We start from the raw sequence: 57045 nt of genomic DNA, 5'->3' as shown, positions 1-57045 counted from the left end.
AGAAGAAACACAGAAAAAAGATGCCGGCCGGCATTGCTGCAAGTCACATCGAAGCTGAACAGGCAATAGGCATCTTAAATATCTTGCGTAACGCCCCAGTCGAGCAAATCAAATTGAGTATAGCACATCCGAGTCGGGTTTGCGAGTTGCCCGTACCAACTTGATTGCTAGCCACCTGACCGTTGAAGCGCATATTGCGCCGCAGGATATATCGACCAGGTGACGATGGGCCAGAACGCGATTTTGCGTCTGTCGGCCTTCAATCGGCAAACCGCGCCGGAACTGACCGGGACGCTGTCACGGATCTCGGCGGATCTCACCACCGAGGAGCGCACCGGAGCAGCCTTCTATGTTGCGCGGGTGACGCTGCCGAAAACCGAGGTGGCCAAGCTGCGCGGGCTGGCGCTGGCGCCGGGCATGCCGGCCGAAGTGTTCTTCCCGACGGGCGATCGGACGATGCTTTCCTATCTGGTGAAGCCACTGTCGGACCAGATCCAGAAGGCTTTCCGGGAAGAGTGAAGCCGCAAGCGGCGTGTTTTGCCATTCGCCGGCTTCCCCGGCACCGGGACCGGCTGGTTGCCGATCCCGAAAGCGTTAGCCCCCCTACTCGGCAGCCTCGTAGCCGGCGATGCCCTTGATCTCGAGGAAATCCTCCAGCCCGTATTCGGCGTATTCGCGGCCGTTGCCGGATTGCTTGTAGCCGCCGAACGGCAGGCCAGCGTCCCGGGTGGGGTAGTTGATGTAGGCGTTGTCGGTGCGCATGCGGGCGGCGACTTCGCGGGCCTTGTTCATGTCCTTGGCCTGGATGTAGGAGGCCAGGCCATAGACAGTGTCGTTGGCGGTGCCGATCTGCTCGCAACGCCTCGGCGCTCAATCGGTACGGCCAGGTATATTAGCATTCAACGATATATTAATAAGTATGATCGAACCTTTGCGTATCGGGACCAATTCCCGATCGACGATCCGGCACTATTTGTGTGCCGACGCTCGACCGATGCGGAGCAAAACGCATGAGTGTCGAAACAGCGCTGGCGCAGCTATTGCGCATGATCCACGGTCGCGCCCTCAATCTGGCGGCGTTGCCTGATGATGAGAGAGTTACGCACTACGACAGCATCCGCCGGTCATGTTGCGGAGCCGCCGAGCACGTCGGCCAGAGTCCCGACGATGCAGCCATCACGGCAAACAGCATGGTCGAATTCACCCGCGCCATGGTTGGGATCATCGAGACAAACCGCGGCTATGACAAGCGGCGGTCCGTCTCCGGGCGGTGACCCGGTTGACGAGACCAGCGAAGGCGGCCGAGACCGCGCCCATTCGATTGCATTGGAGCTAGCGAGGGCCTTGTCTCCCTGCCCTACTCCGCCGCCTCGTAGCCCGCGATGCCCTTGATCTCGAGGAAATCCTCAAGCCCATACTCGGCATATTCGCGGCCGTTGCCGGATTGCTTGTAGCCGCCGAACGGCAGGCCGGCGTCCCACTGCGGATAGTTGATGTAGACATTGCCGGTGCGCATGCGGGCGGCGACTTCGCGGGCCTTCTGGATGTCCTTGGCCTGGATGTAGGAGGCCAGGCCATAGACGGTGTCGTTGGCAGTGCCGATCGCCCCTTCCACGGTGTCGTAAGGCATGATCGCCAGCACCGGCCCGAAGATTTCCTCGCGCGCGATGCGCATGTCGGGAGTGACATCGGCGAACACGGTCGGCCTGATATAGTAGCCACGGTTGAGCTCGGCCGGACGGCCTGGGCCACCGGCAACCAGCGTGGCGCCTTCGTCTATACCGGCCTGGATCAGGTCCTGGATCTTGTCGAACTGGATCTGGCTGACCACCGGACCCAGCTTGGAACCAGCCGCATCGGCCGGGCCGACGGTGAACTTTTCCGCCGCCGTTTTGGCATAGCCGGCAGCCTCGTCGTGGCGATCGCGCGGCACGAACATGCGGGTCGGCGCATTGCAGGACTGGCCTGAGTTGCTGAAGCAGCCGGCGACGCCCTTGCTGACGGCCTTTTCCAGGTCGACATCGGGGAACAGGATGTTGGCCGACTTGCCGCCGAGTTCCTGATGCACGCGCTTGACCGTATCGGCCGCCGCCTTGGCGACCAGGATGCCGGCGCGGGTCGAGCCGGTGAACGACATCATGTCGATATCGGGGTGGCTGGACAGCGCCTGGCCGACGCCCGGGCCATCGCCATTGATGAGGTTGAAGACGCCCTTCGGCACGCCGGCCTCGTCGATGATCTCGGCAAAGATGATGGCGTCGAGCGGCGCGATCTCGGACGGCTTCAGCACCATGGTGCAGCCGGCGGCGAGCGCAGGACCGACCTTGCAGGTGATCTGGTTCAGCGGCCAGTTCCACGGCGTGATCAGGCCGACGACGCCGATCGGTTCCTTGACGATCAGGGACGAGCCCTTGACGTGGCGGAATTCGAACGACTTCAGCACTTGCGCCATCTTCTGCAGATGCGCCAGTCCGACGCCGACCTGGCTATCGAGCGCCATCCGGCGCGGTGCGCCCATTTCGCGAGACACGGCCAGCGCCAGATCGGCGCTGCGCTTCTTGTAGACCTCGATGACGCGGTTGAGGATGTCGAGGCGTTCCTCGGCCGAGGTGAAGCCGAATGTATCGAAGGCGCGCTTGGCGGCGGCAACCGCCTTGTCGACATCGGCCTTGGAGCCGAGCGAAATCTGCGCGAAGGCGTCCTCGTTGGAGGGGTCGATGACGTCGAAGCTGTTGGGCACAACCGGATCGACCCAGACGCCATCGATATAGAACTGCAGATTGTGAGACATCGAGTTTCTCCTCGGGGAATTGCTGATCTGATTGGGGGGCGATCATCCGATCGTCGTATCGGCTCAGAGATAACGATGCGGCAAGAGCGATGTCAAACGCAAGGGCGGGCGATTGAGCCAGACGGCTATAGAAGCGTGTGCCCCGCCGTGACCAGAAGCCCCCTTGCCGCGGCCTCATCCTTCGTTTTGACGAGCAGATGGTCGCCATCGAAAGTGGATACCAGGAAAATGCCAAGTTCGTTTTCCGACAATGGCTTTATCACCGACAGCACGATGCCCGTTTCGTCGAAGGCAAAGGGACCTTGAAGTTTCAGGGCGACCCAGTCGCTGTCGTGCTTCACCCCGTCCGGCACCCGCTCCTGCAGGCAGACGATCGAAAGCTCGTCCTCGGTCCTGGTGATGCTGACGAAACCCGGTCCGTCGGCCCAGCCGGGAATGCTGTCTTTTGCTTCGAGGCGCGAAACTGCGTACCGCCCAGAGAGCGGCTTCAACCGGACCCTGACTGCCATCCGATCCTCCTTGTTTTCGGCGATCACGCCAGCTTCTTGCTCATATAGACCGTCGTGCCGTTCATGAACGGCTCTTCGCGGTCGATCGTGTAGCCGTGCCTCCTGTAGAGCGACACATTGGCCTCGAAGGCGCCGTTTGTCAGCAGGCGCAATTCGCGGCGGCCAGCCGCGCGTGCCTTCTCTTCGGCTAGCTCCAGCAACAGCCGGCCGATCCCTCTGCCCTGCGCCTGCGGCGCGACGCAGACATTCTCGATCCAGAGGTGATCGTCCTCCAGCATGGTTTCGAGCATACCGACGATCCGGCCGTCCTCGACAGCGAGATCGAAGGGATGTTCGGCAACCGCCTTGTCGTAGTCGGCGCGCATCGGCATCGGCTCGCGGCCAATCACCGGCACCCATTTGGCATAGGCAGCGCGCACGATGTCTCTAACGGCGGCAGCGTCCGCCGGCTCGGCCGGCCGAAATTCGATGGAAGAATTGGTCATAGCAAGACTCCAGACATGAAAACCCCGCCGGCGGATGTCGCGGCGGGGCTGGAAACGAACGAACCGGATTTAGTGAGCCGGTGTTTGTCGTCGCGCCTTGCCGCTCCCCACTGTGCAGAGGCGACGTCGCTTGGTGATGGCGAGCGAGAAAATGGACATGGCGCCACGCTGGAACAGGAAGCGCAGCCCGTCAAGATTTTGAGATTGGCCCAGCCTGTCGAATTCAGGGATGCTCTTGTCAGGTCAGAAGCGATTGTTCGTAAAAACCGATCATTCTAACCAAAACAATTCGTTGGAAAGATTGGTTCAGGAATGGCATTCCTCTGGCGTAGTCGCCTGGAGAATTGCATTGCCTTCCGCCACCCACATCGCGAACGATATTCCGAAAAGCACGATTTCTGCCGATCTGGCCGCGGGTCGCAAGCGGCTTGATTCGGTGTGGAACGGCATTATCCCCGGCATCGTGCTGGTGGCGATGATCACGGCCGTGGCCTTCTCGGCCCACAATGTCTCCGGCTTCGCGCTGTTCAGCCCGATGATCCTCGCCGTCGTCGCCGGCATGATCTATTCCAATGTGCTCGGCACGCCCGCTCACGCCAAGGCCGGCATCGCCTTCTCGCAGAAGCGCCTGCTGCGCTTTGCCATCGTGCTGCTCGGCTTCCAGCTGACGCTCGGCCAGGTCGTCTCCATCGGGGTCAGTGGCGTCGGCATTGTTGCGGCTACCCTTGGCGCGACCTTCGTCTTCACCATCACGCTCGGCCGGTTGCTCGGCGTCGACCGCAAGCTGGCGCAATTGATTGCCGCCGGCACCTCGATCTGTGGCGCCTCGGCGATCGTTGCCACCAACATCGTCACCGATGCGCGCGACGAGGACGTCACCTACGCCGTCGCCTCGATCACGCTGTTCGGCACCGTGGCCATGCTCGGCTTCCCGCTGCTGGCACCGGTGCTCGGCCTCGACCAGCATGCGTTCGGCCTGTGGGCCGGGGCCTCGATCCATGAGGTGGCGCAGGTCATCGGCGCCGGTTTCCAGAATGGCGCCCAGTCCGGCGAGATCGCCACCGTCGCCAAGCTCACCCGCGTCGCCATGCTGGCGCCGATGGTCATTGCGCTCGGCCTGATGGCGCGCCGCAAGACGAGCAGCGACCGGTCAAGCGACCAATCGGCGGCCCGGCCGCCCATGCCGTGGTTCGTCGGCGCTTTCGTCGCTGTCGTGGCACTGAACAGCCTGGTCACCGTGCCGGCCGAAGTGAAGTCGGCCATGGCGCTCGGCACCACAATGATGCTGACCATGGGGCTCGCCGCCATGGGCCTGCAGGCCAACATTTCGCAGCTGCGCTCGCGCGGCCTGCGGCCGCTGGCGCTGGCCTTCTCGGCCTTCCTGTTCATCGGCTGCTTCAGCCTGATGCTGGTGAAGTTCGCCTAATCCCTATCGGACGGCGCCGGCCAGGATGAGGTCGATACCGGCGAGAAACTGCGCGCGGTCGTCATGCTCGCGAAACCGCGCCGCCATCTTGTGCAGGAACGGAAAGCCGGCGGGGTCGCGTTGTGTCCATCGGGCAATGATCGTCGCCAGGAACGCCGAGCGGTCCGTATCTGGCGGCAGGAGGCGGGCGCTGGCAGCGTTCGCGGCGTTCTGCCCGGCGCAGCCCAGGATGTAATGCACCAGGGCGGACGCGACGTCGAGTTGCGCCTGTTCGGCGACGCCAAGCGCATCGAGCTGGCCGCCGATGCTTTCAAAGATCTCCCCCACGCAGGATTGCCAAGGCTCACGTGACAGCTGCGCGCCGGCCCAGGGGTGCGCGTCGATCGCGTCGAACAAGCCCAGCGCAATGGCCCGGATCGCCTCTCGCGGCTTCGCCTCGCCAACCCGCATGACACGAGCAATGACATGGTCGGTGGCCACCGCGAGCAGCTCATTCTTGTCGGCGACGTGCCAGTAGATTGCCCCGGCCCCGGTTGTCAGGCGCGCCGCGAGTGCGCGGAAAGTCAGCGCGCCCTCGCCGTCCTTGTCGAGGATCTCGATCGCAGCCTCGACGATCCGTTCTTTCGAGAGCGCGTCCGTGCGTCGTTCTGCCCGTTGAGCCGTTTTTGCCATGCGCACCATCTTGACATCATTGGAACGGCGTTCCATTTAACATGAATGGAACGCCGTTCCAATAAGTATCAGAGAAAGACGAGAATGTCACCAGTCACCATCATCGGTGCGGGCCTGGGCGGCCTCACGCTCGCCCGCGTCCTCCACGTCCACGGCATAGCAGCGACGATCTATGAGGCCGAGCCCTCGGCCGAAGCGCGCACGCAAGGCGGACAGCTTGATATCCACGCTGACAGCGGACAGCTTGCGCTCGCGGCGGCAGGCGTCGCGCGTGCTCGACAAGCGCGGCGCGGTGCTGCTCGACGAGCCAGACGACGGTACCGGCGGGCGTCCTGAAGTGCTGCGTGGCGACCTCAGGCGCATTCTCATCGACTCCTTGCCGGCGCAGACCATCCAGTGGGGGAAGAAGCTCACCGCCGTCACCTCGCTTGGCGCCGGCCGGCACGAACTGACATTCGCCGACGGGTCGAGCGTGAGCACCGACCTCCTCGTCGGTGCGGACGGCGCCTGGTCGAAGGTCCGACCGCTGCTGTCGGATGCCACGCCCACCTATACCGGCACGTCGTTTGTCGAGACCTATCTCTACGACGCCGACGAGCGACACCGGCGGCGGCCGAAGCGATGGGCGGCGGCACATTGTTTGCGCTTGCCCCGGGACAAGGCATTTTCGGGCACCGCGAGGCGGGAGCCGTGCTCCACACCTATGTGGCGCTCAACCGCCCCGCCGAATGGTTCGCCGGCATCGACTTCACCGACGCTGCGGCCACGAAGGCACGCGTCGCCGCCGAGTTCGAGGGATGGACGCCGGCGCTCACTGCGCTGATAACAGACGGCGAAACCCTGCCCACCTTGCGCACGATCAACACACTCCCGACCGATCACCAATGGAAGCGCGTACCCGGGGTGACACTGCTCGGCGATGCCGCACACCTTGCGCCACCGGCCGGCGAAGGCGCGAACCTAGCGATGTTCGACGGCGCCGCGCTCGGTAAGGCGATTGCCGCGCACCCCGGCGACATCGAAGCGGCACTCGCCATCTACGAACAGGCGCTGTTCCCGCGCAGCCAAGCGGCCGCGGCCGACGCACACCAGATGCTGGAGCTCTTGCTCGACGAGAACGCACCGTACGGGCTCGTCGGCTTTTTCACCGGGATGAAGGGCTGACCCACGCAGTTCGGATAGATACCGCCGAGATCAGGCGAGTTTGGGAATCAAACCATATCGGCTAGGGTTTGGCGCATCAGCCGCGAGCCCGCTAACGACCATGCCGTTTGTTCCCCTGCCCTTCGTCGTTGCCCTGCTGCTGTTCATCTTGCTTTGGGTGGTCGCCAGGCGCCAGGATGAGGCCGCGCCGAACCTGCCGTTTCTTGGCCTGATCCTGCTCAGCGCGCTGCAGTCGGTGCTGACCGGACTGCGCTGGGGCTACGGCGTGAACGAAGCAGGCTTCATCGCGCCCATAACCGCCTCGATCCTGCCGTCGCTGCTCTATGCCGGCGTTTCCAGACTGGTGCGAACCAGCAAGCGCGGATGGCCGGCGCTTCTGGCGATCCACGCAACGCCTGCCATCGTCGTCATCGTGTTGTTGATCGCCTGGCACGAGGCAATCGACGTCGCGCTTATCGCCATCGACTTCATCTATGCCGCCGCCATTTTATGGCTGCTGCGCGCCGGCGCGGACGGGCTGCGGCTCGCCCCTTTCGACGGCGCCGTCCCTGCCTATCGCGCCATCATTGCCGCGGCGGTGATGCTGTGCGTATCGGGACTGGTTGATGTTCTGGTATCCTTCGACATCTCGTCCGGCCATGGTGATCGCGCAGCGACCGTAATCGGCATCGCCAATCTGTTCATCCTGGTCTTTGTTGGCGTGGCGGCGGCAGCCGCCAGCCAGAGCCATGTTCCGCTCAACCTGGTCGAACCTATCGAGGCATCTTCGCCACGCGACGCCAGCGAAGACGCCGACACGATCGCCAAGATCAACGAGCTGATGCAGGACAGGCAACTCTACCGCGACGCCAATCTCAACCTCAACCGGCTGGCTCGTCGTGCCCGCATTCCGGCGCGGCAGATTTCGGCGGCAATCAACCGGGCGACGGGCAAGAACGTCTCGCAATATGTCAACGAGCACCGCATTGCCGAGGCCCGCCGGCTGCTGACGGAGACCGATCAGTCGGTAACCGAAATCATGCTCACCGTCGGCTTCCAGACCAAGTCGAATTTCAACCGCGAATTCCGCCGCGTCACAGACATGACGCCGCTCGCCTGGCGGGAGCGGAACGCACAATCGCCCTCGCTTGCGAGTCCTGTGGGCAGTTGAAGCCGGCGCAGCCATTCAGCGCTGAGTACTCAATCGCGATAAAGCACGTTCTCGATCATGATCGAGGTCTCCGGCCGCGTTCGGATGCGCTGATATCGCGGCATGAACACAACAACCGAACCGCTGGTTGCAAGCCGAAGGCCTTTGGTCTCCGGCCTACGGCGTGTTCGACAATGGAGAATTCAATGAAGTTCTGGATCGCGCTTTGCGCCGCCCTCGTTTCGATCATACCTGTGCAGCAGAGGGCTAGCGCCAGCGACGCTGTCGGCGTTCATCAGTTTCCCGCGCCATCCAAGGAGCGCGGCATCGATCTCGACGTGACGGTCTGGTACCCCGCACAGCCGGGCGGCGAGGCAGTCAGCCTGGGTGACAGCAAACTTTTCGTTGGCACGTCAGCCATGCGCGATGCGCCGATATCAGGTGAAAAATACCCGCTCATCCTGCTGTCGCACGGCGCTGGCCTTGCGGGAAATCCGCAGGCGCTCAGCTGGATTGCAATGCCACTGGCCAGCCAGGGTTTCGTCGTCGCCGCTCCGACCCATCCAGGCAATGCGGGACCAAAAAGGTCCGCCGCCGAGACGATGAAACTGTGGCTGCGGTCAGCCGATCTCGCGGCGACACTGGACGCGATAGGGACGGACACCTTTTTCAGGGATCACCTCGAGCAAGGCAAAGTTGGCGTTCTCGGTCTTTCCATGGGCGGCAACACCGCGCTTGCCATAGCCGGCGCCCGTGTCGACCCGAAGCTGCTGGCCGCCTACTGCGATACGGATCGTCTTAATGCCTCGCTGTGCGGGTGGGTCAGGCAAAGCGGAGTCGATCTCCACGCCATGGATCTGCGGCTCGCCGGCCGTGACGACAGGGATAAGCGCATTGGCTTCGCCATGGCGATAGATCCCGCCCCATCCGATGTATTCGACACCAGGAGTTTCGCCGGGATCACGATTCCGGTCGATATCGTCAACCTCGGCCGGCCTGGAAAAATCCCCCTGACCACCGACGCCTCCGGCATCGCGAAAGCGGTTGCAAATGCGCGCTACGCGACGATCGCGGATGCCAGCCACTACAGCATGTTCGGAGAGTGCAAGCCTGATGCGGCCGACATCATCGTGTCTGAAGAGATCGGCGACCCGGTGTGCGATGATGGCGCAGGTCGACCACGCAGTGAGATTCATGCGCAACTGATCGACATGGCGGTCGCGGCCTTCAATAACGCACTGAAAACCAATCCGTAGGCCGAGGGGCTATCTCAGTCCTCGAACGAGCTTGCCGCGACATAGATCGCGGCAAGCGCCTCGATGCCGGCCTGGTCGTCCTTGTCGAAGCGGCCGGGCGTCGGGCTGTCGAGGTCGATCAGGCCGAAGACGCCGTCATTGTCCCTGAGCAGCACCACCAGCTCCGAGCGCGAGGCGGCGTCGCAGGCGATGTGGCCGGCAAATTCGTGCACATCCTTGACCAGCATCGACATTTCGAGATCGATCGCGGTGCCGCACACGCCCTTGCCGACGGCGATGCGCACGCAGGCTGGCTTGCCCTGGAAGGGCCCGAGCACCAGTTCCTCGTCGGAGGCCAGGAAATAGAAGCCGGCCCAGTTGAGGTCGGGCACCATCTGGAAGATCAGCGCCGATGTGTTGGCGGCATTGGCGACCGAATCGCTCTCGCCGTCCAGCAGCGCCTTCAACTGGGTGGCCAGTTCGCGGTAGAAGGCTGGCTTGTCGGTGCTGTCGATGGTCTGGGCCGCAAACATGGTTCGTCTCCGTTGCCGGCGAGCCAAGATGCCCGCTATATCCCTGTCTGCCACCAATGACGCGCCTGGGAAATACACAATTGTGAATACCGTCCATGCCAGCAGAAGACAGGATCGGGTGCAGCCGGCAGCGAGCGAAGGCCCTCTCACCTTCGCCGTGCTGGTCTTTCCCGGCTTTCCGATGATGGCGTTCAGTTCGGTAATCGAGCCGCTGCGCGCGGCCAATGCTCTGGCCAAACGCGAGTGCTACCGCTGGGTGATCGTCGGCGCTGCCGAAGGCGCGGTCGAGGCGTCCAATGGGGTTATCATACAACCGGGCTTCTCAGCCTCTGGCGCGCCGAAGGTCGACCGCATCGTCGTCTGCTCGGGCGGCAATGCGGACTTGCTTGTCGCCGACGATGCGGTTGCCTGGATGCGCAAGAGCCTGCGGGGCGGCGCCCATATCGGCGCGGTGGCCGATGCGGCGTTCTTCCTCGCCAGGGCCGGCTTGCTTGACGGCCATGCCTGCACCTTGCACTGGACCAGCCAGGCGGCCTTCACCGAGGCATTCCCAGACATCGAGCTTCGGCGCGACCTCTATGTCATCGACCGCAAGCGCTTCACCTCGGCCGGCGGCGTCGGCAGCCTCGACATGATGCTGGAGATCATCACCAACGATTATGGCAGCGAGCTTGCGGCCGGTGTCGCCGAATGGTTCGTGCACAGCCCTTTGCGCTCAAGCGTCGACCGCAAACTGATGCCGCTCAGGCTGCGCACCGGCGTCCAGAACGAACTTGTGCTGTCGGCCATTGCCATCATGGAGGATGCGGTCGAGGAGCGGCTCGGCATGACTGAGCTGGCGGCGAAGCTCGGCGTCTCCTCCGACAAGCTGGAGCGCAATTTCCGCGCCGAGCTCAGCATTTCGCCCAATGGTTATTACCGACGTCTGAGGCTGCGGCGCGCCGCCGACCTGCTCGCGCATTCGACGCTGATGGTGCGCGACGTGGCGCTGGCCTGCGGGTTTGCGTCGATGTCGAGCTTTGCCCGGGCATTCAGGGAAGAGCATGGACATGCGCCGAAGGCCATGCGGCGGCATTAGTTGGCGTGGCACTAACGCTTTGAGATGCTGGCGGGACAGCGCCCCCCTCTGTCCTGCCGGACATCTCCCCCACTTGGGGGGAGATCAGATGTCGCCTCGGCTTTTGCCAATCACCAACGTTGCAGAACGAGCGGGACGCGAAAGCTGCTAATCTCCCTCCTTGTGGGGGAGATGTCCGGCAGGACAGAGGGGGGCGCGAAGGATCGCTACATTGCCCTTTGCACACACACCTCTTCCGGCGGCATTTCGCACGACACCTGCGGATTCTCGCACAGCCATTCTGCCACACCCGGCTATGGTCATGCCTTCAGGAGGCGCACCCATGAGCATCGTCGTTTTCGACCCCGACAGTACGGAGGATGTCGACTTCAAAGACCGCATGCGCCACCCGGCCGCGGCCGACTCTGCCGGCGGCATGTGGCTGTCAGATACCGAGCCGTCCTTCATCGATGCAGACGCGCTGCGCAAGGGCCGGCTTGTCAAACTGCGCGGCTGGATGCGCGAGGCCGGCTATGGCGGCGTGGTTTTGTTCGACCCTTACAACCAGCGCTACGCCACCGGCTCGCGCAACATGTTCGGCTATTTCCTGCGCAATTCGACGCGCTATTTCTTTATCCCGACCGAAGGGCCGATCGTGCTGTTCGAATACCCGCAGAGCTACCATGTCTCGATGGTGCTCGACACGATCGACGAGGCGCGGCCGTCCAAGTTGGTATGGTCCTCGGTGTCGGGCCGCGACGACGAGACCGCCGGCCCCTTCGCCGACGAGATCGCCGAGCTTTTGAAGAAGCATGGCGGCGGTTCGATGAAGCTCGGCCTCGACCGCTGCAGCCATCTGCAAGCACTGGCGCTGGAAAAGCGCGGCTGCGATGTCAGGGATTGCCAGGGCGAAATCCTGGCGGTGCGGGCGGTCAAGACGCCTGAGGAAGTTAAATGCCTGCAGGTGTCGATGGCTGGCGCCGAGGCTGCCGTCTATGCCGTGCGCGAAGCGATCAAGCCCGGCGTTTCCGAAAACGAGTTGTTCGCCATCATGTATGGCGAGGTGATCCGCCAGGGCGGCGAGTTCATCGAGACGCGGTTGCTCACTTCCGGACAACGCACCAACCCTTGGTTCAACGAGGCCAGCGGCCGCAAGATCCGGCCGGGCGAGCTTCTGGCGCTCGATACCGACACAATCGGCTGCTACGGCTATTATTCCGATTTTTCGCGCACGTTCCGCTGCGGGCCGGGCAAGCCGACTGACTATCAGAAATCGCTCTACCGCATGGCGCACGACCAGGTTCAGCACAACATTTCGATCGTCAAACCGGGCATGACGTTTCGCGAGATCGCCGAAAAGGCGTGGAAAATCCCCGACCGTTTCGTCGACCAGCGCTATACCTCAGTCATGCACGGCGTCGGCATGCATGGCGAAACGCCATTCATTGCCCATGCCATGGACTACGAGACCTATGGCCGCGACGGCATTGTCGTGCCCGGCATGGTGGTGAGCGTGGAAAGCTATATCGGTGAGAAAGGCGGCCGCGAGGGCGTCAAGCTGGAGGACGAGATCCTGATCACCGACACCGGCACCGAGTTGTTGTCGCGCTTTCCCTATGAGGATGAGTTTCTTGCAGGGGCTGCCTAGATGAAGGCACCCATCTCGATCAAACGCGGCACGGTGGCCACGGTGTTCATCGACCTCCAGGAAGAGCATCGGCAGGACAAGCGCTATCTGGTCGAGGGCTATGGCGAGGTGCTGGCCAATGTCCAGCACCTGCAGGCGGCGGCCCGGCGCAACTTCGTGCCGCTCTACCACTGGGCCTACATCGTCGATACCGCCAAGGCGCGGCCGTTCCATCCGCTCGATGCCGACGGCAAGTCCGCCTTTTCCGACAAGAGCGATCCGCTGACAGAGATTTGTCATGAGGTGGCGCCGGCCAATGGCGAGGCGTTGCTGATCAAGGCGGAGGCCAGCGCCTTCCGTTCGGGGCCGGCGGCGCGCGACCTCAAGTCCCGCGGCATCGAATGGCTGATCGTCGCCGGCGTCTGGACCGAGGCCTGCGTCGACGCCACCGTGAAGGACGCGGTGGCATCCGGCTTTCGTGTGCTGCTGGTCAAGGATGCCTGCGGCAGCGGCAGTGCCGCCATGCACCAGACCGCCATCCTCAACCTCGCCAACCGGCTTTATGGCGGCGCCGTCACCAACACCATCGACGCCTGCCGTCTGATGGCGGGCGACACGGTCGATGCATGGCAGGTCGAGGGTTCGGTGCCGCTGCGCTTCACCTTTGAAAATGCCGGCCGGCTCTACGGCGAGCTCTGAGAGATGGGCACGGTCCACAAGCTCAAGACAGCCAGGCGGGGAAAATACGCCACGAGGCTGGACCCGCCGCTGTGGGACTATATCGACCTGGTCGACGACTGGTTCCCGCCCGAAATCGCCGAACTGCCGATCGCCGAGCAAAGGTCGGTCTATGACGCCATGTGCCGCGCCTTCCATCAGGGTTATCCCAAGGGCGTTTCGGCCAGCGACGGCATCATTGCCGCCGATGAAGGACACGTCATCCCGATCCGCTACTACCGGATGGCGGGCAAGCCCGTGCGCGCCATCGTCGTCTACTACCATGGCGGCGGCTTTGTGCTTGGCGGGCTCGACAGTCATGACGACATCTGCGCAGAGATCTGCGCCGGCACCGGCTTCGACGTCGTCTCGGCCGACTACCGGCTGGCGCCGGAACATCGGCACCCGGCTGCGTTCGAGGATGCGCTTGCCGCCTTCGAATGGGCGGCGCAGACGACTGATCTGCCGATCGTGCTCGCCGGCGAAAGTGCCGGCGGCAACCTTGCCGCAGCAGTCGCGCACGCAGCGCGCCGCCACCCACGCCACGCTGTCGGCCAGGTGCTGATCTACCCCGGCCTCGGCGGCGATGAGAACGCCGGCTCATATGTCGAGCACGCGCAAGCGCCGCTGCTGACGCTGCGCGACATCGAGTCCTACCGAAATATCCGGTCAGGCCCGGCGCAGTCGCCCGACGACCCGACATTTTCGCCGCTGCGAGACAGCGATTTCTCCGGCCTGCCGCCGACGGTCATCGTCACTGCCCAGTGCGATCCGCTGTCATCGGACGGCGAGACCTATCGCGACCGGATCGTTGCCGCCGGCGGCCGCGCCTGGTGGTATGAGGAGCCGCGCCTGGTGCACAGTTTTTTGCGTGCCCGCAAAAGCGTTCCGCGCGCCGGCGAGGCGTTCGTATGCACCCTTGCGGCCATCGCCGCCGTCGCCGTGCTCGGCAAGAACGACTGGCCGTATTGAGCCTGCTTCATCCGCATTTCCTTGGCTGATCTCACTGCCGCTCTGCGGAGCAACGCACAAGAACTGCGGAAATTCGAACATTTCCCTGCGTCAGCCCGCCCTATCATTGTCTGCTCAGGCAACGGCGCCCCGGCGATCGCATCTCCTTTCCAAACAGAAGCGGTTTGTCGGGGCGCCCAACAAGAGGGAACGACGATGAAATTCATGCTGACCGACAGAAGATTGCATCCGAAGGCGAAACCCGTTGCCGACGATTTCAGGAAAGGCGGGATAAACCGCCGCGAATATCTCGCCATCATGGCCGGCTTCGGCGTGAGTGCTGCCGGCGCGCTGGCGCTGGGCGGTCTTGCCCCTTCGCCCGCCCGGGCCGAGGAGCCGAAGCGCGGCGGCACCTTGCGCGTCGCCATGAACGTCAAGGGGTTCAAGGATCCGCGCACTTTCGACGGCGTGGAAATGTCCAATGTCGCGCGCCACTGCAACGAATATCTGGTGCGCTGGAACCGCGACTTCACCTTCGAACCGTGGCTGCTCGAAAGCTGGGAAACCAGTGATGACGCCAAAACTATCACGCTGCATGTACGCAAAGGCATCGCCTGGTCGAACGGCGATGCCTTCAATGCCGACGACGTGATCCACAATCTCAACCGCTGGTGCGATGCAGGTGTGGCCGGCAATTCGGTCGCCGCGCGCATGGGCGCGCTGGTCAATGCAGACACCAAGAAGCCGGTCGATGGCGGCATCGAAAAGGTCGACGACTTCACCGTCAAACTCAATCTGCCGAAGCCCGACATTTCGCTGATCGCCGGGATGGCCGATTATCCGGCGCTGATCATGCATCGCTCCTATGAGGGCGGCGACGACCCGATGAAGGCGCTGGCGATCACCACCGGCCCCTGCGAACTGGTCAGCTGGAATGCCGAGACAAGTGCCGAGGTAAAGCGCAAGGACAAGCCCTGGTGGAAAGGCGACTTCTATCTCGATGGCATCAAATGGGTCGATTATGGCTCTGATCCCAACGCCATGCTGTCGGCCTTCGAATCCGGCGAGATCGACACCGACCACGAAACCGCTTCGGACGCCGTCTCGCAGACCGAGCAGATGGGCTTGCAGAATTCCGAGATCGCCACCGGCTCGACCATCGTCGCCCGCTTCAATGTCGGCAATGCGCCCTATGACGACGTCAAGGTGCGCCGCGCCGCCCAGCTTGCCGTCGACAATTCCGCCGTGCTGACGCTTGGTCTCGGCGGTCGCGGCAAGCCCGCGGACAACCACCATGTCGGCCCGATGCACCCGGAATTCGCCGATATCGGCCCGGCCAAGCGCGACATGGACCAGGCGAAGAAACTGCTCGCCGAGGCCGGCAAGGCCGACCACGAATTCGATCTGATTTCGGTCGACGTCGAATGGCAAAAGAGCACCGGCGACGCGATCGCCGCGCAGATGCGCGAGGCCGGGCTGAAGATCAAGCGCACCGTGCTGCCGGCGGCGACCTTCTGGAACGACTGGAGCAAATACCCCTTCTCCACCACCGAATGGCTGGGCCGCCCGCTCGGCGTCCAGGTGCTGGCGCTCGCCTATAAATCGGGTGCTGCCTGGAACGAAAGCGCCTATGCCAACAAGGAATTCGACGAACTCCTCGACAAGGCGCTGGCAACGCCGGACGCCGCCCAGCGCAAGGAGATCATGGCCAAGATCGAGCAGAATCTGCGCGATGCCGGCATCATCATCCAGCCCTACTGGCGCTCGGTCTACCGCACCTATCGCAAGGGCGTGCAAGGCTGCGAGCAGCACCAGTCACTGGAGCAGCATTTCGAGAAGGTGTGGTTGGAGAGCTGATCCCTCCCGGGACTGTTGGGCCGGCGCGGTTCGAATGAGCCGCGCCGGCCGAATGCCATTTGCCATCGCCACAAATTTTGGCACAGATTGCGCCTGACCGACTTTCGGCTCAGAGCGAATCAGGCATGGACCATTTCGACCTCGGCACCTATCGCCGCCCCATCTCCACCGCCTCGGCCGAGACGCAGCGCTGGTTCGATATCGGGCTGAACTGGTGCTACGGCTTCAACCATGAGGAAGGCATAAAGTGCTTCGAGAAGGCGCTGGAGACCGACCCTGATTGCGCCTTCGTGCATTGGGGCATCGCCTATGCCGCCGGGCCTTTTTACAACCTCACCTGGAAGGAGCACGGCAAGGATGAGGCGAACCGTGCAGCCAAGCGCTGCTTCGAGCAGGTACAGTTGGCACGCACCCATGCGGCCAACGCCAGCCCCGTCGAACAGCGGCTGATCGAGGCGTTGGCTGTCCGCTTCCAGCAGCCGCACGGCGTCGAGCCTGCGGAATTCGAACAATGGGACAATGCCTATGCCGCCGCGATGCGGCAGGTTTTTCGCGACTTCCCCGACGACCATGATGTGATGGCGCTGACCGTCGAGGCGCTGATGATGCGCACCGTGCGGCGGCTGTGGGATTTGAAGACCGGCAGACCGGCGCCGAACTCGGATGTGCTGGAGGCGCTGGACGCTTGCGAGCGCTCGGTCCGGCTGTCGGACGAAGCCGGCACAGCACCGCATCCGGCGATCCTGCATCTGCACATCCATCTGCTCGAAATGTCGACGCAGCCGGAGCGTGGTGTTCGTTCGGCGGATTTGCTCGGCACCATGTGCCCCGATGCCGGCCACATGAACCACATGCCGGGGCATATCCATGTGCTTTGCGGCGACTACGAAAAGGCGAAGCTCGCCAGCGAAAAGGCGGTGCGGGCCAACGACCTCTACCTCGCCTATGCAGCCGAGCCGACCTACTACCTGCTCGGCTGCTGCCACGATCTGCATCTGATGATGTTCACCTGCATGTTCCTTGGCCAGTACCAGCCGGCAATTTGGGCGGCCGACAAGGTGCGACCTGGTGACGCGCGACGTGGTCGCCATCCAAGACCGGCCGAAGCTCACCCAGACGGTCGAAGGCTATCACGCGATGAAATCGCATGTGCAGGTGCGCTTCGGGCGCTGGCAGGAAATCATCGACGAGCCGATGGTGGACGAACCGGCGCTCTACGTGCTGACCGCCGCCATGCAGCACTACGCCAAGGGCGTCGCCCATGCCACGCTCAAGCAATTTTCAGCGGCCGAGCGCGAGCGCGAAAACTTCCGCAAGCATGTCGCGAGCATTCCGCCGGAACGGCGCTTCCTTAGCAATCCGACGCGGGCTTCGCTGGCCGTCGGCGCGGCTCTTCTCGACGGCGAGCTAGCCTATCACCAAGGCCGGCATGACGAGGCCTATGCGCACCTGCGCCAAGCGGTCGAGCTCGACGACAATCTGTCCTACACCGAGCCATGGGCCTGGATGCATCCGCCGCGCCACGCGCTGGCGGCCCTGCTGCTCGACCAGGGCCACGCTAAGGAGGCCGAGCAGGTCTATCGCGACGATCTCGGTTTGAGCGGCAAGGTGCAACGCTGCGCCCAGCACCCCGACAATGTCTGGTCGCTGCACGGGCTGGTCGAATGCCTGAAGCGGCGCAGCGAGAACATGGAGCTGCCGGGGCTGCAGGCGAAGCTTGCCGCAGCATTGGCCAAGGCGGATGTGGCGATCACCTCATCGTGCCTATGCCGGACGAGCGTGCAAGCGGACCATAGTTGCTGCCACTGAATCCGGGCCGCCCGGCCAAACGAGCAGCTTCGTCTTCAGGAGAAAATTTCTGCCAGATCTTCAACGCTGGTACCTTCCTTGACCCGGCGCAACTCGACGTAAGTGACTGCGACACCAACCGATGCGACCAGCCAAACGATTGCCGAGACGACGGCGCGTGGGATTGCGCCAGTGATCGCATCAGACGATGAAGCAATCGCAACTGGCGCAAATCCAGTCCCGAAGAACAATCCCAACCGCAGGGCGACAACCAGCCCAAAAACGATCGAAACCAGCCCAAATATCGGCCAGCGGTATCCCCTGGTCAGGGCGCGGCTGCGCGACATCGAAGCGTCTATCCCAAGGCTCTCCTGTACCGCGGCGGGAACAGCAATCGAAATTCCCAGCCCCCACATGACACAGGGCGCGATCAAGATAACGAATGCGATTGGCCCCCCGTAAGGGATGATCAAACTGGCAGCAAGTATCGCGAAACGCGCGACAAAATAGACAAGATAGATCACCAGGCCTATGCCCACGATCGGCAGAACATGGCGCAGAGCTGTCCGAATACAGCCGCCGATCGACGCACGATTGCCGTTAGCGTTGTCAATCGTCGCCTTCGACAGCATCGCGAGACCCAGGAGATTCAGCGCGACGCCCAGGAAGCCGGAAACCAGGGCCGAGCCCACATTGAGCACGATCGCCCATGGGCTGTTGCCATATGCATCGGCCAGATATGCCAGCTTCGGCCAATACCAAAAGGTCCACAGATCAACCAGGACCAAGGGGAGGACGAAGAACGCTACGCCAACCGCCAGTGAGAGGATCAAATTTCGCCCCAGGAAGGCGACGGTATTGCTGATCACCTTTGCCAGCCGCAACTTCTCCGACTGCCCCTGCGTCGCCCACGCCATGAATTTACCGCCGTTCGCTCAAGAGAAAATCTCCGCCAGTTCACCGACGCTGGCGCCTTCCTTGATCCGGCGCAGCTCCATGTAGGTGACGGTGATGGCGATTGAGGCCAGCATCCAGATAATCGCCCAGACGAGTGCGTCCAGGAGCGACCCGACGATGAAGGCAGAGACGGGAGTAAGCGCCGACAAGACAAATACAACTGCCAAAGCCAAGCCCACGTGCCTGACGACAAAAAGCGTAATGACGATCAAAAACAGCCCGAATATCGGCCAGCGATGCCCCTTGGTCAGAGCGCGGCTGCGCAACATTGAAGCTCTCACCCCGAGCCTCTCCAGTATCGCCACAGGAACGGCGACAGAGGTTCGCAGCCCCCAAGGAATGAAGGGCGCGACCAAAACAGCGAGCGCAGCGAGGGCTTCAGACGGAGTGAGCAATCCGGTGCGAAGCATCGCGTAGCTCGCGAAAAAGACGGCGAGATAGATTGCAAAACCTATCCCCACGATCGGGAGAGAGTACCGCAGGGCTGCCTGAATGGAGCCGCCAACCGACGGGCGATCGCCCTTGATGCCGTCTATCGTCGCCCTCGACAGGACCGCATATCCTACGAAATTCAGCGCCGTGGCCAACAGTCCGGAAGCCAGCATGAAGGCCTCGGGCGCCCATTGGCCGCCACAGGCAATAGAAGGCAGTCTGGACAAATACGAAAAGACCCCCAGCCTGGCCAACAAGGCGGGTAGAACGAAGAACAGAGCGCCCACAACGAGCGAGAAGATCAAATTCCGCCCGATGAAAGAGACGGTGTTGTTGATCACCTTCCCCAGCCGCAATTTCTCCGACTGCCCCTGGGTCGCCCACGCCATGAATTTACCGCCGTTGGCTCAAGAGAAAATCTCCGCAAGGTCCTCGACGCTGGTGCCTTCCTTGACCTGGCGCAGCTCGACGTAGCTCACGGCCGGCAGAATTGACGACATCATGTAGATAAGCGTGGTGTTGAGCGCGTCGAGCGAGAGGGCCGCTGTTGTGCCGACGGCCGGAAGGATTTTGGCCAGGGCCAGCTCCAAGGCGCTGGCAGCAACAATCATGATCACCCAGATCCCCAAAAGGGGCCAGCGGCTTCCCTTGGTCAGTTCGGCGCTGCGCGTCATCGAGCCGAACACGCCACGCCGTTCCTGCACCAGCACGGGAGCGGCGACCGACCAGCGCAGAAACAGGATGACGCCGGGCACGACCAGCAGCAGCAGACCGAGCGCGGCCCCCAAAGTGGCCAGCAGTGAGATGCCGATCGCCGGTAGCAGCACGGAAATGGCGGTGCCCATGCAATCGCCGATCGCCGGGCGCTTGCCATTCAGATCCTCGATGGCAACGCGCACCAGCGCGACCTGCACGACAGCCGCGAGCACCATCGCGATCAGGCCGCCCACGACAGCAAAAATCAGGCGCTGCGGCGCGAACTGCTCGAAACCAGTCAACCATTTCCAGGCCGCGAACTGAACCAGGAACCGCGGCAGACCCGAAAAGACCAATGACAGGCCAAGGCATAGGACCAGATTGCGGCGGATGACCACAAGACTGTTGCCCAGGACCCTGCCGATGCGGAACTTGTCGAATTGGACCGTCGCTGCCAACGCCATGATGTTTCCCCCTTCAGGCGACGGCACGTTACGAGAATATCTCCGCCAGTTCGTCGACGCTGGTGCCTTCCTTGACTTGGCGCAGTTCGACGTAGCTGACGGCAACCGTCACCGACAGCATCGTTGAGAAGATGGTCGACACAAGACTGCTGCCGATCGCCCCGACAATGACCCCGACACCGGTGATGCCGCCGGTGCTGGCGATTGCCAGTCCGAAAAACAAAGAGAACACCGCCTGGATGAGCATTGCCGCCACGCCGATGATCAGCAGCAGCCAGAATATCGACCATCGGCTGCCCTTGGTCAGGGCTCGGCTGCGCGATATCGAGCCGAATACGCCAAGCCTCTCTTGAACCGCAATGGGCACGGAAACCGATACGGAAATCAGCCAGATGAAAGCGGGGATCAACGCCAGGGCGAGCCCGATCAGCCACCCGAGAAGGGGAATGGCCCAGGCCATGAAAACCATCACAAAACCCCCCACCACCAGGACGAGGATGACCAGCATGCCTATGCCGAGCGTGGGGAAGAAGCTGCGCAATGCAATCTGGATGCAGTCGCCGATGACGGGCCGCTTTCCGTTCAGATCCTCGATCGCCGCCCTCACCAGTGCAGCCTGCACCAGCAAAGCCAGCCCAAAGATAATCAAAGAAGCGACTATCGACAGGGCCGAGTAGTCCTCCATGGCTGACGTTTCGAAAGCGGCGGCGTTCCCGGCGCCACCTGCGCCCACCATCGTGGCAACCCGGGACAGGTTCCAGAGGTTGTACAACAGTGCGGGCAGGGTCGAAAAAAGTCCGACAACCACAGCAAGGAAGCCGAGATTGCGGCCGATGACCGCAAAGCTGTTGCTGAAAACCCTGCCGATGCGGAATTTTTCCGGTCGTTGCTGCGCCAGTGACGTCACGGTGCCTCCCTGCCCTGGCACATGCCTTGGCCCGGCCGGGCCAAGGCGGTTCCAACCCTTACGAGAATATCTCCGCCAGCTCGTCGACGCTGGTGCCTTCCTTGACCTGCCGCAGCTCGACATAGCTGACCGCGGCGGCGACCGACAGCAGCATCGCCATAACACTCTGCACCAGGCCAGCCACGATAACGGCGGCGATACCGTGGAAGAGATAGACGAGCACGCCGGCCGCGCCCTGAATGACCATGGCGATAATGATCAGGACCAGGAACATGCCGAACAGTGACCAGCGGCTGCCCTTGGTCAGGGCGCGGCTGCGCGACATCGAGCCGAACACGCCAAGCCGCTCCTGGATCAGAACTGGTACCGATACCGACCAGCCAAGCCACAAGATGATGCCAGGCACGACAAGGGCAATCATCGCCAGGCCCGACGCGAGCGAGACGAGGAAACCTAAACCCAAGGTCGGCAGCAGAAAGCGAATCGCGATCTGCAGACAGTCGCCAATGTTCGGGCGCTTGCCGTTTAGATCCTCGATGGTGGCGCGAACAAGCGCTGACTGAAGCAGCAGTCCAAAAATGGCGCTTACGAAAATGGCGACAAACGTTACCCAGGAATTGCGCAGCGCGAATGTGGGATCGGCCGCGGCGCCCGGATCGGCTTGAAGAAGCGCCTCCATCCGCGAGTTGGTCCAGAGCTGGATGATAATCGTAGGCAGGCCTGAAAACAGCACGGCCATTCCCACCGTCAGGACGATATTTCGGCCGATGACGGCAAAGCTGTTGTTGAAGACCCTGCCGATCTGAAATTTCTCAGGCCGTGCAAATGTTGCCGAAGTCATGATGCGCCCCCTGTTTCACCGCCGAATATTGTCCGGCGACCGCAGTAGTAAATTTGCCAAGATTGGCGAGCGGCGTCTAGCCCACTTGCAAATGTTGCGCTGCATTGTCAGTGTCGGCCCGCGAACCGCGGGTTGCATGGGGGCGAAAAGGTGACTGCTGCACAGCCGGACGCTGCGCAAGCCGAATGGCTGGCCAAACTGCACAAGCAGTTGCTGTCGGACGATTCGATCCAGTTCGACCTGCCGGCCTTCAAGCAACCCGAACCGCCGGAGTGGCTGAAGCCGTTCGGCGAGTTCCTGAACTGGCTTGGCCCTTACATGATCTACCTGTTCTGGGGCGCCGTGATCACAGGCGCCGCGGTCATCCTGCTGCTGATTTTGCTCGAGGTGAAAGGCGTTGCCTGGCGCCTGCCCTGGCGGCGCAAGAAGACCGTGGCCGAGGCGGAAGCGACATGGCGTCCTGACGTCGGCGCGGCGCAGATCCTGTTGTCGGAGGCCGATGCGCTGGCTGCCCGCGGCGAGTATGACGAGGCGGTGCATCTTCTGCTTCGTCGCAGCGTCGCCGACATTGCCGGGCGCCTGCCCGACTTCCTGCGCCCGTCGCTGACCGCGCGCGACATCGCCAGCGCGGCATCGATCCCGACCCGGGCGCGCAGCGCCTTCACCCAGATCGCGCGCATCGTCGAGGCGGCGCTGTTCGCGCGCCGGCCAGTCGGCCCCGAGGGCTGGCAGGAGGCGCGCGGCGCCTATGAGCGATTCGTCTTCAGGGATGCCTGGGTGTGAGTGCTTCGACCGCCGACATCGCCGAGCAGGAACCGTTCAGCCGCAGAACGCTGTTCTGGGGCATTTTTGCCAGCTTGCTCGCGGCGGCGGGCTTCTTCCTTTTGTCCACCTATGCCCCCGACTTTCGCCAGCCCAACGTCGGCGGCGCGACGCCGTTGTCGAAGAGCGGCATCGGCTATGCCGGCCTGGTGGAATGGCTGAAGCTGACCGGCGAAGCGCCTGATATGGCACGGTTCGACAGCGATCTTGAGACCGAAATGCTGTTGATCGTCACCATCTCACCCGACAGCGATCCGGATGCGCTTGCCAACATCATCAAGCTTCGCAAGGGCCTGGATACGCTGTTCGTGCTGCCCAAATGGGCGACCTTGCCGCTGTTCCAGCATGAGGGCTGGGAGATGAAGATCCAGCGGCTGCCGAACGTCGTGGTGAACGACTGGCTCGGCCGCATCGCCAAGGCCAAGCTCGGCGAGAGCGAGATCACGGTCAAGCAACTCGACGTGTCAGGACAGATGGTCAACGCTCCCGACCAGTTGCAGTGGGTGACAGACAAACATCCCCTCATTGCAGCCGGCGACGGCAAGGCAGTGCTGGCCGAGGTGGAAGACGAGCGTTTCTACGTCCTGACCGACCCCGATCTCATCAACAATGCTGCGCTCAAGGATCCCGACAAGGCAGCGGCGGCGCTGAAGCTGATCGAGCTCCTGCAGTCCGAAGAGGGTCCGGTGGTGTTCGACCTGACGCTGCACGGTTTCGGGCGGAAATACGACCTCGCCAAGCTTCTGGTCGAACCTCCCTTCCTGGCGCTGACGCTGACCATCCTGGCGGCGGCGGCACTTGCGTTCCTGCATGGCCTTGGCCGGTTCGGACCGCCGCGGGCCGATCAGCGCGCCATCGCCTTCGGCAAGCGGGCGCTGGTCGACACCACTGCGATGCTGTTGCGTCGCGCCGGCCGGCTGGAAGAACTGGGTGATCGCTATGGAGCATTGGCCCGGGTGCGCGCCGGCGCACTGCTCGGCGCGCCGCACGGTTTGCAGGGCGAAGCGCTCGACCGCTGGCTCGATTCCCGCGATAAGGATGAACCCAGCGGATTCACGACCCGCCTGCAGGCCGCCGACGCGGCAAAGACCCTGACACAAATGCATGAGGCAGCCGAAAAGCTGCACGGCTGGACGGCAAGGAGGCTCGGTGAACGTCGATGATGTGAAGGCCCTGGCGACACAGATCAGGGAAGAGGTGGCCAAGGCCATCACCGGGCAACACGATACGGTCGATCTGATGCTGACGGCATTGTTCGCCGGCGGGCATATATTGCTCGAGGGACCACCGGGCACGGCCAAGACCATGACGGCGCGCTGCTTCGCCCAGGCGCTGGGCGTCGCCTATGGCCGCATCCAGTTCACGCCCGACCTGATGCCCGGCGATATCGTCGGCTCGAACATCTACAATTTCCAGAGCGGGCAATTCACGCTGACGCGCGGTCCGATCTTCTGCGACCTGCTCTTGGCCGACGAAATCAACCGCACGCCGCCCAAGACCCAGGCCGCCCTGCTGGAGGCGATGCAGGAGCATGCCGTCACCTTCGACGGCACCACTCATTCGCTCGGCCAGAATTTCATGGTGGTGGCGACGCAGAATCCGATCGAACACCAGGGCGTCTACCCGCTGCCCGAGGCCCAGCTCGACCGCTTCCTGTTCAAGCACCGGGTGAGCTACCCCGGCCCCGAAGAGGAAAAGGCGATCATCATCCACCACGGCGGCGGCACTGCCTCGCACGACATCAAGCAGTATGGCATCACCGCCCAGGCCGACCGCAAGACGCTGGAAAAGGCACTGGCGACGGTCGGCGAGGTCACGCTTGTCGACGATGTCGTCGACTATATCGCAAGGCTGGTGCGGGCCACGCGCGCCAGCCCGGACCTGGAGGTCGGCGCCAGCCCGCGTGCGGGTGCCATGCTGGCGAGAGCCGCACGCGCCCGGGCAGCACTCGACGGGCGTGCCTATGTCATCCCCGACGACGTCAAGGCGCTTGCGGTGCCAGCGCTGCGCCATCGCGTGATCCTTTCGCCGGCGGCGCAGATCGACGGCCGCCTGGTCGAGCAGATCGTCACCGACCTTGTCGACCAGACGGAAGCGCCACGTTGATTTATCCGAGCGGCCGGGCAGTCTGGGCAGGTGCAGCAGGTGCAATACCGGCCTTCCTGATCGCGCTCGCGCTGCCGTCGCTGTGGTATCTCGGCCTGTTGTGGATCTGCGTGCTGCTTGCCTTCCTGGCTGTGGACGCCGCCGCCGGGCGCGGTCGAGCTTCCCTGGACGCCACCATCCATGCGCCGCCGCAGGTCAGCGTCGGCGGCCAGTTCACCGTCAATGTCACCGCCAGGCTCAGCGGACGTCCGCGCGCGGTGCAGGCGCGTCTCGGCCATGATGAGCGGCTGGAACCGCTGGGCGGCACCGGCGGCGCGTTGGCCGCCAAGGCTGGCAGCGCATCGCTCGACCTCAAATTTCAGGCGCTGCGGCGCGGCATGGCCAGGTTCGATCGGCTGTGGGTGCGCTGGCGCGGGCCGTTCGGGCTGGTCTGGAACCAGGTCGTGCTGCCGATGGACAGCAAGGTCGCGGTGCTGCCCGACGTCAGCAGCGCCCGCGATGAGGCGATCACGCTTCTGCAGCGCCAGTCGCTGCCGGACGGCCATGCGCAACGGCGCGCCGGCCAGGGCCGCGAATTCGAGGCGCTGAAAGACTACCAGCCCGGCATGGGCCGGCGCATGATCGACTGGAAGCGCAGCGCCCGCCATGGCCGACTTCTGGCGCGCGAGTTCCGCATCGAGGAGAACAACAACATCGTGCTGGCCATCGATAGCGGCCGGCTGATGTGCGAGCCCGTCGACGGCGTGCCGAAGGTCGACCGCGCCGTCACCGCCGCCTTGCTGTCGGCGTTCATTGCGCTGAAGGGCGGCGACATGGTCAGCCTGTTCGGCTTCGATGCGCGGCCGCGCGTTTCCAGCGGCGCGGTGCGCGGCTCGGCCAGTTTCGCCATGATCCAGAAGCGGGCGGCCGAGATCGACTATTCGACCGAAGAGACCAACTTCACCCTGGCGCTGACGACGCTGGCGGCGCGGCTCGACCGGCGCTCGCTGGTGATCATCTTCACCGATTTCGTCGATCCGATCAGTGCCGAACTGATGCTGCGCACCGTCGGGCGGCTGACCGAACGGCACCTGGTGCTGTTCATGATGATGAAGGATGTCGAGCTGGAGACACTGGCCGACATGCCGCCGGACACACCTGAGGATGTGGCGCGCTCGGTCGTCGCCGGCGGGCTGCTGCGCGAAAGGCAGGTCGTTATCGGGCGGCTGCGGCTGCTCGGCGCGCATGTCATCGAGGCCGACCACCAGCGGCTCGGACCTGCGCTGGTCGAACGCTATCTCGAGCTCAAGCGGGAGGACCTGTTGTGAGCGCGCTGGTCGGCAAGGACGCCGTGCGCCAGTCGCTGGCGAGCTTCCGTTCGGAGCGCGAGGCCGACTGGAAGGCGTTCGAGGCGCTGCTTGCCCGGGTCGAGAAACGAGCGCCGCGGACATTGTCCGAAGATGAACTGCTGTCGCTGCCCCTACTCTACCGTTCGGCGCTGTCCTCGCTATCGGTGGCGCGGGCGACGTCGCTCGACAATGCGCTGGTCGGCTATCTCGAAGCGCTCTGCCTGCGCGGCTACTTCTACCTCTATGGCGCGCGCCGCAGCTTGCGGCAGCGCATCGGCGATTTCTTCCTGCATGACTGGCCGCATGCCATTCGCGATTTGTGGCGCGAGACTTTGCTGTCGGTCGTCCTGACCTTTGTCGGCTTCGGCGCCGGCTACTGGCTGGTGGCGAAAGACAAGGGCTGGTACGACGCCATCATTCCGCCGAGTCTGGCCGGCGGGCGCAACCCGGACGCATCGGCCGAAGTGCTGCGGCAGGTGCTTTATGACGGCGCCGACAGCAATTTCCTGTCGGGTTTCGCCGCCTATCTGTTCACGCACAATGTCCAGGTGGCGATCCTGGCCTTCGCGCTCGGCTTTGCCTTCGCGGTGCCCAGCGTGCTCCTGATCCTGATGAATGGCTGCCTGCTCGGCGCGATGTTCCAGATCTACGTCGCCAAGGGGCTCGGGCTGGAGCTCGGCGGATGGCTGTCCATCCACGGCACCACCGAGATGTTTGCGATCGCGCTCGCCGGCGCTGCCGGCATGCGCATCGGCACACGCATCGCCTTCCCCGGCGAGTTGACCCGGATGACGGCCGCGGCCGATGCCGGGCGCGTGGCGGCAACCACCATGGTCGGGGTGACGATCATGCTTTTGTGTGCCGGCCTGCTCGAAGGCATCGGCAGGCAGGTGATCACCAGCGACCTCACGCGCTATGCGATCGGCGGTGGCATGCTGACCTTGTGGCTCTGTTACTTCTATTTGTTCAGGGTGGTGCGGCATGGCGACCGCTAGGCGCGCTGCCGTCTCGACGATACGGCCGCTGATCACGCCGGAAGGCGTCGATCTCAGGATCAAGCTCGCCGATGCCGGCACGCGCGCCGCCGCCTTCCTGCTCGACTTCGTGATCATCATCGTCACTGCGATCGTGATCACGATCGTCGCGCTGTTCGGGCTGGCCGGCCTCCAGGGCGAAGGGGCGCAGCCGCTGTTCATCGTCTGGATCATCCTGATCTTCTTCCTGCGCAACGCCTATTTCATCGTCTTCGAGGCTGGCCGCCGCGCCGCCACGCCAGGCAAGCGGATGCTCGGCATCCGGGTGGCGTCGCGCAGCGGCGCCGGCCTGTCGGTCGATCAGGTCATCGCCCGCAATCTGATGCGCGAGATCGAGATCTTCCTGCCGCTGTCGATCATCCTCGGCCGCAGCGAGATGGGGCTCGCCGACACGCTGTCGACAATCTTCGGACTGGTGTGGGCGCTGCTGTTTGCGCTCTTCCCGCTGTTCAACCGCGACCGCATGCGGATCGGCGATCTGCTGGCCGGAACGTGGGTGGTCGAGGCGCCGAAACTGGCGCTGGTCGAGGACCTGTCGCAGCGCCAGAACACCACCGCCCGCGCCTTCCGCTTCACCCAGGCGCAGCTCGACGCCTATGGCATTGCTGAGCTGCACAAGCTGGAAGAGGTGCTGCGCCGCGACGACTATTTCGCGCTGAAAGCGGTGGCCGAGACGATTGGGCGCAAGATCGGCATGATGATCGAGCCGGTCGATTCCAGGGCCTTCCTCACCGCCTATTACGGTGAGCTGCGCGCGCAGCTCGAACGCAAGCTTCTGCTGGGCAACCGCAAGGCGGATAAGTATCAGCGGTAGGAACGCCCTCAAAGCGCCTGACAACAATCACGGAACGACAGCGCTGCCCCTCATCCGCCTGCCGGCACCTTCTCCCCGTGTAGTGACGGGGAGAAGAGCGCTGGCTGCAACGCGGCGCTTATTCTGCAACGCTGGGTATTGGCGAAACCATCCGCGACAGCATCTTTCTCCCCGTCACTATACGGGGAGAAATGCCCGGCAGGGCAATGAGGGGCAGCACCAGCCGATGAAATGGCGTACCTCTCGCTACCCCACCCACTTCTCATAGTCGGACACCAGCAGATGCACCGGCGCGACGTCTTCGTCGATGTTGGAGAAACGGCCGATCGGTTCACGGAAGACGTTGTCGGTGAGATCGTCGTTGACGGTCGAGACTTCGCCGATCAGCACGTCCTTGCCCTCGGCCCAGAAGGCGTGCCAGACGCCGGGCATCAGCGTCACGCTCTGGCCCGGGTCGAGCTTCAGCAGCCCGCCCGCCGGCAGCCTGTGGATGGTGCCGTCGACCGGCACCGACACTTCGGCCTTCGGATCGATGCCGCCGTCGCGGTCGTGCATGAACAGTTCCAGCACCAGCTTGCCGCCGCCGCGGTTGATGATGTCCTCGGCCTTGATGTTGTGGCGGTGCATCGGCGACAGCTGATCCTTGCGCGAGATCATGATTTTTTCGGCATAGAGCATGCCCATGCCCTTCTTCATGTCGGCATAGACGCCGTTGCGCACGGTGAACAGGAACAGGCCGAGTTCGTCGAATTTCTCCTGACCGTAATCGGTGATGTCCCAGCCGAGCCGTGAGGTGAAAATGGCAGCGGAGTCCGCCTTGCGCGCCTTCATCTCGTCCGGCGACCAGTAGGCGAAGGGCGGCATGATGTAGCCGAACGAGCGGATGAAGGCGTCGGCATCGCGGATGATGTCGTTGACGGTGGAGCGTTTCATGGTCGTGATCCCTTGGCGTCGCGTTCCTGCCTAAGCGCATAGCCGAACAGCGTTGCGGTGTCGACGCAAACTGCATGCTGGCCCCATGACATCCGTACGGATCGGGGCCATAAGTCCAGCCAAATTTCCCAAGGTGACATTCATGCAAGGTATAGACGACCTCGATACGCCGGCGATCCTGATCGACGCGGCCCGCGCCGAAGCCAACATCGCACGAGCGCAGGCGCATGCCGATCGCCACGGGCTGAAGCTCAGGCCGCACATCAAGACGCACAAGCTGCCCTACTGGGCAAAGAAGCAGGTGGCGGCCGGCGCCGTCGGCATCACCTGCCAGAAGATCGGCGAAGCCGAAGTGATGGCCGATGCCGGACTCTCCGACATTTTTCTACCCTACAACATTTTAGGCCGCGCCAAGCTGGAGCGCCTCAAGGCGCTGCATGGCCGCGTCACCCTGTCGGTGACGGCCGACAGCCACGAGACGCTGGAGGGGCTCGCCGCCACCTTCACCGATGCCGGTCATCCCCTGCCCGTTCTGGTCGAATGCGACACCGGCATGGGCCGCTGCGGCGTGCAGAGCGTCGCCGAGGCCCTCGCGCTGGCGAAAGTAATCGATCAGGCCAAGGGGCTCACCTTCGGCGGGCTGATGACCTATCCGGCGGCCGGCCGCGCCGCCGAGGCCGAATCCTGGCTTTCCGGCGCCAAGCAGACGCTTGCCGCCTCGGGCCTCGCCTGTGAACGCATCTCCAGCGGCGGCACGCCCGACATGTGGCGCTCCGGCGAAGACAGCGTCGTCACCGAATACCGCCCCGGCACCTACATCTATCTCGACCGCTATCAGGTCGCCAAAGGCGTCGGCACGCTCGACGATTGCGCGCTGACGGTGCTCGCAACCGTGGTCAGCCATCCGACGCCGGCCCGCGCCATCCTCGACAGCGGCAGCAAGGCGCTGTCCAGCGACACGCTGGGATTGCCCGAGTTTGGTGAGTTGCTCGGCATGCCCGGTGCCCGCGTCACGGGCCTCAGCGAAGAGCACGGCACGGTGACGCTTGGAAATGGCGCCAGCCTTCACATCGGCGAACGCGTGCGCGTCGTGCCTGACCATTGCTGCGTGGTGACCAACCTGTTCGACCAGGTGCACCTGATCGACGGCGACAAGGTGCTGGAGACGCTGCCTGTCGTGGCGCGTGGGCGGATGGGGTGAAGCGCGTCAGTTAGCCTGCCGCGCCGCAACCCTGCGCATGGCAATCACCCGGCGGCGGAAAATCTCCGTGCGCATCGCCGTCAGATGTAACGCGAAGAACAGCACGGTGAAGCCGAGCGCCATCACCAGCAGCGGCCACAGCAGGCTGGGATCGATGGTCGAGCCGCTCATGCGGAACACCGAAGCCGGCTGGTGCAGCGTGTTCCACCAGTCGACCGAAAATTTGATGATCGGGATGTTGATGAAGCCGACCAGCGTGATGATGGCGGCAGCCCAGGCGGCGCGGCTGGCGTCATCCAGCGCCCGGGTCAGCGCGATGATGCCGAGATACATCAGAAACAGGATGAGAACCGAGGTCATCCGGGCATCCCAGGCCCAAAAAGTGCCCCAGGTCGGCTTGCCCCAGATCGAGCCGGTGACGAGCGCGAGGGCTGTGAAGGTGGCGCCGATGGGGGCTGCCGATTTCAGCGCGACGTCGGCCAGCGGATGGCGCCAGACCAGCGTGCCGAGTGCTGCGACCGCCATCACCGTGTAGCACATCATGGCGAGCCAGGCGAAAGGCACGTGGATGTACATGATGCGCACGGTGCTGCCCTGCTGATAATCCTCGGGCGCGGCAAAGCTCATATAGAGGCCGACGGCGAGCAGGATCGCGGCGATCGACGCCAGCCACGGCACCAGCCTGTCCGCCAGTCCGACAAAGCGAGTCGGGTTGGCAAGGTCGGTCCAGCCGGTGAGGCGTGAGGAGGTGTCGCTCATGCGGACCTAGATAGACCGGCGGCGTGCCTAGGGCAATCGAGCGGTTGTCGCAGGCGGAGGTCTTCCCTTCTCCCCTTGTGGGAGAAGGTGGATCGGCGCGATAGCGCCGAGACGGTTGAGGGGTGTTCCAGCGGAGTGAGGCGTTGGCGTTCCCTGGAACACCCCTTATCCGGCCGCTACGCGGCCACCTTCTCCCACAAGGGGAGAAGGAAAGACCTTGAGACTACGCCGCTTCGACATTCACCGTACGGCTGAGGCGACGAACCTCTTCGTCGTTGAGCAGGCCGCCGGCGCGCAGCAGGCTGGCGAAACGGCCGTTGCGCAGCGACAGTTCGGCGAAGCCGCCCATCTCGATCACCTTGCCCTTGTCCATGAACACGACCAGGTCGGCGTCGCGAACGGTGGTCAGGCGGTGGGCGATGATGAAGGTGGTGCGGTTGCGCCGCAATTCGTCGATGGCTTCCTTGACGCGGTCCTCGGTCTCGACGTCGAGCGCGCTGGTCGCTTCGTCGAGCACCAGGATCGGCGCGTCCTTGAGCACGGCGCGGGCAATCGCGATACGCTGGCGCTCGCCGCCCGAAAGCTGGCCGCCGCGTTCGCCGACGACGGTGTCGTAACCTTCGCTCTTGGCCAGGATGAAGTCCTGCGCCGCGGCAGCGTCGGCTGCGGCATGCACTTCGTCATAGGTCGCCTCGGCGCGGCCAACACGGATGTTGTCCTCGATCGAACGGTTGAGCAGGCCGGCATCCTGGAACACGGTGGCGATCGAGTGGCGCAGCGACTTGCGGGTCACCGAGCGGGTGTCGATGCCGTCGATCAGGATACGGCCATGGGACGGCGAGAAGACACGCTGCAACAGGTTGATCAGCGTCGTCTTGCCGGCGCCGGTCGGGCCGACGATGGCAACGGTCTGGCCGGCCTGGACTTCGAACGACACGTCGTCGATGCCCTGCCCCGAATTGCCGAACTCGAAGCCGACATTCTCGAAGCGGACATGGCCGGTAACGTTGGTGAGATCGCGCAAGCCGTCCGGCTCGGCGGCGTCGGCGGCCGAATCCTCGAGATGATAGAAGTCCTCCAACTTGGCGCGGGCTTCCGAAATCTGGTTGGCGAAAGCCGACATCTGGTCGAGACGAGCGATCAGCAGGGTGGCAAAGCCGGTGAAGGCGATGACGTCGCCGATCTTGAGCTGGCCATGGGTGACGAGATAAGCGCCGATCAGCAGCACGACCATCATCGAAATGGTCGACGACAGGCGGTGCAGCGCATTGGCCATCGCCCACCAGTCGAGCACGGGGTTCTGCGCATCGAGCAGGTTCTTGACGTAGCGGCGCAGCGTATCGGCTTCGTGGCCGAGACGGTTGTAGCTCTGCAGCACGGCGACGTTGCTGACCGAGTCGGTCACATGCGCGAACACCTTGTGATAGTGGCGCTCGACGGCGGCCTGGCCTGCCTTGGTGCGCTTCATCACCAGGCGGCCGATGCCGATATAGAGAACGCCAAGCCCCATCAGCACCAGCGACATGCGCAGATCCATGCTGATCGCGGTCGGGATCAGCAGAGCCAGCGCAACGGCAGTCGACAGATGCTGGCGCATGAATTCAAGCCACAGGCTGAACAGGGTCTCGACAGCGCGCAGCAGCGTGTGCAGCGCGTTGGAGGTGCCGCGCTGATGGTGCCAAGCGAGCGGCATGGTGATCACGCGCTCGAACGACTGGCACAAAACTTCGCTGCGGCGCTTGTGGGCAAAACGGTCTGCGCCACGCGCCACCAGCACGAAGGCGACGATGTTGAAGGCGCCGAGGCCGGCCCAGAGAGCCAGCGTCGAAAACACCGAACCCTTATCGGAGATGGCGTCGATCACCCGGCCGAACATGATCGGCTCGAGGATGGCGATGATGGCGAGCGCAACGTTCGCACCGCAGATCAACGCAACGCGTTTCCTGTCGGCTGCGAGATATCCCAGCGCTCTCCAGTAGATTTGCAGAAGTGACACTTCAGCTACTCCGCCCAAACATTCATTGTGCACTGCACCATTTCTTGACACGTACCGGTTAACGGGTCGCAAAACAATGCCCGTCTAGCTCTTCCGTTCCCATTCTGCGAACAAAAGATGACGACGTTGCGAAATCTGCCGTGATCACCTAACGGTTTGAGATAAAAGGTGAAATGTCAGTCTTGCGGCAAAATCATGGCATGTGCCCAAGGCTGCCACATTTTTAATCACCCGCAGCCGGCAACGCCAATACATAAGAAGCAGGGCTGCTTTGCGCCATGCGCATGACCAAATAGAAACGCGCGCCCCGAACGGCGCGCGCGAATAGCTTCAAGTCATTGATTTTATGCAGGGATCTTGACGACCACCTCAGTCTTGTCGCCGGCTTTCGGCTCAAAGCCTGAAGACTTTGTCTTGGTTCCATTGACTTCGAGCGAGATGGTCTTGGCCTTTTTGTCGCGGATGACGCGAACCTTGACCTCGGCCCCCAGCATCTTGAGCGTGGCGGAGTAGCCGTCCCAATGGCTGGGCAGTTTCGGCCGGAACGTGATCTGCTTGCCGCGTCGCTCGATGCCCAGAATGCCTTCGACGGCAGCTCGGTAGAGCCATCCGGCCGACCCCGTATACCAGGTCCAGCCGCCGCGACCGCCCTTGCCTTCACCGGAATAGATGTCGGCGGCGACGACGTAAGGCTCGACCCGGTAGTGCTCGGCCGATGCATCGTCGAGCGCATGGTTGACCGGGTTCAGCATCGAGAAGCAGCGATAGGCATCGTCGGTGCGGCCCATTTCGGCGAGCGCGATCACGAACCATGTGGCCGCATGGGTATACTGGCCACCATTCTCGCGCACACCCGGCGGGTAGCTCTTGATGTAGCCGGGGTCCTTTTGCGTGTTCTGGAAGGCTGGGGTGAACAGCTTGACGATCTTGAGCTTGTCGTCGACGAGCAGGTTCGTCGCCTGCTGCATCGCCGTGGTCGAGCGCGCCGGGTCGCCCTCGCCGGAGAGCACGCTCCAAGACTGGGCAATGGAGTCGATCTTGCACTCGTCCGAATTGTGAGAGCCGAGCGGCGTGCCGTCATCGTAGCTGCCGCGCCGGTACCACTGGCCATCCCAGGCGGTGCTTTCCAGCGCCCGCTTCAGCACGTCGGCGTGCTTTGTCCAGGCCTGTGCCCGCTTGGCGTCGCTTTGCCCCTTGGCGACAGCGGCAAAGTCGCCAAGCGTCTTCAACAGGAACCACCCCAGCCAGACACTCTCGCCCTTGCCGGCTTCGCCGACGCGGTTCATGCCGTCGTTCCAGTCGCCGCCGAGGATCAGCGGCAGCCCGGCCGGGCTGCTGCGCTTGACGGCGAGGTCGAGCGCCCGCGCGCAATGGTCATAGAGAGAGGCATGCGTCTTGGAGATTTCCGGCGTGAAGAAGGCATCATGCTGACCCTCTTCGAGCACCTGCCCGTCAATGAAAGGCAGTTGCTCCTTGAGGATTGAGTTGTCGCCGGTGACCTCGATATAGCGGTTGGTCGCGTGCGCCAGCCAGACCACGTCGTCCGAGATCAGCGTGCGCACGCCGGCATCGGTGCGCGGCAGCCACCAATGCTGCACGTCGCCTTCTGGGAACTGCCGGCGTGCCGCGTTGAGGATCTGGTCGCGCGCCAGCTTCGGATCATGCGCCAGCAGGGCCAGCGTGTCCTGCAACTGGTCGCGGAAGCCGAAGGCGCCGCTTGCCTGGTAGAAGGCCGAGCGGGCGCGGATGCGGCAGGCCAGGCTCTGATAGGGCAGCCAGTGATTGACCATGGCGTCGAGCGCCTTGTCCGGCGTCTCGACCTGGATGGTGTCGAGGAAGCCGCGCCAGACGCGTTCATTGTCGGCCAGCCGCTGGTCGAAATCCTTGCCCGAATGGGTCTGCACCAGCGCGCTTGCCTCGGCCGGATTGGCGGCGTCGCCAAGCAGCCAGATCAGCGTGACGTCGCCACCGGCGGGAATGTCGATGTCGCTGGCGACAGCGGCGCATGGATCATCGCCGGCCTCGACACGGCCCGACAGGCCGGCGCCGCTGACGACGGCGTGCGGGAAGGCACTGGTGCCTTGCCTGCCGATGAATTCGCCGCGATCGGCGGTCACCGAATGCACCGGACCGGTGGCGGCCAGGAAGGCCACCCGGTCGCCGAAATCGAGCCCGTACGGATTTTGCGCCAGAAGCGCGCCGGTCGCTGAATCCCTCGACGGAATGATGGTCGCCGCCGTGCTCGAGCGATGGCTGCCGAGAACCCATTCGGCATAGGCATAGACACGAAGCCGCGCCGGTGCCGAGCCCGAATTCTGGATACGCAGGCGCGTGATCTTCACCGGATCGGCGGGATCGACGACATGCGTCAGATCCATCGACAACGGACCGCGCTTCGACCGGAAGGTCGAGAAGCCCTGGCCGTGCCATGTCTCGTAAGTCATGGCGGGATCGCGCACCACGGCCGCGAGCGGCGAAAACGCCTTGCCGCTGGCGTGGTCGTAGATATAGACGCCCTCGCCTGGCCGGTTGGTGACCGGATCGTTGGACCATGGCGTCAGCTGGTAGTCGCGGCTGTTGCGGCTCCAGGTGAAGGCGGCGCCTTCGGCCGAAACATGGAAGCCGAACGAGGCGTTGGAAACGACGTTGATCCAGGGCTGCGGCGTCGTGCGCCGGCCGGCGAGACGGGTGACATAGTGGCGGCCATCGCCTTCGAAACCGCCGAAGCCGTTCCATTGGCTAAGCCCGCTGCCGTCGGCACTGGCGTCAGACGCAGCATGGTATGCAGGCGCCACCGGCACTGGCAGAGCCGTTTCGCGAAGGGTCGAAGCACCCGCCGGCTGCAAGGCATCGCGGGCCTGCAAGGCTGCCGCCTCGGCGCGCTCGATCTGGTCGAAGATGGTGCCGTTGCGGGTGTGCAGAACCACACGGGCGACGGCCAACAGCGTCTTGTAGGTCGCCTCGTCCATCAGGTCGCGGCGCACGGCGAAGATGTGCTGGCGCGGCCCAAGCTCCTTGCCGCGCAGGCGGCTGTTTTCGCACAGTGTCTCGACCGCGCGCTGCAGGTCCTGCACATAGGACGAAGCCTGCTCGTTGACGACGACGAAGTCGATCATCATGCCGCGGGCGCGCATATACTCCTGAAAGCGCAGCGCCTGGGCAACGATTTCGAGGTCGGCGACGTCGCCGATGCGGACCAGGAAGATCGGGAAGTCGCCCGAAATGCTGGTCGGCCACAGGCTGGACTGCTTGCCCAGCCCCGAAGCGATGGATTCGGCCGGCAGGCGCAGGAACGGATCGGGATAGATCAGGTAGCGCGCCAGCTTCTGTACATTGGCGGCGTCGGTCAGGCTCAGACCAAGATGGCGGGTCTGCACCTGGCTGCGGGTCCAGGCGAGCATCGCCTGGCGAGCAAAGCTTTCGGGATGGTCGAGCCTGGCGATGGCCTCGTCCAGCTCGGCGCGGTTGGCGCCGACGGCGGTCCAGAAGGTCAATGAGATCTTCTTGTTGGCCGGCACCCGCACCTGGCGGCGAAGCGCCGCGACCGGATCGAGCGTGAAGCCGTGATGGCCGCCAAGCTTGGCGCCGGGGTCGAAAGCTGCGGCCTCGGCGATGGTGCGGCCACGGCCGATGAAGGCGCGGCGGTCGGTTTCGGCCTCGGCATCGCGCGCTGATCCCGAGGGATCGGTGACGAAATGCACCATGGTGACGTCGGGCTCGTTCTTGTCGCGCTTGCGCCTGGTGGCGAAGATGGCGCCGTTATTGGCCGATATCTCGGTCTCGATGAACATTTTCGAGAACGCCGGGTGGGCATTGTCGGAGGCTTCATTGCCCAGCACCAGCTCGGCGAATGAGGTCACCTCGATGTGCCGGTCGGTGGCGCCGTCATTGTAGAGCGTGACGCGCCGGCCCTCGCCATTGCCTTCCGAGATGACGATGCATTCGACCTCGGAACGCAGCGAACCCACGGTTTTGACGAAGCTCGCCTTGTCGTCGGAAAACAGCGTCTGAACCCTCTCGCCGCTCGCCTGCTTCGGCTCGGCGGTGGCCGACCACCAGTCGCCGGTGCCGGCGTCGCGCAGGAAGATGTAGGAACCGAGCCGGTCCTCGGTCGGGTCCGGCTGCCAGCGGGTGACGGCGAGTTCGCCCCAGCGGCTGTAGCCGGAGCCGGTCGCCGAGACCATGACGGAGTAGCGGCCGTTGGACATGACGCTGGTGGCGCGCAGCGCCTTAAGCGGATCGAGGATGATGCGCGAGTCCGGGCTTTCGACCTCGGTCTCGTCCTTCGAGCGCTCGTCGGCTTCGGTCCTGACGGTGGCAGTCGGGATGTCGCGCGGCGCCCTCTCCTGCAGCAGGAGTTCGGCAGACTCGATCACCGGATCGCTATGGAAACGGTCGCGCAGCCGGCCTTCGAAGATGGCGTCGGCAACCGCGGCGATCGACATGCCGGAGTGGTGGGCCATGTAGTTGAGCACGACGGCATGGTCGGTGCCTTCCGGCACGCGCTGCGGCGTGAAATCGACGGCGTCATAAAAGCCGTGCCTTCCCAGCGCGCCAATCGAACGCAGCCTGACCAGATTCTGCACGGATTCGCGCGGTGTGAACTGCGCGGCGAGGATCGTGGCGTAAGGCGCGATCACCGTGTTCTGGCCAAGGCCGCGCTTCAGGCCAAGTCCCGGAACGCCGAAATTGGTGTACTGGTAGGTCAGTTCGCGGTCGCGGGCGTTGTAGGCTGCTTCCGAAATGCCCCACGGCACGTTCTTCGAGCGGGCATACTGGATCTGGCGCTTGATGATCAGCTTGCTGGTCTGGTTGAGGATCGAGCCTTGCGGCTCCTTCATCACCAGCGGCGGCATCAGATACTCGAACATCGAGCCCGACCAGGACATCAGCGCGCCCTGGAAGCCGATCTCGACGATGGGACGTCCGAGCCGGAACCAGTGCTCGGTCGGCAGATCGCCCTTGGCGATGGCAAACAGGCTGGTCAACCGTGCTTCGGAGGCGAGCAGATCGTAGCAGCTCTCGTCGAGCTGGTGTTCCTCGACCCGGTAGCCGATCGAGAGCAGTTTTCTTTCCTGGCGCATCAGGAAGGAGAAATCCATTTCGAAGGCATAGCGGCGGCAGCGCTCGCGCAGCGCGAGCAGCTTGGCGCGCAAGGCTTCCACCGCGTTCTCGTCGCTGTGCGAGTCATGCACATGCGCCTCGCAGGTCGCTTCCAGGCGCGCCGCCCAGTCGGCTATGACATCACTGCGCTGCGATGCAGCCTCGGTGTGGATGGCGGTGGCGAGCTTGCGGATCTCGCCGGCCAGCACGGCCAGATTGATGGTGCGGATCGAGGCCATCTCCGGCTGCGCTTTGATGGTCATGACAGCCCGCCGCATGCCGTCGAGACGGTCGGCGAGCCGCTGGCGCAGCGGTCTCAACTGCCGGCGGTCGTCAGGCAATTCCTCAAGGCTCTCGTCGAGGATCGTCACCGTGTCGAGGACGCCTTCGAAATCGCCCTGCAGATGGACGGATGGAGCTTCGGCCCATTCGGCGCAGGCAGCCGCCACCGCGACCAGATGGCCGGCGAGATTGCCGCTGTCGACGGCCGAGATGTAGAGCGGATAAAGCGGCTTCAGCGTCGTGGTGTCGTACCAGTTGAAGAGATGGCCACGGTTGCGCGGCATGCTCTCGATGGTGGTCATCGTCGCGTCAATGCGGGTGATGGCGTCCGAGAGCGCAATCCAGCCGAAATCGCGCGCCGATACCACAGACAGGAGATAGACGCCGATATTGGTCGGCGATGTCCTGGGCGCCACCACCGGCGCCGGGCTTTCCTGGAAATTGTCGGGCGGCAGGTTGTGATGCTCGGCCGTAACGAAGGTTTCGAAATAATGCCAGGTGCGGCGCGCCACAGTGCGCAGCGCGTGGATGTCGGCCTGCGATATGCGCAGGCGGTCCTCGGTCTCGGCCGAACGGCTGATCCAGCAGGCAACCGCCGGCGAACCGATCCAGAACAGAGCGAAGAAGAAGGCGACGAAGGCGCCGGTGGAATCGGCCAGTACGGCGATAGCGAGACCGACGACGCCGATGATCACGGCGCCATACATCATGCTGTAGTAGGAGCCGAGATCGTTGTCGCCGCCCTTGTGCGCCTGCGACGCGGTGCGCCATTCCAAAAGGTTCTGGCGGCTGACGAACAGGCGGTAGAGCGTGCGCACAATAGCATCGCCCATCATCCAGGCATTGTGCGCCATCAGCAGCACCTTCAGCGCCACCAGAGCCGTGCCGAAGACAGTGTCACGCGCCAGAGCGGAGAAATGGCCGCGTGGCGTCTGGTCGCCGCTCTTGGGCAAGATGGCGTTGATGACATCGAAGGTCGGCGCCATGAACAGCGAGAGGATCAGCAGCGCCTGCCATTGCGCAGCCTGCGTGAACGGCAGCAGCGTCCAGCCGGCGATCGCCGCCATCACCCAGAAGATCGGGGTCAGCGAGCGGCGCAGATTGTCGACCATCTTCCAGCGCGACAGCGCCGGAACGCCCGAACGTGGGCTGAAGATGAAACGCAGCAACTGCCAGTCGCCACGCGCCCAGCGGTGGTGGCGCGAGGCGTCGACCGAATAGCGGGTCGGATAATCCTCGACCAGTTCGACGTCGGTGACGAGGGCTGCACGCGCCAGCGCGCCTTCGAGCAGATCGTGGCTGAGGATGGTGTTTTCCTCGATGCGGCCCTTCAGCGCCGCCTCGAAAGCATCGACGTGATAGAGGCCCTTGCCGGTGAAGGAGCCGTCGCTGAAGACGTCCTGGTAGAGATCGGACACCGCAAAGACGTAAGGGTCGAGACCGCTGTTGGACGAGAAGACGCGCTGGAAGAAAGAGGCGTCGTCGCCGCTGGTGAGCGAGGCTGTGATGCGCGGCTGCAGGATGGTGTAGCCGGCGGTGACGACACGCTTGGCCGTGTCGAAATGCGGACGGTTGAGCGGATGGGCGAGCTTGCCGACCAGCGACGACACCGCGTCGCGCGTTGTGCGCGTGTCGGCGTCGAGCGTCATGACGTAGACGACCTTTTCCGGCAGCGGCACGTCGAGCGGCAGGAAGGTGGTGTCGCTGTCGCCGCGCAACAGCAGGTTCAATTCATGCAGCTTGCCGCGCTTGCGTTCCCAACCCATCCAGGCGCCCTGCGCCTGGTTGTAGAGCCGGCGGCGGTGCAGGATATAAAAGCGCGGCGCGCCTTCCGAGGGGTAACGGGCATTGAGCCTGGCGATCTCGTCGCGGGCATATTGCAGGATCTCGATGTCGGCGGCGTCGATCTCGGTCTTGGAATCCGGCCAGTCCGAGAGCAGCGCGAAATGGATCTCCTCGGCCGTATTGGCGAGATGATGCACCTCGATGTTGCGGATGTTTTCCTCGACATCGTCGCGCGAGCCGATCAGCGAGGGCACCACGACCAGCGTGCGCGAGACGGCCGGGATGCCATGCTTGTAATCGTAGCCGACAAGCCGCGTCGGCTTCAGGAACAGCGAGACGACGGTGTTGAAGAAAGCGAGCGCGCCTTCGCTGGCCGGCACCGCAAACAGCGCCAGCATCAGCGTGATCGATGCCACCGACAGGCCGAGATGGGCGAGTGCGTTGCCGGAGAGAACGAGCAGCAGCACCGTCAACAGGAAGACCGGCACGACGATACCGAGCCAGCCGGTGGCGGTGAAGGCGCGCTTGAAGGTCACATAGAAAGGCGGCCGGTAGCCGATCGCCTTTTCCAGGTCCGGCCGGCGCGGGCCGACCAGGAAGAAGCCGACATCGGTGTGCATAGCCGGATCGGCTGATGCATCCGGCACGCCGGAGGCATCGGTGACGCCCGGCACGTGGCTGGCCAGTTCGATCGCCTTTTCGGCGACGCGGAATTCGGAAAGGTCGGAACGGCGCGCCAGTTGCTCGATCGAGGTGCGGTACTGATCGCGCGAAAAGAAATCGAGCGCGGCGAAATCGGTGCGCTCGCGCAGCAGCGTGTCGATGCGGCTGACGCCTTCAAACCACACCGTCCAGTCGACGTCGTTGATGAGGCGCAGGCCACGGATGATGTTGCCGGTGGTGACATTGCCGCTGGACAGCGTGCGATGCTCGGAAATGATGATTTCCTCGGCGTCCGAGCCGGTCTTCTCGAGCTCGACCTCAAGCCATTCCAGCGCCCTGCCGGCATTTTGCGAGCCGTCGCGCAGGCGGTAGAGCAGCTGGGTGGCAAAGGTGGTGTCCTGCGCATGCGCGCCGTAGCTCGACAGGATCTTCTGGCGATCGGCATTGTCGTCGGTCGCCAGCACGCGGTCGGCGACCTCGTTGGCGATATGGCGCATCTGCCGGGTGCGGTCGACGCGCACCGCGATGCGGCGCAGGTTTTCGATCAAAACGAAGCGCAGCAGCGACGGCAGCGCCCAGAGTTCACCGATCTTCAGCGGCTCGACCGACTGAAAACCCTCGACGATGGATTTGAACATCGTCGCCGAGACGGAACTGTCGGAATGGGCGACGTAGCTCCAGGCGAGGGCCAGCGCGCGCGGAACGGTGGCGCCGTCGGACAGTTTCAGGGTCGGCAACTGCCGGTAGAAACGGCGCGGCAGGTCTCGCTTGACCTGGAAGATCGTCTCCTCGACCAGATAATTGTTGTCGAGCAGCCATTGGGCGGCCGGCGTGATGGTTTCGCCCCTGGCCTGGGCGGCATTGGTCGAACGGTAGACTTCGAGGATTTTCTTGGCGCTGTCGCGGATGCGGGCCTGGAACTCGAACGGCGTCAGGCCGAACAGGTCCTTGATGTCGCCCTTGGCAAGGCCTTCGCCCAGCGCGCGCAGCCGCTCTTCGGGCAGGAAATTGGAGCGTATCGGCTCTTCGGTGATCACCGGGAAGCTGGCGCTGGTCTTTTCGATATGGGCAGGATTTGTCTGGATATTCATTGAAAATTCCGCATGGGGGACGCGATGCGGCGTCACCGCCACGGCAATGTCCCTAAAACCGTTTCAAATGCAATTGGTTGCATGATTACACTGGCCGAAAGTTTTGCTTCGCACCACGCCAGGGGCGTTATCCCTTCGACATTTCAAGGAGGGGTTTTCGACAAACAAGGACGAGCACCCCTACCCTCCCGTCCGCTCTGGAACGACGGAAGGATTCAGGCTTTTTCGTGATCCAGGCAACAGCTTACGCCAGATTTCTCCGGCGTGCGATCATGTTTGGCAACAGGCGTTAATCGTTGCTGGCGGACAACTAGCGGGGACCATGCCCTCGCCTTCACCTGAACCCCAGCGCATTGTTCACGCGGCAAGCCTGGAAACAGGCCTGCAGGACTTCGTCAAAGGATCAAATTATGTAGTCGAAATTCGCTATCGAACAATCGGTGAGCTTGACGCTCACGTACCATTGAAGCTGCGGCGTCAGATATCCTGCACGGTCGGTTCGCTGGTTCACAGCTTTTCCACACACGATCGAAATTTCGGTATCCGTCGAAATGGAAATGATATGAAACGTTCTCCCAGACCCTTGCGGCTCCACGAAAGTTGCATCCCCGATGGAGAGTGTCCCTCCAATAAATTCATCCCTGTCGACTTGAACCAATACGGGGCTGTAATTGTATTGTATTACTCCGAACAGGATAATTACTAAAACTACTAATAATGAAATCCTCTTTATCATCTGCCGCGCCCGGTTTCCATTGCGATGATTTTTTTCAGCAGTTGATCATCGCTGCCACCGAAGCGGCTAGTCGAGGCTGCCGATGCGTATCACGAACACAGTCGTGGCACGCGCCGGCTCCAGGCGCAATTCCGCGACGTCCGGGCCGAGCAGCAGCGTGTCGCGCAGTCCCAGTTGGACGGTCGCCGGGCCGGTCACACCGACCTCGCCGTCGAGCGGCAGGATCAGGGTCGTTGGGGTCGTGGGCCGGATGGTGACCTCAGCCGAAACCAGCAGGCGCTCGACCGTGTGCGTGGCTCGCCCGCGGCGGGTCATGACGTTGAGGTCGGTGATCGGGCCGGAAATCAGCGCGGCCGTGGTCGATACATCGGCCGGGAAGGCAAGTGGGGCGGACGCCGCCGTCACTTCGGCTGGCGGCCGGCCGGCAATATCAAGCACGATGCCCTCGCCTTCCAGCACGGCCAGCGTGCGGTCGACGCCGGCAAAGCCGGAAAACGGCCCGCCGCCCTCGACGCGCGCCATTGAGACGCGCCAGTCGAAATCGTCGAGCCCGGCGCCGTCAGGCGACACCGTGATTTCGGTCGTCGTGCCGCCGCCATTCTTCCACGGCATGGTGCGGTAGTCGGCGGCACGAAGGATGCGCATCGCCAATCAGCCGAGAATGCCGGGCAGATTGAGCTGGTGCTCCTTGGCGCATTCAATGGCGATGTCGTAGCCGGCATCGGCGTGGCGCATGACGCCGGTCGCCGGATCGTTCCACAGCACGCGCTCCAGGCGCCTTGCGGCGTCCGGCGTGCCATCGGCAACGATGACCATGCCGGAATGCTGGGAAAAGCCCATGCCGACGCCGCCGCCATGGTGCAGCGACACCCAGGTGGCGCCCGACGCGGTGTTGAGCAGCGCATTGAGCAGCGGCCAGTCGGAGACGGCGTCGGAACCGTCCTTCATCGCTTCCGTCTCGCGGTTCGGCGAAGCGACCGAACCGGAATCCAGATGGTCGCGGCCAATGACGACGGGCGCCTTCAATTCGCCCTTGGCCACCATCTCGTTGAAGGCGAGGCCGAGCCTATGGCGGTCACCGAGACCGACCCAACAGATACGCGCCGGCAGACCCTGGAAGGCGATGCGCTCGCGCGCCATGTCCAGCCAATTGTGCAGATGGGTGTTGCCGGGGGTAAGTTCACGCACCTTGGCGTCGGTCTTGTAGATGTCCTCGGGATCGCCCGAAAGGGCTGCCCAGCGGAACGGACCGATGCCGCGGCAAAACAGCGGCCTTATATAGGCTGGCACGAAGCCCGGGAAAGCGAAGGCGTTTTCAAACCCTTCGTCCTTGGCGACCTGGCGGATATTGTTGCCATAGTCGAGCGTCGGCACGCCGGCGTTCCAGAAGGCAACCATCGCCTCGACATGCTCGCGCATCGACGCGCGCGCCGCCTTTTCGACAGCCTTGGGATCCGAGACGCGCTTTTCGCGCCATTCGGCCATCGTCCAGCCCTTGGGCAGATAGCCGTTGATCGGGTCATGTGCCGAGGTCTGGTCGGTGACCATGTCGGGGCGAATGCCGCGCCTGAACATTTCCGGCACGATCTCGGCCGCATTGCCGAGCAGACCGACCGACTTCGCCTCGCCGGCCTTGGTCCAGCGCTCGATCATTTCCATCGCTTCGTCGAGCGTCTCGGCCTTCTCGTCGACATAGCGGGTGCGCAGGCGGAAATCGATGGAGTCCGGATTGCATTCGATGGCGAGGCAGCAGGCGCCGGCCATGACGGCGGCCAGAGGCTGGGCGCCGCCCATGCCACCGAGACCGGCGGTCAGGATCCACTTGCCCTTGAGATTGCCATTGTAGTGCTGGCGGCCGGCTTCGACGAAGGTCTCGTAAGTGCCCTGCACGATGCCTTGCGTGCCGATATAGATCCACGAGCCGGCCGTCATCTGGCCGTACATCATCAGGCCCTTCTTATCGAGCTCGTTGAATTTGTCCCAGGTCGCCCAGTGCGGCACGATGTTGGAGTTGGCGATGAGCACGCGCGGCGCGTCGGCATGGGTGCGGAAGACGCCGACCGGCTTGCCGGATTGCACCAGCAGCGTCTCGTCCTCATTGAGGGTCTTCAGCGAGGCGACGATGCTGTCGAAATCGTTCCAGGTGCGCGCGGCACGGCCGATGCCGCCATAGACGACCAGCTCGTTGGGGTTTTCGGCGACATCGGGATCGAGGTTGTTCATCAGCATGCGCAGCGGCGCTTCGGTCGTCCAGTATTTGGCGTTGAGCTTGTCGCCGCGGGGCGCACGCACTTCGCGGATGTTGTGGCGAGGATTGTTCATCATTGTCCCTTTCGAGTAAGGCGGCGTCTCAGCGCCCGGCCCAGTCAATGGCGGATTGGAGGATTTTGGTCAGTGTGGCGCGCATCGGCGCGGCAAACGCGGCATCGTAAGGCACCGGCCAATTGTCCGGTTCGCCCTTGCCTTCGGGCTCGCGCAGATAGCCGCGATCGGCAAGTTCCATCTGCAAGGCATGGTAGCCGCCTTGCGGATTGCCGAAGTAGCGCGTGATCCAGCCACCCTTGAAACGGCCATTGATGACATTGCTTTCACCGCTTTCGGCCATGATCTGGCCGACCAGCGCCTGCAGCGCCGGGTCGGCGGTCTGGCCGTCATTGGTGCCGAGATTGAACACCGGCAGCGTGCCGTAGAACAGACGCGGCAGCACCGAGCGAATCGAGTGGCAATCGTAGATGACGACTTTTTCATGCAGGCCACGCAGCCTGACGGCCTGGGCCGCCAGCATTTCATGGTAGGGCACGAAATAGGCTACGCGGCGCCGGTCTATCTCCGACGGCGTCGGTTCCGCGCCGGGCAGATAGAGCGGATCGCCGTCGAAAGTCTCGGTCGGGCAAAGCGTCGTCGTCGTCTGGCCGGGATAGAGCGAAGCACCGGACGGATCGCGGTTGACGTCGATGACGGTGCGCGAGATCGATGTGTGCACGACCGTCGCGCCGAGGCCGGCGGCGAAATCATAGAGATTGTCGATCCACCAGTCGCAATCGCGGCGGCCAAGCCAGGGCGAGACCAGCCGGTTATCGATGCCGGCGAGATCAGTGCCGGTGTGCGGGATCGACACCAAAAGGGGTGCCGTGCCTTCCGTTACTGTCAGCCAGTCGGTCATGTCAGGCTCCCGAGATCGAAGGCAGTGTTATCGCGCCGGCCGCCTTGATGGCAGCGCCACTGCGCACCATGGCGATCGCCTTTTCCATGTCGGGGTGGAAATGCCGGTCGGTGTCGAGATGCGGCACCTCGGCGCGAACCAATTTGCGGACGGCTTCCAGCGCTGCGCTCGACGCCAGCGGCGCATGGAAATCGCAGCCCTGTGCGGCAGCCAACAGTTCGATGCCGATAACGGCCGTCGCATTCTCCACCATGCCGATCAGCCGGCGCGCGCCATGTGCGGCCATCGAAACATGGTCTTCCTGGTTGGCCGAGGTCGGGATGGAATCGACTGATGCCGGATAGGCCTTCTGCTTGTTTTCGGAGACGAGTGCTGCCGCGGTCACCTGCGGGATCATGAAGCCGGAGTTGAGGCCGGGCTTAGGCGTCAGGAAGGCCGGCATGCCGGAGAGCGCGGGATCGACGAGCATGGCGATGCGGCGTTCCGACAGCGAGCCGATCTCGCAGACGACAAGCGCGATCATGTCGGCGGCGAACGCGACCGGCTCGGCGTGGAAATTGCCGCCGGAGAGTGCGGTGTCGTCTTCGGCGAAGATCAACGGATTGTCGGTGACGCCATTGGCTTCGGTGCCGAGCGTGTCGGCGGCCTGGCGCAGCACGCTCAATGCCGCACCCATCACCTGCGGCTGGCAGCGCAGGCAGTATGGGTCCTGCACGCGCTCGTCGCCGACGCGGTGCGATTCACGGATGGCGCTGCCGGCCATCAGATTGCGCAAAGCTGCCGCCGTCTCGATCTGGCCGGGGTGCTTTCTCAGGAGATGAATGCGCGGATCGAACGGGGCGTCGGAACCCTTGGCGGCATCGGTCGACAGCGCGCCGGCGACCAGCGCCGACTGGTAAAGCACTTCGGCCTCGAACAGGGCGGCCAGCGCATAGGCGGTGGAAAACTGGGTGCCATTGAGCAGCGCCAGGCCTTCCTTGGCGCCGAGCGTCACCGGCTCCAGCCCGTGCGAGACGAAAGCGACCTTGGCCGGGAAACGGCCATGCGGGGTAAAGCATTCGCCGACGCCGATCATAACCGCCGTCATATGCGCCAGCGGCGCGAGATCGCCGGAAGCGCCGACCGAGCCTTGCGCCGGCACCACGGGAATGACGTCATTGGCGAGCATGGCTTCCAGCAGTTCGATGGTTTGCGGCCGCACGCCCGAGGCGCCCTGCGCCAGGCTGGCGAGTTTTAGCGCCATCATCAGCCGAACAACGGCGACCGGCATCGGCTCGCCGACACCGGCAGCGTGCGACAAAACGATGTTGCGCTGCAGGGTTTCCAGATCGGCCGCCGGGATGCGGACGCTGGCCAGTTTGCCGAAGCCGGTGTTGATGCCATAGACCGGCTCACCCTTGGCGACGATGCGCGCCACCGCCTCAGCACTCGCCTTGATCTTGGGCCGGCAGGAGGCGTCGAGCTTCGGCACGGCACCACGGTAAATGGTGCGCCAGTCGGCCAGCGTTGCATTGCCGGGCTTCAGGTTGAGTTCGGTCATTGTCCTCTCCAGATGCGGGCATGAAGCGGGTTGAAGCCCATGCGGTAGACGAGTTCAGCCGGGCGCTCGATGTCCCAGATCGCCAGATCGGCGGATTTGCCAGCTTCCAGTGTACCGGTCTGACCAAGCAGGCCAAGCGCGCGGGCGGCCTCGCGGGTCGTGCCGGCCAGGCATTCCTCGACGGTCAGACCGAACAACGTCGCGGCCATGTTCATGGTCAGAAGCAGCGAGGTCAGCGGCGAAGTGCCGGGATTGTTGTCGGTGGCGACCGCCATTTTCACGCCGTGCTGGCGAAACAGACCGATCGGCGGCTTCTTGGTTTCGCGGATAAAGTAGTAGGCGCCGGGCAGGATGGTCGCCACGGTGCCGGCCTTGGCCATCGCCACGGCGCCGGCCTCGTCGGTGTATTCGAGATGGTCGGCCGACAGCGCGCCGTAGCGGGCGGCAAGGGCCGCACCATTCAGATTGGACAGCTGGTCGGCATGAAGTTTTACGGGCAGGCCGAGTGCGGCGGCCTTGTCGAACACCCGCGCGATCTGTTCCGGCGAAAAGGCGATGCCTTCGCAAAAACCATCGACGGCATCGGCCAGGCCCTCGGCGGCGATGGCCGGCAGGATCGTGTTGGCGACCAGATCGACAAAAGCGTCCTTGTCGCCCTTGGCTTCCGGCGGCAGCGCATGCGCGCCGAGGAAGGTGGTGCGCACCGTCACCGGACGCTGCTTGTCCAGGCGCCGGGCAGCGCGCAGCGACTTTTGTTCATTTTCGAGATCGAGCCCGTAGCCCGACTTTACCTCTACTGTGGTGACGCCCTCGGCCATCAGCGCATCGAGGCGCGGCAGCGTCTGCGCAACAAGCTCGTCTTCGCTGGCGGCACGCAAGGATTTGACGGAGGACACGATGCCGCCGCCGGCGCGGGCGACCTCTTCATAGGTGGCGCCGGCCAGCCGCATCTCGAACTCGTTGGCGCGGTTGCCGGCATGGACGAGATGGGTGTGGCAGTCGATGAGGCCGGGCGTGATCCAGCGGCCTTCGCAATTGGTGGTCTCAGCGCCCTGTGCGAGGGCTGACGGCATGTCCGTTTCCGGCCCGGCATAGACGATGACACCGTCGCGAGCGACGATCGCGCCCTTCTCGACGATGCCCAGTCCGGCAGTGCTTTCGGCCATGGTCGCCAGGCGCGCATTGCGCCAAAGGTGAAGGCCCCCTGCCCGGCTTTTGTCTTGTGCCGCCATCATCTTTTCCGTTTGATTGGATGGCGATTATGTATATACATATTGAAACGCACTGCAAGTGCTATGTTCAGGAAACACGGAGAAAAACGTGACGTCGATCTTTGCGGAACAGGCGCTTCTGGCCGATGGCTGGCATGACAGAGTGCGGATTTCGTTGACCGACGGTCGCATCGCGGCCGTCGAGCCGGGCTCCTCACCGCAAGCCGACGACGAGCGGCACGCCATTGTTGTCCCCGGCATGCCGAACCTGCACAGCCACGCCTTCCAGCGCGGCATGGCCGGCCTTGCCGAATTGCGCGGCCCTTCGGCCGACAGCTTCTGGAGCTGGCGCGAGGTGATGTACCGCTTCGCGCTGTCGATGACGCCGGACCAGGTCGAGGCGGTTGCCGCACAGCTCTATGTCGAGATGCTGGAGGCCGGGTTCTCGCGCGTCGGCGAGTTCCACTATCTCCATCACGACCGCGACGGAAAGCCCTATGCCAACCTCGCCGAGATGGCCGAGCGCATCGCGGCTGCATCCGCCGAGACGGGTATCGGCCTGACGCTGCTGCCGGTGTTTTACGCGCATTCTTCTTTCGGCGGCGCTGCGCCCAATGAAGGCCAGCGGCGATTCATCAACGATGTGAATCGCTTCGGGCGCCTGCTTGAGAAAAGCCGCGAATCGGTTCGCGCGTTGAATCAAGCCGTCGTCGGCGTCGCCCCGCACAGTCTGCGCGCCGCGACGCCGGAGGAACTCAACACCGTTGCCGCCATGGCGCCGGACGGACCGATCCACATCCACGTCGCCGAGCAGGTGAAGGAAGTCGAGGACTGTCTGGCCTGGTCCGGGGCGCGGCCGGTCGAATGGCTGCTCGCCAATGCCGGGATCGACAAAAGCTGGTGCCTGATCCATGCCACGCATATGACCGAGACTGAGACCATCGGCATGGCCAAAAGCGGCGCCATTGCCGGCCTCTGCCCAATCACCGAGGCCAATCTCGGCGACGGTACCTTCGCCGCACCGCTGTTCACCCAACATGGCGGCCGCTTCGGCGTCGGCTCCGATTCCAATGTGCTGATCGGGCTGCCGGATGAATTGCGCCAGCTCGAATATTCGCAGCGCCTGGCGCATCGCGCCCGCAATGTGCTGGCGGTCGCCGGCGGCTCGACCGGGCGCGCTTTGTTCGACGCCGCGCTGGATGGCGGCAGCGCCGCACTCGGCGCCGGCCCTTCGCGGATCGCCACCGGTGGCCCGGCTGATTTCGTCTCGCTCGACCAGAACAACCCTTCTCTGACCGGCAAGAAAGGCGATGCCATCCTCGATGCCTGGATCTTTGCCAATGGCGGCAAGGTCGATTGCGTCTGGGTGCATGGCAAAAAACAGGTCAGCGGCGGTCGGCATGCCAGGCGTGAGGCGATCGCGGAGCGCTTTCGCCAGGTGATGACGGCGCTTTCGGCATGAGTATTATTACAGAGACAGCGGCGGTGGAAGGCGGCGGTTCGCTGCACCAGCGCATCCTGTCCGACATCAGCGAAAAGATCCTGTCCGGCGTCTGGGCGCCGGGCTTTCGCATCCCGTTCGAGCACGAACTGACGGCCGAATACAATTGCTCGCGCATGACGGTGAACAAGGCGCTGTCGCAGCTGGCCAAGGCCGGGCTGATCGAGCGCCGCCGCCGTTCGGGCAGTTTCGTGCGCCAGCCGCAGTCGCAGGCGGCCGTGCTGGAAATTCACGACATCAGGATCGAGGTCGAGGCGCTGGGGCTGCCCTATCGCTACGAGCGTGTCGCACGGCAGAAAAGGCGCAGCAGCGCGGGGGATCGAGCCTTGCTGGAGCTTGGCGCCGCCGGACAGGTGCTGGCGCTCGAATGCCGGCATTTCGCCGGCAAGCGCCCGTTCGCCCACGAACAGCGGCTGATCAATCTCGCCGCTGTCGCGGAAGCCGGCGAGGAGGAGTTTCTAGATATCGCCCCCGGCCCCTGGCTGATCGGCCGCGTGCCATGGAGCGAGGCCGAGCACCGCATCCGCGCGGTGGCGGCCGACAGGCACATTGTCGAAGCGCTCGATATTGCAATCGGCGCGCCATGCCTGGTGGTCGAGCGCCGGACCTGGAGCGCCGAGCACCCTGTGACGCAGGTGAGGTTCACCTATGCCGCGGAGAGCCACACGCTGGTGGCGAGGTTTCGGCCTTCGCAGGGCTGAGTGATCTCCCCCACGAGGGGGGAGATCAGCAGCTTCAACGCTTTAAATCGCAGCCGTAATAATGATCTCAACCACATACTCCGGGCCGGCGAGCTTGGCTTCGCCGGTGGCGCGGGCGGGCGTGTTGCCTTGCGGCACCCACTTGTCCCATTCCTTGTTCATCTCGGCGAAGGTGCCCATGTCGGCCAGCCAGATGATCGCCTGCAGGATCTTGGTCTTGTCCGTGCCGGCCTTGGCCAGCAGTTCGTCGATGGTGGCCAGGATCGACTTGGTCTGGTCGCCGACGCTGGCGCCGGGCGTTCCGACCTGGCCGGCCAGGTAGACGGTGTTGCCGTGGATGACGATCTGGCTCATGCGCGGGCCAACATCGATGCGACGAATGCTCATGGGAGGTTCCTTCCTGTTGTCGGTGGCGCCTGTTTAAAGTTGGCGCCGGCTTCGGGCAAGGCCAACAGCGCGAAACCTCTTGAGCCTGGGTTGGATGTTGGGGCGCAAATGTCTATCTGCGCCGAGGGATTTCTTTCCGGCGCGGATTGCCGACCTCGCTCGAGAGTGGCAAGACTCTGCGCCAAACCAGATTGCGAGGATGAGAGCCATGGAATATCGCGAAATCAGCGAGGATTATTCGGTATCGGGCCAGATCCAGCCCGAAGATGCCGCCGCCATCAAGGAGGCCGGCTTCAAGAGCGTGATCTGCAACCGGCCGGACGACGAGCAGCCCGGCCAACCCTCAGCCGACAGCGTCAAGGCCGCAGTCGAAGCCGCCGGCCTTGCCTTCCGCTACATTCCAGTGATCAGCGGCCAGATCACGGCCGAGAATGTCGAGGACCAGGCCGAGGCGCTCGACGCGCTCGAAGGCCCGGTGTTTGCTTATTGCCGGTCTGGTGCGCGGTGCACGAATTTGTATGGGCTGATCCAGCAGTCGAAGGGTTGAATATTCCTCGCGCAAGGTGTGCTGAGATTCAGGTCAGGCCGAGTCGAAAATGGTGGCTTACGAGAACCGGAGCGGAGCGTACTTAAGTACGTGAGCACCGGAAGCGTAGGAAGCCGCCGTTTGCAGACCGGCATCACCTGAATATCAACACACCTTAAATCGGCAGCGCACCGGTTTCCTTGAGCGTCTCCAGCACGATCGCAGTCTTCACATGCTGCACCGATTCGTGCGGCAACAGCACGCCGTTGACGAATTCCGACAGTGATTTGAGATCGGGCGTCACCACCTTCAAGATATAATCCATCTCGCCGGTCAGCGCATGCGCCTCCTGCACCTCCGGCAGCCGCGCCAGCAGTTCGCCGAAGCGCCTGGCATTGTCGCGGTTGTGGGTGGCCAAGGTCACCGAGATGACGTTGACCAGCGAGAAGCCGAGTTTGTCGCGGTCGAGCACGGCGCGATAGCCCTTGATGTAGCCGTCTTCCTCCAGCCGCTGGCGGCGGCGCGAGCATTGCGATGCCGACAGGTTCACGCGTTCCGAGAGGTCGTTGTTGGTGAGCCGCGCGTCGCCCTGCAATAGAGCCATTATCTTGCGGTCGAATTGATCGATGCGCGTGTCATCCATGGATTTATCTCCATTTATGCATGAATTACGCACGAGATGATCATTTCAAGCGTTTGAATGCAAGCACCGTGCGGCCACTTCGCGCTATCATTGGATATCTCGTGGTCCGATGTGGCCACCATCCGTTTGGAGGAATGCCATGGGTCCCTTCCCGCACGACGCCCCGCCCGCCAAGATCAGCAAGGAAAACCCGGCCGGCACCGACGGTTTCGAGTTCGTCGAGTTCGCGCATCCGGAGCCGCAGAAGCTCGCCGAACTGTTCACCCGCATGGGGTATGTCGCGGTGGCCAAGCACCGCACGAAAGACATCACCGTCTGGCGCCAGGGCGACATCAACTATGTCGTCAATGCCGAGCCGGGCTCGCATGCGATGAAGTTCGTCGACAAGCATGGCCCCTGTGCGGCCTCGATGGCCTGGCGTGTTGTCGACGCAAAACATGCCTTCGACCATGCGGTGTCGAAAGGCGCCACGCCTTACGAAGGCAATGACAAGGCGCTCGACGTGCCGGCCATTGTCGGCATTGGCGGCTCGCTGCTCTATTTCATCGATGCCTATGGCAAGAAGGGCTCGGCCTATGATGCCGAGTTCGAGTGGCTGGGCGAGCGCGATCCGCGGCCGCAAGGCGTCGGCTTCTATTTCCTCGACCACCTCACCCACAATGTCTATCGCGGCCAGATGGACAAATGGTGGGATTTTTATCGCGAGTTGTTCGGCTTCAAGCAGATCCATTTCTTCGACATTGACGGCAAGATCACCGGCCTGGTCAGCCGCGCCATCACCTCGCCCTGCGGCAAGATCCGCATTCCGCTGAACGAATCCAAGGACGAGACCAGCCAGATCGCCGAGTATCTGAAGAAGTACAATGGCGAAGGCATCCAGCACATCGCGGTCGGCACCGATGAGATCTATGCCGCCACCGACAAGCTCGCCGACAATGGGCTGAAATTCATGCCCGGCCCGCCGGAGACCTATTACGACATGTCGTACAACAGGGTGAACGGCCATGACGAGCCGATCGAGCGGATGAAGAAGCACGGCATCCTGATCGACGGCGAAGGCGTGGTCGATGGCGGCATGACCAAGATTCTGCTGCAGATCTTCTCCAAAACCGTGATCGGGCCGATTTTCTTCGAATTCATCCAGAGGAAGGGCGACGAAGGCTTTGGCGAAGGCAATTTCCGCGCGCTGTTCGAATCGATCGAGCAGGACCAGATCAAGCGCGGCGTGATCAAGGTGGATGGCAAGGCGGCGTAACGCCAAAAATTGCCAACGCCGAACTGCCCCTCACCTGCCTGCCGGGCAATGAGGGGCGGCGCGAATATCGGAATGTCGATCACAACCCAAGCCGCTCGACCTCTTCCTTCCTCACCCTCAAATCGTAATCGAGTAGAAACTCGTCCAGTTGCGGCGGCGCGACCGAGGTGCCGGACAGCATCGCGTGCACCTGGCCGCGATGGTGGATGTCGTGCAGGAAGACATGGGCGAGGATGTCGCCGATCTTTTCGGGGATCATGCCGTCCTCGCGCCGGTCGGTGATGACGCGACGGTCGAGATCGGCTTCCGACAGCTTGCCGCAAAAGGCGATCAGCCGCCGGTCGGCTGTAAGCTGCGCGGCAAACAGCGCCTGCGGCTCATCGAACGGCACATAGTCGTCATGGGCGGCCGCACCCACGCCGCCTTCCTCCAGGAAATCGAGATAGAGATAATCGACCGCAAGGATGTGATTGAGCGTCGCTTTGATCGACGGGAAGAAGCTGGTGCGTTCGGCCTCGAATTCGCCGGGCTTGAGCGCTATCACGGCGCGGTAGAGCCGGTCGTTCGACCAGAGATTGTTGCCGGCCATGCGGCGCAGATGCTCGAGCAGGGTCACGAGTTCATTCGCCTGACCAGGCCAATGCCGGCCGCCATGACCGCGAAGCCGGCGACAACGATCAGCAAAAGCCGGTTCATGCGCCGCCGCAGCGCCTGCGTCTCCTCATCGCGCGCTACATTGATGTTGGTGATGGTGTGAAACATCATCGCCTTGCGCGGGTAGCCGCTGCGGTTGGTCAGATCGGGCGAGCGCGCTTCGATGCGGTAACTCAGCCGGATCGCCTGGATGAACACCACCAGAATGCCAAGCGCCCAGATGCCGGCCAACAGATAGAACGCTTCGCCCGTCATTGCATGGTTCCCCTGTTATGGCTGGTACTTCTCGACCTTCTGCTCGATGGCGCCGAAGATCGAGTTTCCACTCTTATTCTTCATCTCGATACGCACCGTATCGCCAAAGCGCAGGAATGGCGTCTTGGGTTCGCCCGATTCGATGGTCTCGATCATGCGCAGTTCGGCGATGCAGGAATAGCCGGCGCCGCCTGCCGACACCGGCCTGCCCGGGCCGCCATCCAGCTTGTTGGAGACGGTGCCGGAGCCGATGATGGTGCCGGCAACCAGCGGCCGTGTTTTCGCGGCGTGAGCGATCAAAGCCGGGAAATCGAAGGTCATGTCGACGCCGGCATTGGCGCGGCCGAACGGCTTGCCGTTGAGGTCGGCGAGCAGCGGCAGGCTGACCTTGCCGCCATCCCAGGCGTCGCCGAGTTCGTCCGGCGTTACCGCCACCGGCGAGAATGCCGAAGACGGCTTCGACTGGAAGAAGCCGAACCCCTTGGCAAGTTCGGGACCGGTGAGTGTACGCAGCGTTACGTCATTGACCAGCATGACCAGCCGGATCGCCACGCGCGCCTGGTCGAGGCTGGCGCCCATCGGCACGTCGTCGACGACGACGGCGACTTCCGCCTCCATGTCGATGCCGAAGGCTTCGTCGGCCATGCGGATCGGCTCGCGCGGCGCGATGAAAGAATCCGAGCCGCCCTGATAGATCAGCGGATCGGTCCAGAAGCCTGCCGGCATGTCGGCGCCGCGGGCTTTGCGCACCAGTTCGACATGGTTCACATAGGCCGAACCGTCGGCCCATTGATAGGCGCGCGGCAACGGCGAATGGGCGTCATGCTCATGGAAGCGTGCCGACGGCACAGCGTTGTTTTCCAACGATTCAGCGATCGTCGCCAGATGCGGCGAAATCCGCTGCCAGTCGTCGAGCGCCGCCTGCAGTGTTCGCGCCAGGAACGAGGCGTCGGTGAAGCGCGTCAGGTCGCGCGAGACGACGACGAGTTTTCCGTCGCGCGTCCCGTCCTTCAATGTGGCAAGCTTCATGCGTCCTCCCAATGATTATTCGTAGTTTTGCGGTTATTCGTAACATTTGCCGGCATAGAGAATTCTGGCTGCGGCTTTCCAGGGGTTTTCGTCAGCTAGAAATTCCGGCCCATTGTCTTGGACGCAGGCGACCGCCGCTTCAAGAAAAGTAGCTACCGACCCGTTGTACCAGCCATTCCAGCCCGGGTCGGATGGTCCGGGCCTCGCGTCCTCCTCGCGGTCCTTTCGCAGCGCATCGATGAAGCGGACAAAGGACGGCAAGTCCTTCACTCGTTCGAGAAACAGAGAGAGCTGCGCCCAGGATGCCTCCCCGGATTTGCGCACCTCTTCCCAAAGCTCGTCGTCGGCCATCGTTACTCCCGAAACCCCACAACAAGGCCGTCGCGGGCAATCGTCAAGTCACCGGCCCACGATTTCCTGACGGCAGCCTCCCAATCGGCCTCACCGATCTCGGCATCGTCAGCCGGAATAAGGTGATTGAGCACCAGTCTTTTCACGCCGGCATCGCTGGCGATGCGCCCGGCTTCCTCGGCAAAGCTGTGGCTGGCGAGCAGATGCTCCTTCAGCCGCGCGCCGTTGCCGGTCCTGGCGACCAGCCGCTCGATGCCTTCTTCCAGCATGGCTTCATGGACGAGGATATCGGCATTTCTGGCAAAACCGGCGAGCGGCGGAAAGAAGGCGGTGTCGGCCGAGAAGACGACGCGTTTGCCCGCATGGTCGAACCGCAACGCGAAACAATCGGTCACCGGCGGATGATCGACGCGAAGCGCCGACACCTTCAGGCCGCTTTGCGCAAGAATCTCGCCCTCGCCGAATTCGACGATCGAAACCAGCTCGCGAATATCCGGCCTGCCCTCGTCGACGATGCGGATCTCGATGTCGAACTCCATCGCCTGGCAGAAGCGTCGCCAGTAATGGCCGGTGCCGGGCGGGCCGAACAGCGTCACCGGGTTTGCGAGACCGGCCGTCCAGGCGGTGTGCAGCAGCGGCCCCAGTTCCAGCACATGGTCGGAATGCAGATGGGTGATGAAGATCAGGTCGAGCGCCTTGAGGCTGATGCCGGCATCGACCAGGCCGCGCGTGACGCCCAGCCCGCAATCGACGACAATGGTTCGGCCGCCGAATTCCAGCAGCGACGAACTCGGCCACGGTCCGCCCGGCCGCAGCGCCGGGCCGCCCTTGGAGCCGAGACACACCAGCCGGTCGCTCATAGGGCGAGCCTCAAGACCAGTCGCCCTCCGGCGTGCCGTTGAAACGCTTCTTCAGATCGGACCAGCAATCGATGTAGT

48 protein-coding genes and 4 pseudogenes (1 of these 52 running past the window's edge) are annotated in these 57045 nt (G+C 63.5%); 24 read left to right on the top strand and 28 right to left on the bottom strand.

Annotated features, from left to right (window positions below; genetic code table 11):
- Window positions 1–175: 175 nt before the first annotated feature.
- Window positions 176–519: pseudogene (locus AC1DZ8_RS15370) on the top strand (beta-barrel domain-containing protein); the annotation flags it as partial.
- Window positions 520–603: 84 nt separating this feature from the next.
- Here AC1DZ8_RS15370 and AC1DZ8_RS15365 read toward each other — a convergent pair.
- Window positions 604–855 (bottom strand): annotated as a pseudogene (locus tag AC1DZ8_RS15365) (aldehyde dehydrogenase family protein); the annotation flags it as partial.
- Between the two features lie 155 nt (window positions 856–1010).
- Between AC1DZ8_RS15365 and AC1DZ8_RS15360 the strand changes: the two are divergent.
- Window positions 1011–1274, top strand: a complete 264-nt coding sequence (locus AC1DZ8_RS15360; protein ID WP_192253083.1) for a hypothetical protein — start codon at window positions 1011–1013, stop codon at window positions 1272–1274.
- Between the two features lie 83 nt (window positions 1275–1357).
- Here the strand turns inward: AC1DZ8_RS15360 and AC1DZ8_RS15355 are convergent, their stop codons facing one another.
- The 3 genes from AC1DZ8_RS15355 to AC1DZ8_RS15345 form a co-directional block, all read right to left on the bottom strand.
- Window positions 1358–2791: an aldehyde dehydrogenase family protein gene (locus AC1DZ8_RS15355; protein ID WP_477304396.1), complete on the bottom strand. Its 1434-nt coding sequence runs from the start codon at window positions 2789–2791 to the stop codon at window positions 1358–1360.
- A gap of 125 nt (window positions 2792–2916) precedes the next feature.
- Complete coding sequence (locus AC1DZ8_RS15350; protein WP_477304561.1) at window positions 2917–3300, bottom strand: ACT domain-containing protein; 384 nt, start codon at window positions 3298–3300, stop codon at window positions 2917–2919.
- A gap of 23 nt (window positions 3301–3323) precedes the next feature.
- Window positions 3324–3785 carry a GNAT family N-acetyltransferase gene (locus tag AC1DZ8_RS15345; protein ID WP_477304398.1) on the bottom strand — a complete coding sequence of 154 codons (462 nt, stop codon included), beginning with the start codon at window positions 3783–3785 and terminating at the stop codon, window positions 3324–3326.
- A 15-nt stretch (window positions 3786–3800) separates the two neighbouring features.
- Here AC1DZ8_RS15345 and AC1DZ8_RS15340 point away from each other — a divergent pair, with 15 nt between their 5' ends.
- On the top strand, window positions 3801–4064 hold the full coding sequence (locus AC1DZ8_RS15340; RefSeq protein WP_477304400.1) for a hypothetical protein: 264 nt from the start codon (window positions 3801–3803) through the stop codon (window positions 4062–4064).
- 70 nt (window positions 4065–4134) lie between these two features.
- Complete coding sequence (locus AC1DZ8_RS15335; protein WP_477304402.1) at window positions 4135–5211, top strand: YeiH family protein; 1077 nt, start codon at window positions 4135–4137, stop codon at window positions 5209–5211.
- 3 nt (window positions 5212–5214) lie between these two features.
- Here the strand turns inward: AC1DZ8_RS15335 and AC1DZ8_RS15330 are convergent, their stop codons facing one another.
- Window positions 5215–5919, bottom strand: coding sequence for a TetR/AcrR family transcriptional regulator (locus AC1DZ8_RS15330; RefSeq protein ID WP_477304404.1), 705 nt, complete (start codon window positions 5917–5919; stop codon window positions 5215–5217).
- Between the two features lie 48 nt (window positions 5920–5967).
- Between AC1DZ8_RS15330 and AC1DZ8_RS15325 the strand changes: the two are divergent.
- From AC1DZ8_RS15325 to AC1DZ8_RS15315, 3 genes and pseudogenes are all read left to right on the top strand, one after another.
- A pseudogene (locus AC1DZ8_RS15325) lies at window positions 5968–7047 on the top strand (FAD-dependent oxidoreductase).
- Between the two features lie 100 nt (window positions 7048–7147).
- The gene (locus tag AC1DZ8_RS15320; protein ID WP_477304406.1) at window positions 7148–8197 is read left to right on the top strand and encodes a helix-turn-helix domain-containing protein; all 1050 of its coding nucleotides are present in this window, start codon (window positions 7148–7150) and stop codon (window positions 8195–8197) included.
- A gap of 185 nt (window positions 8198–8382) precedes the next feature.
- Window positions 8383–9432, top strand: coding sequence for an alpha/beta hydrolase family protein (locus tag AC1DZ8_RS15315; protein ID WP_477304408.1), 1050 nt, complete (start codon window positions 8383–8385; stop codon window positions 9430–9432).
- Between the two features lie 14 nt (window positions 9433–9446).
- Here AC1DZ8_RS15315 and AC1DZ8_RS15310 read toward each other — a convergent pair whose 3' ends face one another.
- The gene (locus AC1DZ8_RS15310) at window positions 9447–9944 is read right to left on the bottom strand and encodes a GAF domain-containing protein (protein ID WP_477304410.1); all 498 of its coding nucleotides are present in this window, start codon (window positions 9942–9944) and stop codon (window positions 9447–9449) included.
- A 181-nt stretch (window positions 9945–10125) separates the two neighbouring features.
- Here AC1DZ8_RS15310 and AC1DZ8_RS15305 point away from each other — a divergent pair, with 181 nt between their 5' ends.
- The 6 genes and pseudogenes from AC1DZ8_RS15305 (at window position 10126) to AC1DZ8_RS15280 (ending at window position 17962) form a co-directional block, all read left to right on the top strand.
- On the top strand, window positions 10126–11022 hold the full coding sequence (locus AC1DZ8_RS15305) for a GlxA family transcriptional regulator (RefSeq protein WP_477304563.1): 897 nt from the start codon (window positions 10126–10128) through the stop codon (window positions 11020–11022).
- Between the two features lie 322 nt (window positions 11023–11344).
- A complete protein-coding gene (locus tag AC1DZ8_RS15300) occupies window positions 11345–12649 on the top strand; it encodes a M24 family metallopeptidase (RefSeq protein WP_477304412.1) in 1305 nt (434 codons plus the stop codon).
- Window positions 12650–13327 (top strand): isochorismatase family protein, encoded by a 678-nt coding sequence (locus tag AC1DZ8_RS15295; RefSeq protein ID WP_477304414.1) that lies wholly within the window; start codon window positions 12650–12652, stop codon window positions 13325–13327.
- Between the two features lie 3 nt (window positions 13328–13330).
- Window positions 13331–14317: an alpha/beta hydrolase gene (locus AC1DZ8_RS15290; protein ID WP_477304416.1), complete on the top strand. Its 987-nt coding sequence runs from the start codon at window positions 13331–13333 to the stop codon at window positions 14315–14317.
- Window positions 14318–14512: 195 nt separating this feature from the next.
- On the top strand, window positions 14513–16153 hold the full coding sequence (locus tag AC1DZ8_RS15285; protein WP_477304418.1) for an ABC transporter substrate-binding protein: 1641 nt from the start codon (window positions 14513–14515) through the stop codon (window positions 16151–16153).
- A gap of 125 nt (window positions 16154–16278) precedes the next feature.
- Window positions 16279–17962: pseudogene (locus AC1DZ8_RS15280) on the top strand (tetratricopeptide repeat protein).
- A gap of 35 nt (window positions 17963–17997) precedes the next feature.
- Here AC1DZ8_RS15280 and AC1DZ8_RS15275 read toward each other — a convergent pair.
- Genes AC1DZ8_RS15275 through AC1DZ8_RS15255 form a run of 5 tightly spaced genes read right to left on the bottom strand, consistent with a single transcriptional unit; the run spans window position 17998 to window position 22136 of the window.
- Window positions 17998–18858 carry a hypothetical protein gene (locus AC1DZ8_RS15275; protein WP_477304420.1) on the bottom strand — a complete coding sequence of 287 codons (861 nt, stop codon included), beginning with the start codon at window positions 18856–18858 and terminating at the stop codon, window positions 17998–18000.
- An 18-nt stretch (window positions 18859–18876) separates the two neighbouring features.
- Window positions 18877–19719, bottom strand: coding sequence for a hypothetical protein (locus AC1DZ8_RS15270; protein ID WP_477304422.1), 843 nt, complete (start codon window positions 19717–19719; stop codon window positions 18877–18879).
- Window positions 19720–19737: 18 nt separating this feature from the next.
- Window positions 19738–20490, bottom strand: coding sequence for a hypothetical protein (locus AC1DZ8_RS15265; RefSeq protein WP_477304424.1), 753 nt, complete (start codon window positions 20488–20490; stop codon window positions 19738–19740).
- A gap of 28 nt (window positions 20491–20518) precedes the next feature.
- Window positions 20519–21397 (bottom strand): hypothetical protein, encoded by an 879-nt coding sequence (locus AC1DZ8_RS15260; RefSeq protein ID WP_477304426.1) that lies wholly within the window; start codon window positions 21395–21397, stop codon window positions 20519–20521.
- Between the two features lie 58 nt (window positions 21398–21455).
- Complete coding sequence (locus AC1DZ8_RS15255; RefSeq protein ID WP_477304428.1) at window positions 21456–22136, bottom strand: hypothetical protein; 681 nt, start codon at window positions 22134–22136, stop codon at window positions 21456–21458.
- 252 nt (window positions 22137–22388) lie between these two features.
- Here AC1DZ8_RS15255 and AC1DZ8_RS15250 point away from each other — a divergent pair, with 252 nt between their 5' ends.
- The 6 genes from AC1DZ8_RS15250 to AC1DZ8_RS15225 are packed head-to-tail and all read left to right on the top strand — an operon-like array spanning window position 22389 to window position 28342.
- The gene (locus tag AC1DZ8_RS15250; protein ID WP_477304430.1) at window positions 22389–23021 is read left to right on the top strand and encodes a DUF4129 domain-containing protein; all 633 of its coding nucleotides are present in this window, start codon (window positions 22389–22391) and stop codon (window positions 23019–23021) included.
- Window positions 23018–24223 carry a DUF4350 domain-containing protein gene (locus tag AC1DZ8_RS15245; protein ID WP_477304432.1) on the top strand — a complete coding sequence of 402 codons (1206 nt, stop codon included), beginning with the start codon at window positions 23018–23020 and terminating at the stop codon, window positions 24221–24223. The genes AC1DZ8_RS15250 and AC1DZ8_RS15245 overlap by 4 nt, the downstream gene beginning before the upstream one ends.
- On the top strand, window positions 24210–25166 hold the full coding sequence (locus AC1DZ8_RS15240) for an AAA family ATPase (RefSeq protein WP_477304434.1): 957 nt from the start codon (window positions 24210–24212) through the stop codon (window positions 25164–25166). Before AC1DZ8_RS15245 ends, AC1DZ8_RS15240 begins: the two co-directional genes overlap by 14 nt.
- On the top strand, window positions 25163–26473 hold the full coding sequence (locus AC1DZ8_RS15235) for a DUF58 domain-containing protein (protein WP_477304436.1): 1311 nt from the start codon (window positions 25163–25165) through the stop codon (window positions 26471–26473). The genes AC1DZ8_RS15240 and AC1DZ8_RS15235 overlap by 4 nt, the downstream gene beginning before the upstream one ends.
- On the top strand, window positions 26470–27489 hold the full coding sequence (locus tag AC1DZ8_RS15230) for a stage II sporulation protein M (RefSeq protein WP_477304438.1): 1020 nt from the start codon (window positions 26470–26472) through the stop codon (window positions 27487–27489). The genes AC1DZ8_RS15235 and AC1DZ8_RS15230 overlap by 4 nt, the downstream gene beginning before the upstream one ends.
- Window positions 27476–28342 carry an RDD family protein gene (locus AC1DZ8_RS15225; protein WP_477304440.1) on the top strand — a complete coding sequence of 289 codons (867 nt, stop codon included), beginning with the start codon at window positions 27476–27478 and terminating at the stop codon, window positions 28340–28342. Before AC1DZ8_RS15230 ends, AC1DZ8_RS15225 begins: the two co-directional genes overlap by 14 nt.
- Window positions 28343–28588: 246 nt before the next feature.
- On the opposite strand, the gene AC1DZ8_RS15220 is transcribed toward AC1DZ8_RS15225, so the two are convergent.
- Window positions 28589–29275, bottom strand: coding sequence for a D-lyxose/D-mannose family sugar isomerase (locus tag AC1DZ8_RS15220; protein ID WP_477304442.1), 687 nt, complete (start codon window positions 29273–29275; stop codon window positions 28589–28591).
- Window positions 29276–29417: 142 nt separating this feature from the next.
- Here AC1DZ8_RS15220 and AC1DZ8_RS15215 point away from each other — a divergent pair, with 142 nt between their 5' ends.
- Complete coding sequence (locus AC1DZ8_RS15215) at window positions 29418–30476, top strand: D-TA family PLP-dependent enzyme (protein ID WP_477304444.1); 1059 nt, start codon at window positions 29418–29420, stop codon at window positions 30474–30476.
- Between the two features lie 6 nt (window positions 30477–30482).
- On the opposite strand, the gene AC1DZ8_RS15210 is transcribed toward AC1DZ8_RS15215, so the two are convergent.
- The 8 genes from AC1DZ8_RS15210 to hutI form a co-directional block, all read right to left on the bottom strand.
- Window positions 30483–31235 carry a heme ABC transporter permease gene (locus tag AC1DZ8_RS15210; protein WP_477304446.1) on the bottom strand — a complete coding sequence of 251 codons (753 nt, stop codon included), beginning with the start codon at window positions 31233–31235 and terminating at the stop codon, window positions 30483–30485.
- A gap of 223 nt (window positions 31236–31458) precedes the next feature.
- A complete protein-coding gene (locus AC1DZ8_RS15205) occupies window positions 31459–33231 on the bottom strand; it encodes a glucan ABC transporter ATP-binding protein/ permease (RefSeq protein ID WP_477304448.1) in 1773 nt (590 codons plus the stop codon).
- 344 nt (window positions 33232–33575) lie between these two features.
- Window positions 33576–42155 carry a glycoside hydrolase family 94 protein gene (locus AC1DZ8_RS15200; protein ID WP_477304450.1) on the bottom strand — a complete coding sequence of 2860 codons (8580 nt, stop codon included), beginning with the start codon at window positions 42153–42155 and terminating at the stop codon, window positions 33576–33578.
- Window positions 42156–42957: 802 nt separating this feature from the next.
- Complete coding sequence (locus tag AC1DZ8_RS15195; RefSeq protein WP_477304452.1) at window positions 42958–43536, bottom strand: HutD/Ves family protein; 579 nt, start codon at window positions 43534–43536, stop codon at window positions 42958–42960.
- Between the two features lie 6 nt (window positions 43537–43542).
- Entirely contained in the window at window positions 43543–45213 is a 1671-nt protein-coding gene (gene hutU, locus AC1DZ8_RS15190; RefSeq protein ID WP_477304566.1) for a urocanate hydratase, read from the bottom strand.
- Between the two features lie 28 nt (window positions 45214–45241).
- Window positions 45242–46054 (bottom strand): N-formylglutamate deformylase, encoded by an 813-nt coding sequence (hutG, locus tag AC1DZ8_RS15185; protein ID WP_477304454.1) that lies wholly within the window; start codon window positions 46052–46054, stop codon window positions 45242–45244.
- Between the two features lies 1 nt (window position 46055).
- Window positions 46056–47594, bottom strand: coding sequence for a histidine ammonia-lyase (gene hutH / locus AC1DZ8_RS15180; RefSeq protein WP_477304455.1), 1539 nt, complete (start codon window positions 47592–47594; stop codon window positions 46056–46058).
- On the bottom strand, window positions 47591–48826 hold the full coding sequence (gene hutI / locus AC1DZ8_RS15175) for an imidazolonepropionase (RefSeq protein WP_477304457.1): 1236 nt from the start codon (window positions 48824–48826) through the stop codon (window positions 47591–47593). Before hutI ends, hutH begins: the two co-directional genes overlap by 4 nt.
- Before the next feature lie 88 nt (window positions 48827–48914).
- On the opposite strand from hutI, the gene AC1DZ8_RS15170 reads away from it, so the two are divergent.
- On the top strand, window positions 48915–50267 hold the full coding sequence (locus AC1DZ8_RS15170) for a formimidoylglutamate deiminase (protein WP_477304459.1): 1353 nt from the start codon (window positions 48915–48917) through the stop codon (window positions 50265–50267).
- The gene (gene hutC, locus AC1DZ8_RS15165; RefSeq protein ID WP_477304461.1) at window positions 50264–51007 is read left to right on the top strand and encodes a histidine utilization repressor; all 744 of its coding nucleotides are present in this window, start codon (window positions 50264–50266) and stop codon (window positions 51005–51007) included. The genes AC1DZ8_RS15170 and hutC overlap by 4 nt, the downstream gene beginning before the upstream one ends.
- A gap of 42 nt (window positions 51008–51049) precedes the next feature.
- Here the strand turns inward: hutC and AC1DZ8_RS15160 are convergent, their stop codons facing one another.
- Entirely contained in the window at window positions 51050–51394 is a 345-nt protein-coding gene (locus AC1DZ8_RS15160) for a RidA family protein (RefSeq protein WP_477304463.1), read from the bottom strand.
- 208 nt (window positions 51395–51602) lie between these two features.
- Here AC1DZ8_RS15160 and AC1DZ8_RS15155 point away from each other — a divergent pair, with 208 nt between their 5' ends.
- Entirely contained in the window at window positions 51603–51941 is a 339-nt protein-coding gene (locus AC1DZ8_RS15155; RefSeq protein WP_352592462.1) for a protein tyrosine phosphatase family protein, read from the top strand.
- Window positions 51942–52095: 154 nt separating this feature from the next.
- Here AC1DZ8_RS15155 and AC1DZ8_RS15150 read toward each other — a convergent pair whose 3' ends face one another.
- Complete coding sequence (locus AC1DZ8_RS15150; protein ID WP_112565006.1) at window positions 52096–52563, bottom strand: Lrp/AsnC family transcriptional regulator; 468 nt, start codon at window positions 52561–52563, stop codon at window positions 52096–52098.
- A 139-nt stretch (window positions 52564–52702) separates the two neighbouring features.
- Here AC1DZ8_RS15150 and hppD point away from each other — a divergent pair, with 139 nt between their 5' ends.
- On the top strand, window positions 52703–53818 hold the full coding sequence (gene hppD / locus AC1DZ8_RS15145; protein WP_477304466.1) for a 4-hydroxyphenylpyruvate dioxygenase: 1116 nt from the start codon (window positions 52703–52705) through the stop codon (window positions 53816–53818).
- Window positions 53819–53897: 79 nt separating this feature from the next.
- Here hppD and AC1DZ8_RS15140 read toward each other — a convergent pair whose 3' ends face one another.
- The 6 genes in view from AC1DZ8_RS15140 to hmgA are tightly spaced (at most 33 nt apart) and all read right to left on the bottom strand, a layout consistent with a single transcriptional unit that may run on beyond the window.
- On the bottom strand, window positions 53898–54434 hold the full coding sequence (locus AC1DZ8_RS15140; RefSeq protein WP_477304468.1) for a DinB family protein: 537 nt from the start codon (window positions 54432–54434) through the stop codon (window positions 53898–53900).
- Window positions 54431–54727 carry a hypothetical protein gene (locus tag AC1DZ8_RS15135; protein WP_477304470.1) on the bottom strand — a complete coding sequence of 99 codons (297 nt, stop codon included), beginning with the start codon at window positions 54725–54727 and terminating at the stop codon, window positions 54431–54433. Before AC1DZ8_RS15135 ends, AC1DZ8_RS15140 begins: the two co-directional genes overlap by 4 nt.
- A gap of 15 nt (window positions 54728–54742) precedes the next feature.
- The gene (locus AC1DZ8_RS15130) at window positions 54743–55756 is read right to left on the bottom strand and encodes a fumarylacetoacetate hydrolase family protein (RefSeq protein WP_477304472.1); all 1014 of its coding nucleotides are present in this window, start codon (window positions 55754–55756) and stop codon (window positions 54743–54745) included.
- 33 nt (window positions 55757–55789) lie between these two features.
- A complete protein-coding gene (locus AC1DZ8_RS15125) occupies window positions 55790–56107 on the bottom strand; it encodes a DUF7660 family protein (protein WP_477304474.1) in 318 nt (105 codons plus the stop codon).
- A gap of 2 nt (window positions 56108–56109) precedes the next feature.
- Entirely contained in the window at window positions 56110–56967 is an 858-nt protein-coding gene (locus AC1DZ8_RS15120) for an MBL fold metallo-hydrolase (protein WP_477304476.1), read from the bottom strand.
- Between the two features lie 10 nt (window positions 56968–56977).
- Window positions 56978–57045, bottom strand: partial view of a homogentisate 1,2-dioxygenase gene (gene hmgA / locus AC1DZ8_RS15115; RefSeq protein WP_477304478.1) — the end only. 1246 nt of this gene lie beyond the right edge of the window; only the last 68 of its 1314 coding nucleotides appear in the window; its start codon lies off the right edge, out of view; the stop codon is at window positions 56978–56980.

This window comes from Mesorhizobium sp. P2_F7 (assembly GCF_056403695.1).
This window is presented reverse-complemented; position numbering and strand designations above follow the sequence as displayed.

Bases quoted from the DNA above. Each gene is read 5' to 3' on its own strand.
- AC1DZ8_RS15360 (WP_192253083.1), top strand. From the start codon at position 1,011: ATGAGTGTCGAAACAGCGCTGGCGCAGCTATTGCGCATGATCCACGGT.
- AC1DZ8_RS15355 (WP_477304396.1), bottom strand. From the start codon at position 2,791: ATGTCTCACAATCTGCAGTTCTATATCGATGGCGTCTGGGTCGATCCG.
- AC1DZ8_RS15350 (WP_477304561.1), bottom strand. From the start codon at position 3,300: ATGGCAGTCAGGGTCCGGTTGAAGCCGCTCTCTGGGCGGTACGCAGTT.
- AC1DZ8_RS15345 (WP_477304398.1), bottom strand. From the start codon at position 3,785: ATGACCAATTCTTCCATCGAATTTCGGCCGGCCGAGCCGGCGGACGCT.
- AC1DZ8_RS15340 (WP_477304400.1), top strand. From the start codon at position 3,801: ATGAAAACCCCGCCGGCGGATGTCGCGGCGGGGCTGGAAACGAACGAA.
- AC1DZ8_RS15330 (WP_477304404.1), bottom strand. From the start codon at position 5,919: ATGGAACGCCGTTCCAATGATGTCAAGATGGTGCGCATGGCAAAAACG.
- AC1DZ8_RS15320 (WP_477304406.1), top strand. From the start codon at position 7,148: ATGCCGTTTGTTCCCCTGCCCTTCGTCGTTGCCCTGCTGCTGTTCATC.
- AC1DZ8_RS15315 (WP_477304408.1), top strand. From the start codon at position 8,383: ATGAAGTTCTGGATCGCGCTTTGCGCCGCCCTCGTTTCGATCATACCT.
- AC1DZ8_RS15310 (WP_477304410.1), bottom strand. From the start codon at position 9,944: ATGTTTGCGGCCCAGACCATCGACAGCACCGACAAGCCAGCCTTCTAC.
- AC1DZ8_RS15305 (WP_477304563.1), top strand. From the start codon at position 10,126: ATGATGGCGTTCAGTTCGGTAATCGAGCCGCTGCGCGCGGCCAATGCT.
- AC1DZ8_RS15300 (WP_477304412.1), top strand. From the start codon at position 11,345: ATGAGCATCGTCGTTTTCGACCCCGACAGTACGGAGGATGTCGACTTC.
- AC1DZ8_RS15295 (WP_477304414.1), top strand. From the start codon at position 12,650: ATGAAGGCACCCATCTCGATCAAACGCGGCACGGTGGCCACGGTGTTC.
- AC1DZ8_RS15290 (WP_477304416.1), top strand. From the start codon at position 13,331: ATGGGCACGGTCCACAAGCTCAAGACAGCCAGGCGGGGAAAATACGCC.
- AC1DZ8_RS15285 (WP_477304418.1), top strand. From the start codon at position 14,513: ATGAAATTCATGCTGACCGACAGAAGATTGCATCCGAAGGCGAAACCC.
- AC1DZ8_RS15275 (WP_477304420.1), bottom strand. From the start codon at position 18,858: ATGGCGTGGGCGACGCAGGGGCAGTCGGAGAAGTTGCGGCTGGCAAAG.
- AC1DZ8_RS15270 (WP_477304422.1), bottom strand. From the start codon at position 19,719: ATGGCGTGGGCGACCCAGGGGCAGTCGGAGAAATTGCGGCTGGGGAAG.
- AC1DZ8_RS15265 (WP_477304424.1), bottom strand. From the start codon at position 20,490: ATGGCGTTGGCAGCGACGGTCCAATTCGACAAGTTCCGCATCGGCAGG.
- AC1DZ8_RS15255 (WP_477304428.1), bottom strand. From the start codon at position 22,136: ATGGCCGTGCTGTTTTCAGGCCTGCCTACGATTATCATCCAGCTCTGG.
- AC1DZ8_RS15225 (WP_477304440.1), top strand. From the start codon at position 27,476: ATGGCGACCGCTAGGCGCGCTGCCGTCTCGACGATACGGCCGCTGATC.
- AC1DZ8_RS15220 (WP_477304442.1), bottom strand. From the start codon at position 29,275: ATGAAACGCTCCACCGTCAACGACATCATCCGCGATGCCGACGCCTTC.
- AC1DZ8_RS15215 (WP_477304444.1), top strand. From the start codon at position 29,418: ATGCAAGGTATAGACGACCTCGATACGCCGGCGATCCTGATCGACGCG.
- AC1DZ8_RS15210 (WP_477304446.1), bottom strand. From the start codon at position 31,235: ATGAGCGACACCTCCTCACGCCTCACCGGCTGGACCGACCTTGCCAAC.
- AC1DZ8_RS15200 (WP_477304450.1), bottom strand. From the start codon at position 42,155: ATGAATATCCAGACAAATCCTGCCCATATCGAAAAGACCAGCGCCAGC.
- AC1DZ8_RS15195 (WP_477304452.1), bottom strand. From the start codon at position 43,536: ATGCGCATCCTTCGTGCCGCCGACTACCGCACCATGCCGTGGAAGAAT.
- hutU (WP_477304566.1), bottom strand. From the start codon at position 45,213: ATGAACAATCCTCGCCACAACATCCGCGAAGTGCGTGCGCCCCGCGGC.
- hutG (WP_477304454.1), bottom strand. From the start codon at position 46,054: ATGACCGACTGGCTGACAGTAACGGAAGGCACGGCACCCCTTTTGGTG.
- hutH (WP_477304455.1), bottom strand. From the start codon at position 47,594: ATGACCGAACTCAACCTGAAGCCCGGCAATGCAACGCTGGCCGACTGG.
- hutI (WP_477304457.1), bottom strand. From the start codon at position 48,826: ATGGCGGCACAAGACAAAAGCCGGGCAGGGGGCCTTCACCTTTGGCGC.
- hutC (WP_477304461.1), top strand. From the start codon at position 50,264: ATGAGTATTATTACAGAGACAGCGGCGGTGGAAGGCGGCGGTTCGCTG.
- AC1DZ8_RS15160 (WP_477304463.1), bottom strand. From the start codon at position 51,394: ATGAGCATTCGTCGCATCGATGTTGGCCCGCGCATGAGCCAGATCGTC.
- AC1DZ8_RS15155 (WP_352592462.1), top strand. From the start codon at position 51,603: ATGGAATATCGCGAAATCAGCGAGGATTATTCGGTATCGGGCCAGATC.
- AC1DZ8_RS15150 (WP_112565006.1), bottom strand. From the start codon at position 52,563: ATGGATGACACGCGCATCGATCAATTCGACCGCAAGATAATGGCTCTA.
- hppD (WP_477304466.1), top strand. From the start codon at position 52,703: ATGGGTCCCTTCCCGCACGACGCCCCGCCCGCCAAGATCAGCAAGGAA.
- AC1DZ8_RS15135 (WP_477304470.1), bottom strand. From the start codon at position 54,727: ATGACGGGCGAAGCGTTCTATCTGTTGGCCGGCATCTGGGCGCTTGGC.
- AC1DZ8_RS15130 (WP_477304472.1), bottom strand. From the start codon at position 55,756: ATGAAGCTTGCCACATTGAAGGACGGGACGCGCGACGGAAAACTCGTC.
- AC1DZ8_RS15125 (WP_477304474.1), bottom strand. From the start codon at position 56,107: ATGGCCGACGACGAGCTTTGGGAAGAGGTGCGCAAATCCGGGGAGGCA.
- AC1DZ8_RS15120 (WP_477304476.1), bottom strand. From the start codon at position 56,967: ATGAGCGACCGGCTGGTGTGTCTCGGCTCCAAGGGCGGCCCGGCGCTG.